At 73.2% G+C, this 56805-nt stretch carries 44 protein-coding genes and 4 pseudogenes (2 of these 48 running past the window's edge); 30 read left to right on the forward strand and 18 right to left on the reverse strand.

Features of this window, described 5'->3' with window-relative positions:
- Positions 1-143 carry the end of a potassium channel family protein gene (locus tag ACZ3KJ_RS26815; RefSeq protein WP_467530701.1) on the forward strand. Its footprint begins 730 nt before the window's first position, so the window shows 143 of its 873 coding nt (coding positions 731-873); its start codon lies off the left edge, out of view; its stop codon occupies positions 141-143.
- Positions 144-169: 26 nt separating this feature from the next.
- On the opposite strand, the pseudogene ACZ3KJ_RS26820 reads toward ACZ3KJ_RS26815, so the two are convergent.
- A pseudogene (locus tag ACZ3KJ_RS26820) lies at positions 170-724 on the reverse strand (cytochrome P450 family protein); the annotation flags it as partial.
- Positions 725-884: 160 nt separating this feature from the next.
- Between ACZ3KJ_RS26820 and ACZ3KJ_RS26825 the strand changes: the two are divergent.
- Positions 885-1064 (forward strand): annotated as a pseudogene (locus ACZ3KJ_RS26825) (IS5/IS1182 family transposase); the annotation flags it as partial.
- A 126-nt stretch (positions 1065-1190) separates the two neighbouring features.
- Positions 1191-1292, forward strand: a pseudogene (locus tag ACZ3KJ_RS26830) (DUF397 domain-containing protein); the annotation flags it as partial.
- Between the two features lie 49 nt (positions 1293-1341).
- Here ACZ3KJ_RS26830 and ACZ3KJ_RS26835 read toward each other — a convergent pair.
- Complete coding sequence (locus tag ACZ3KJ_RS26835; protein WP_467530702.1) at positions 1342-2226, reverse strand: DUF1963 domain-containing protein; 885 nt, start codon at positions 2224-2226, stop codon at positions 1342-1344.
- Here ACZ3KJ_RS26835 and ACZ3KJ_RS26840 point away from each other — a divergent pair.
- On the forward strand, positions 2218-2499 hold the full coding sequence (locus ACZ3KJ_RS26840) for a hypothetical protein (RefSeq protein ID WP_467530703.1): 282 nt from the start codon (positions 2218-2220) through the stop codon (positions 2497-2499). The two genes, ACZ3KJ_RS26835 and ACZ3KJ_RS26840, sit on opposite strands and share 9 nt — an antisense overlap.
- A 10-nt stretch (positions 2500-2509) precedes the next feature.
- Positions 2510-3436, forward strand: a complete 927-nt coding sequence (locus tag ACZ3KJ_RS26845; protein ID WP_467530704.1) for a LysR family transcriptional regulator — start codon at positions 2510-2512, stop codon at positions 3434-3436.
- Positions 3437-3477: 41 nt separating this feature from the next.
- Here the strand turns inward: ACZ3KJ_RS26845 and ACZ3KJ_RS26850 are convergent, their stop codons facing one another.
- Entirely contained in the window at positions 3478-4086 is a 609-nt protein-coding gene (locus ACZ3KJ_RS26850; RefSeq protein WP_467530706.1) for a TetR/AcrR family transcriptional regulator, read from the reverse strand.
- A gap of 153 nt (positions 4087-4239) precedes the next feature.
- Here ACZ3KJ_RS26850 and ACZ3KJ_RS26855 point away from each other — a divergent pair, with 153 nt between their 5' ends.
- The 7 genes from ACZ3KJ_RS26855 to ACZ3KJ_RS26885 are packed head-to-tail and all read left to right on the forward strand — an operon-like array spanning position 4240 to position 12662.
- On the forward strand, positions 4240-5916 hold the full coding sequence (locus tag ACZ3KJ_RS26855; RefSeq protein WP_467530708.1) for an MFS transporter: 1677 nt from the start codon (positions 4240-4242) through the stop codon (positions 5914-5916).
- A complete protein-coding gene (locus ACZ3KJ_RS26860) occupies positions 5913-6881 on the forward strand; it encodes a phosphotriesterase family protein (RefSeq protein ID WP_467530709.1) in 969 nt (322 codons plus the stop codon). The genes ACZ3KJ_RS26855 and ACZ3KJ_RS26860 overlap by 4 nt, the downstream gene beginning before the upstream one ends.
- A gap of 22 nt (positions 6882-6903) precedes the next feature.
- Positions 6904-7875 (forward strand): phosphotriesterase family protein, encoded by a 972-nt coding sequence (locus ACZ3KJ_RS26865; protein ID WP_389520903.1) that lies wholly within the window; start codon positions 6904-6906, stop codon positions 7873-7875.
- Between the two features lie 4 nt (positions 7876-7879).
- The gene (locus tag ACZ3KJ_RS26870) at positions 7880-9016 is read left to right on the forward strand and encodes an FAD-dependent monooxygenase (protein ID WP_467530710.1); all 1137 of its coding nucleotides are present in this window, start codon (positions 7880-7882) and stop codon (positions 9014-9016) included.
- A gap of 3 nt (positions 9017-9019) precedes the next feature.
- A complete protein-coding gene (locus tag ACZ3KJ_RS26875) occupies positions 9020-9979 on the forward strand; it encodes an alpha/beta hydrolase (protein ID WP_467530711.1) in 960 nt (319 codons plus the stop codon).
- Positions 9976-10932 carry an MBL fold metallo-hydrolase gene (locus ACZ3KJ_RS26880; RefSeq protein ID WP_467530713.1) on the forward strand — a complete coding sequence of 319 codons (957 nt, stop codon included), beginning with the start codon at positions 9976-9978 and terminating at the stop codon, positions 10930-10932. The genes ACZ3KJ_RS26875 and ACZ3KJ_RS26880 overlap by 4 nt, the downstream gene beginning before the upstream one ends.
- Complete coding sequence (locus ACZ3KJ_RS26885; protein ID WP_467530715.1) at positions 10929-12662, forward strand: CocE/NonD family hydrolase; 1734 nt, start codon at positions 10929-10931, stop codon at positions 12660-12662. Before ACZ3KJ_RS26880 ends, ACZ3KJ_RS26885 begins: the two co-directional genes overlap by 4 nt.
- 317 nt (positions 12663-12979) lie before the next feature.
- Here the strand turns inward: ACZ3KJ_RS26885 and ACZ3KJ_RS26890 are convergent, their stop codons facing one another.
- Complete coding sequence (locus ACZ3KJ_RS26890) at positions 12980-13285, reverse strand: hypothetical protein (RefSeq protein ID WP_467530716.1); 306 nt, start codon at positions 13283-13285, stop codon at positions 12980-12982.
- Between the two features lie 599 nt (positions 13286-13884).
- Positions 13885-15336: an MFS transporter gene (locus tag ACZ3KJ_RS26895; protein ID WP_467530717.1), complete on the reverse strand. Its 1452-nt coding sequence runs from the start codon at positions 15334-15336 to the stop codon at positions 13885-13887.
- Positions 15337-15530: 194 nt separating this feature from the next.
- Here ACZ3KJ_RS26895 and ACZ3KJ_RS26900 point away from each other — a divergent pair, with 194 nt between their 5' ends.
- Positions 15531-15971, forward strand: coding sequence for a MarR family winged helix-turn-helix transcriptional regulator (locus ACZ3KJ_RS26900; RefSeq protein ID WP_467530840.1), 441 nt, complete (start codon positions 15531-15533; stop codon positions 15969-15971).
- A gap of 691 nt (positions 15972-16662) precedes the next feature.
- On the opposite strand, the gene ACZ3KJ_RS26905 is transcribed toward ACZ3KJ_RS26900, so the two are convergent.
- The gene (locus ACZ3KJ_RS26905) at positions 16663-17658 is read right to left on the reverse strand and encodes a GlxA family transcriptional regulator (RefSeq protein WP_467530718.1); all 996 of its coding nucleotides are present in this window, start codon (positions 17656-17658) and stop codon (positions 16663-16665) included.
- 203 nt (positions 17659-17861) lie between these two features.
- Between ACZ3KJ_RS26905 and ACZ3KJ_RS26910 the strand changes: the two genes are divergently transcribed.
- Complete coding sequence (locus ACZ3KJ_RS26910; RefSeq protein WP_467530720.1) at positions 17862-18698, forward strand: alpha/beta hydrolase; 837 nt, start codon at positions 17862-17864, stop codon at positions 18696-18698.
- A gap of 1128 nt (positions 18699-19826) precedes the next feature.
- A complete protein-coding gene (locus ACZ3KJ_RS26915; RefSeq protein ID WP_467530722.1) occupies positions 19827-20345 on the forward strand; it encodes a roadblock/LC7 domain-containing protein in 519 nt (172 codons plus the stop codon).
- A gap of 36 nt (positions 20346-20381) precedes the next feature.
- On the opposite strand, the gene ACZ3KJ_RS26920 is transcribed toward ACZ3KJ_RS26915, so the two are convergent.
- The 4 genes from ACZ3KJ_RS26920 to ACZ3KJ_RS26935 all read right to left on the reverse strand — a co-directional run bounded on the left by ACZ3KJ_RS26920 (position 20382) and on the right by ACZ3KJ_RS26935 (position 26767).
- A complete protein-coding gene (locus ACZ3KJ_RS26920) occupies positions 20382-20987 on the reverse strand; it encodes a hypothetical protein (protein WP_467530723.1) in 606 nt (201 codons plus the stop codon).
- 570 nt (positions 20988-21557) lie between these two features.
- Positions 21558-22922 carry an FAD-dependent oxidoreductase gene (locus ACZ3KJ_RS26925; protein WP_467530724.1) on the reverse strand — a complete coding sequence of 455 codons (1365 nt, stop codon included), beginning with the start codon at positions 22920-22922 and terminating at the stop codon, positions 21558-21560.
- 171 nt (positions 22923-23093) lie between these two features.
- Positions 23094-25721 carry a SpoIIE family protein phosphatase gene (locus ACZ3KJ_RS26930; RefSeq protein WP_467530726.1) on the reverse strand — a complete coding sequence of 876 codons (2628 nt, stop codon included), beginning with the start codon at positions 25719-25721 and terminating at the stop codon, positions 23094-23096.
- A 410-nt stretch (positions 25722-26131) separates the two neighbouring features.
- The gene (locus ACZ3KJ_RS26935) at positions 26132-26767 is read right to left on the reverse strand and encodes a TetR/AcrR family transcriptional regulator (RefSeq protein WP_467530727.1); all 636 of its coding nucleotides are present in this window, start codon (positions 26765-26767) and stop codon (positions 26132-26134) included.
- Positions 26768-26988: 221 nt separating this feature from the next.
- On the opposite strand from ACZ3KJ_RS26935, the gene ACZ3KJ_RS26940 reads away from it, so the two are divergent.
- The 3 genes from ACZ3KJ_RS26940 to ACZ3KJ_RS26950 all read left to right on the forward strand — a co-directional run bounded on the left by ACZ3KJ_RS26940 (position 26989) and on the right by ACZ3KJ_RS26950 (position 31177).
- Complete coding sequence (locus tag ACZ3KJ_RS26940; RefSeq protein WP_467530729.1) at positions 26989-28503, forward strand: APC family permease; 1515 nt, start codon at positions 26989-26991, stop codon at positions 28501-28503.
- A 48-nt stretch (positions 28504-28551) separates the two neighbouring features.
- Positions 28552-30123, forward strand: coding sequence for an amidohydrolase (locus ACZ3KJ_RS26945; RefSeq protein ID WP_467530730.1), 1572 nt, complete (start codon positions 28552-28554; stop codon positions 30121-30123).
- 208 nt (positions 30124-30331) lie between these two features.
- The gene (locus ACZ3KJ_RS26950; RefSeq protein WP_467530731.1) at positions 30332-31177 is read left to right on the forward strand and encodes a DUF72 domain-containing protein; all 846 of its coding nucleotides are present in this window, start codon (positions 30332-30334) and stop codon (positions 31175-31177) included.
- Between the two features lie 173 nt (positions 31178-31350).
- Here the strand turns inward: ACZ3KJ_RS26950 and ACZ3KJ_RS26955 are convergent, their stop codons facing one another.
- On the reverse strand, positions 31351-32046 hold the full coding sequence (locus ACZ3KJ_RS26955) for a lipoprotein (RefSeq protein WP_467530732.1): 696 nt from the start codon (positions 32044-32046) through the stop codon (positions 31351-31353).
- Between the two features lie 215 nt (positions 32047-32261).
- Between ACZ3KJ_RS26955 and rpmG the strand changes: the two genes are divergently transcribed.
- Both rpmG and ykgO read left to right on the forward strand, forming a co-directional pair.
- Positions 32262-32426 carry a 50S ribosomal protein L33 gene (rpmG, locus tag ACZ3KJ_RS26960; protein ID WP_385069622.1) on the forward strand — a complete coding sequence of 55 codons (165 nt, stop codon included), beginning with the start codon at positions 32262-32264 and terminating at the stop codon, positions 32424-32426.
- Positions 32427-32454: 28 nt separating this feature from the next.
- Positions 32455-32577: a type B 50S ribosomal protein L36 gene (ykgO, locus tag ACZ3KJ_RS26965; protein ID WP_389522941.1), complete on the forward strand. Its 123-nt coding sequence runs from the start codon at positions 32455-32457 to the stop codon at positions 32575-32577.
- 61 nt (positions 32578-32638) lie between these two features.
- On the opposite strand, the gene ACZ3KJ_RS26970 is transcribed toward ykgO, so the two are convergent.
- A complete protein-coding gene (locus ACZ3KJ_RS26970) occupies positions 32639-33181 on the reverse strand; it encodes a cupin domain-containing protein (RefSeq protein WP_467530734.1) in 543 nt (180 codons plus the stop codon).
- Positions 33182-33550: 369 nt separating this feature from the next.
- On the opposite strand from ACZ3KJ_RS26970, the gene ACZ3KJ_RS26975 reads away from it, so the two are divergent.
- The 4 genes from ACZ3KJ_RS26975 to ACZ3KJ_RS26990 all read left to right on the forward strand — a co-directional run bounded on the left by ACZ3KJ_RS26975 (position 33551) and on the right by ACZ3KJ_RS26990 (position 39698).
- On the forward strand, positions 33551-35554 hold the full coding sequence (locus tag ACZ3KJ_RS26975; protein ID WP_467530842.1) for a DUF1996 domain-containing protein: 2004 nt from the start codon (positions 33551-33553) through the stop codon (positions 35552-35554).
- Between the two features lie 320 nt (positions 35555-35874).
- Entirely contained in the window at positions 35875-37587 is a 1713-nt protein-coding gene (locus ACZ3KJ_RS26980) for a hypothetical protein (protein ID WP_467530736.1), read from the forward strand.
- Positions 37588-37747: 160 nt separating this feature from the next.
- Complete coding sequence (locus ACZ3KJ_RS26985) at positions 37748-39133, forward strand: diacylglycerol/lipid kinase family protein (RefSeq protein ID WP_467530737.1); 1386 nt, start codon at positions 37748-37750, stop codon at positions 39131-39133.
- Complete coding sequence (locus tag ACZ3KJ_RS26990; protein WP_467530738.1) at positions 39126-39698, forward strand: phosphatase PAP2 family protein; 573 nt, start codon at positions 39126-39128, stop codon at positions 39696-39698. The genes ACZ3KJ_RS26985 and ACZ3KJ_RS26990 overlap by 8 nt, the downstream gene beginning before the upstream one ends.
- A 560-nt stretch (positions 39699-40258) precedes the next feature.
- On the opposite strand, the gene ACZ3KJ_RS26995 is transcribed toward ACZ3KJ_RS26990, so the two are convergent.
- Both ACZ3KJ_RS26995 and ACZ3KJ_RS27000 read right to left on the reverse strand, forming a co-directional pair.
- A complete protein-coding gene (locus ACZ3KJ_RS26995) occupies positions 40259-40894 on the reverse strand; it encodes a class I SAM-dependent methyltransferase (protein ID WP_467530739.1) in 636 nt (211 codons plus the stop codon).
- Positions 40895-40968: 74 nt separating this feature from the next.
- A complete protein-coding gene (locus ACZ3KJ_RS27000) occupies positions 40969-43323 on the reverse strand; it encodes a serine/threonine-protein kinase (protein ID WP_467530741.1) in 2355 nt (784 codons plus the stop codon).
- Between the two features lie 221 nt (positions 43324-43544).
- Between ACZ3KJ_RS27000 and ACZ3KJ_RS27005 the strand changes: the two genes are divergently transcribed.
- A complete protein-coding gene (locus ACZ3KJ_RS27005; protein ID WP_467530743.1) occupies positions 43545-43718 on the forward strand; it encodes a hypothetical protein in 174 nt (57 codons plus the stop codon).
- A gap of 73 nt (positions 43719-43791) precedes the next feature.
- Here the strand turns inward: ACZ3KJ_RS27005 and ACZ3KJ_RS27010 are convergent, their stop codons facing one another.
- Positions 43792-44988, reverse strand: a complete 1197-nt coding sequence (locus ACZ3KJ_RS27010) for a cytochrome P450 (protein ID WP_467530745.1) — start codon at positions 44986-44988, stop codon at positions 43792-43794.
- 252 nt (positions 44989-45240) lie between these two features.
- Positions 45241-46569 carry a C40 family peptidase gene (locus ACZ3KJ_RS27015; protein ID WP_467530746.1) on the reverse strand — a complete coding sequence of 443 codons (1329 nt, stop codon included), beginning with the start codon at positions 46567-46569 and terminating at the stop codon, positions 45241-45243.
- Between the two features lie 365 nt (positions 46570-46934).
- On the opposite strand from ACZ3KJ_RS27015, the gene ACZ3KJ_RS27020 reads away from it, so the two are divergent.
- Complete coding sequence (locus tag ACZ3KJ_RS27020) at positions 46935-47543, forward strand: flavin reductase family protein (protein ID WP_467530747.1); 609 nt, start codon at positions 46935-46937, stop codon at positions 47541-47543.
- A gap of 538 nt (positions 47544-48081) precedes the next feature.
- Here the strand turns inward: ACZ3KJ_RS27020 and ACZ3KJ_RS27025 are convergent.
- Positions 48082-49656, reverse strand: a complete 1575-nt coding sequence (locus ACZ3KJ_RS27025) for an MFS transporter (RefSeq protein WP_467530748.1) — start codon at positions 49654-49656, stop codon at positions 48082-48084.
- 184 nt (positions 49657-49840) lie between these two features.
- On the opposite strand from ACZ3KJ_RS27025, the pseudogene ACZ3KJ_RS27030 reads away from it, so the two are divergent.
- From ACZ3KJ_RS27030 to ACZ3KJ_RS27040, 3 genes and pseudogenes are all read left to right on the forward strand, one after another.
- A pseudogene (locus tag ACZ3KJ_RS27030) lies at positions 49841-51284 on the forward strand (DUF5682 family protein); the annotation flags it as partial.
- A 172-nt stretch (positions 51285-51456) separates the two neighbouring features.
- Positions 51457-52158, forward strand: coding sequence for a LamG domain-containing protein (locus ACZ3KJ_RS27035; protein ID WP_467530750.1), 702 nt, complete (start codon positions 51457-51459; stop codon positions 52156-52158).
- A 164-nt stretch (positions 52159-52322) separates the two neighbouring features.
- Positions 52323-52517: a hypothetical protein gene (locus tag ACZ3KJ_RS27040; RefSeq protein WP_401685670.1), complete on the forward strand. Its 195-nt coding sequence runs from the start codon at positions 52323-52325 to the stop codon at positions 52515-52517.
- 204 nt (positions 52518-52721) lie between these two features.
- On the opposite strand, the gene ACZ3KJ_RS27045 is transcribed toward ACZ3KJ_RS27040, so the two are convergent.
- Complete coding sequence (locus ACZ3KJ_RS27045) at positions 52722-54470, reverse strand: serine/threonine-protein kinase (RefSeq protein ID WP_467530751.1); 1749 nt, start codon at positions 54468-54470, stop codon at positions 52722-52724.
- 191 nt (positions 54471-54661) lie between these two features.
- Here ACZ3KJ_RS27045 and ACZ3KJ_RS27050 point away from each other — a divergent pair, with 191 nt between their 5' ends.
- A protein-coding gene (locus tag ACZ3KJ_RS27050; protein ID WP_467530753.1) for a pyruvate carboxylase crosses the window boundary here: on the forward strand, positions 54662-56805 show its 5' portion. 1231 nt of this gene lie beyond the right edge of the window; only the first 2144 of its 3375 coding nucleotides appear in the window; it begins with the start codon at positions 54662-54664; its stop codon lies beyond the right edge, outside the window.

Here is a 56805-nt window from a genome sequence, read left to right on the forward strand (position 1 = left end):
AGGTGCGCCTGGCCGGTGGCGTGCTCGCCGGCGCTCTGGACGACCTCGCCGCCGTCCTCGACCAGCGCTTCCTCCACACGGGAGGCACGGCGACGGACGTCTTCGCCGCCTACGCCGTCGACCACGGCCGCGCGCAGCGCTGAGTCAGGGTGCACTCCGAGAAAGCGGGGTTGCCGCGGTCGGCGTCGGTGGCGTCGAAGATGCGCGCCATGCCGTCGGCGATGCGCTGTCCGATCTCGTCGGGGCAGCCCAGTGGACCGCTGAGGACCCGGAAGGCGATAGGCCAGGCGTACTGGGTGAGCAGGTCGGTGCGGCCGACGGCGAGGAAGTCTCCGATGGCGCTGGAGGCGATCTTCTCGACAAGCGCGCGCAGTTCGTGCTGGTCCACGGCGTCGATGCCGGCGGTGTTGGCGGCCCGGTAGCGGGCGTGTGCGGCGCCGCTGCTGCGCAGGGCGTTGGGCCGCCGTTCCATCATCGGCCGCACCGGGCACGAGACCGGCACCTGCTGTTGCCACGCTCGCGGGTCGGCGGGGAAGCGGTGCGGGTCGTTGAGGATCCGGCGGTCGGCGAGGTAGCCGATGACCAGTGTGGCCGGAATGCCGGGGGACAGCTCGACCGGTACCAGGGCGCCGTAGGACGCCCGCATCCGCTCGTAGGCGGCGTGCGGGTCGGCGGCGAAGCCGGGGTCGTACAGCGCGATCCTGAGCGACGGGGCCGGAGACACGGAGCCGGCGGATGTGGATGCGGCCGAAGTCCATGCCCACCGTGGTGGTGGTCTTCTCCGGCGTGCCGCGCAGGTCGTCGATGCCGACGCTGTCCTCCGTGATCGGCTCCTCCATCCGCAGCGGCCGCACTCGGAGAACCGTCTCCACCAGAGGCTTCGCATGCTTCTCCACCCGTCCGGCGTCGACGTGTCCAGCTCCGCCTTGCGCTTCCTGTCCTCCCGCCTGCGGCAGCACCGACGTGTGATCGGCTCCCGCCGGCGTCGGCTGAGCGCTGGTCGCCAGGCACTGGTGGCCCTCGCCCACCTACGCTTGGGACACACATATGTCCAGCTCGCAGCGTCCAAGCCTGGCGGCTCCTCCGTGAACTCGGTGCTCGACCACCCGCATCACCGCACTCGTCCAAGCCATCCTCGCCCTACATCTGGCCAGCTCAAAGTGAGGTTGGAAAAGGCTCAGTGTGTCGAGGTGGCCCAGAGAGACGCCTGCCCCACCGTTCCCGTCCGCGACAGCAAGAACCCCACCGACCCGGTCGTGGACATCGGTGCGGATACCTGGACAGCCTTTGTGAACAGCCTTCGCCGGCCCCCTCTCAGCGGTAGAGGTGCCTCGAACCTGGTCACGGGGCCTCGAAATGTGTCACGGCCAGCGCCTTGTCCACCCGAGCGGCGGCCAAGTCGTCGTGGCGGATCACAAAGCTCGTGTAGTACTCCTCGTAGACCCGGGATTCACTGGCGAGCGATATCCATTCGCTCGTCAGCCGGTGCTTTTCCCTCTCCAGGTGGGAGTCCCATTGGGCGATCGGGATGGCTGGGATCTTGCCTGCCTTCTCGCGTCCCGCGAGGGTCTGCTCCGCAATGCTGTTGATCACCTCGTCATCGGCATACCCGCCGATGGCAACGCCGGCGCCGGACGGCCAGAGGTCGTGGGCCAGGGCCCGAAGTTCGTCCAGGTGCGGCAGGTCACGCTCCATGTACCGGGCCAACTGCTGCTGGAAGGGCGACATGTCCTCCCCGTCGAGATCCTCCCAGAACTCGTGCCAGTCCTCGTCGCCCTCCTGGAGCCAAAGGGGCAGTTCGGCTCTGAGCTCGGCGCTGACGTCGAGCCGCTCGCGGACACACTGGGAGCCGGGGGCTTCCGCGACCGCGGTTTCGGTGCCGTCCGGTACATACACGACTCGCGCGTACCTCCCGGAACCATCCTCATGGTCCATCTCCTGGTTCACGAAGAAGAGCAGCCTCCCGTCCGCCGGCAGGTCGAAGCCGTCGACTCTCGGCAGCGCCCCACAATCGACGGAAAGAAGCAACGGCAACGGAATGTCCCCGGCGGACGGCCACTGCATGCCCACCGGCAGTCGGGGCAACCCACCCAACTGCCCGACCGGAGAACCACCGCCCACGGACAATCCGATCGACAAACGAAGGTGCTGGCTGAATCTGCTGATCTCGTCGCCGGGGATGCCCGACTCAAGCGCTGCCCGGCGAAACTCTCCCTGATGATCCATGCCCGAGAAGATAAACCGTTTCCAACCAGGCTGTCCCATCGGTGTGTTGGCGGGCATGGGCTGCCGTACTTCTGGACGGAGGCCTTCGGGCTCACGCTCAAGGCCGTCGGTGACCTGCCGGTGGCCGGTGAACCCGAGTACGTCGACGGCGGTCCCGTCGGCCCGGCCCTGATGCGCTGGGCCGGCGTGGACGGTGCGGGATCTGCTGTGGCGCTCGACTACCGCATCCCGATCCCACGACTGCGCAGGGTGTGTGCGACCGCCGGTGCGTAAGGTGGTTGGCATGGGTGCCGATGAGGAGAGCCGGGCCGGTTCAGGCCTGGACCGGCTCTCCAACGTCGACCTCAACCTGCTCGTTCCGCTGCTTGCCGTGCTCGAGGAACGGTCGGTGACCCGTGCGGCGGAGCGCGTCGGCCTGACGCAGCCGGCGATGAGCCATGCGCTGCGCCGCCTGCGCCGGCTCCTCGGTGACGACCTGGTGGTACGCCAGGGGCGCGGCGTCACTCTCACGCCGCGGGCGCTCCAGCTGATCGCCCCGGTGCGGCAGGCGCTGCAGCAGGTGGCGGACGTGGTGCGGTTCCCCGGCTTCGACCCGGCAGCGGACCGGCGCACGATCACCGTCGAGCTGACCACGAGCACGGCCTTCGCGATCGGGCCTCGGCTCGGACGCCTGGTGGCCGAGCGTGCCCCGCGCACCACCCTGCGCCTGCGTACCATCACCGTTCCGACCGAGGACACCTTCACCGAGCACGGTGTGGACGTCGTCCTGGTGTCGGAAGGCTCGGCCACGTCGTACCCCCGCGAACGCCTGTACAACGACCGGTGCGTCCTTGTCGCGTCGCCGGAGCTTCCGCGGGAACTCGGCGCCATGGACCTGCTGACCACGCAGCCGCACGTGGTCGTCGACACCGGGCGGCGTGAGCGCGTCTTCCCCTATCCGCAGCTCGACGAGATGGGGATCGAGTACCGGGTGGGGCAGCTCGTCTCCGACTACGTGTTCGTGCCCTATCTGGTCACCCGCGCGGGCGGGGTGGCGCTGATGAGAGGCAGGGTCGCGGCCGAGATGGCATCGGTGGTTGACCTGCGTGTCGAGGAGCTGCCGTTCCGTCTGGCTCCGCTCGGGATCGACATGGTCTGGAATCCGCACCTGAGCGACCAGGGGTTCATGGAGTGGCTGCGGCAGCTGCTCTTCGAAGCTGTGCACGGCTGACCGCGTCGGTCCGCAAGCGGGCGCGGTCAGGTGAGCGGCCGTCAGGTGAGCAGTGACGTCCAGCTGGTGACGAGCTCGTCCAGCATCTGCTCGCGGTCGATCTTCCAGTCCGTGTCGCCCCAGTGCTGCGCCACGAAGTCGAGCTGGGCCAGCGCGAGTACGCCGCGGAAGTGCCGCTGGTGCGGCGCGAAGCGCCCGGCCTGTGTCAGGCCGTCCTCCACGTCGCCGACCGCTTCCTCCATCCACCGCTCGACGAGGTTGGTGAGGTCGGGCTCGATCACCGCCGCTTCGCGGCCGAGGCGGACGATCGGTTTGATCTCTGGCCAGGACTTCGCCGTCCGACGTATCCAGGCGTCGATCGCCTCACGGGTGCCGGCCGCGACTGTCGCGACGAGGTCCTGCGCCGTGGACCCGTGCTTGGGGGAGCGGACGCGCTGCAGCCTCTCGTTGAGCTGCTCGTCGATGAGGGCCTGCATCAGCGCACTGCGCGAAGGAAAGTACGCGTAGAAGGTCACCCGCGTCGTCCCCGCCGCCGTCGCGATGTCATCCACGGTCGTGGCTGCGTATCCCTTCTCCTGGAACAAGTTCAGCCCTGACTCCAGCAGCAGTCGCCGGGTCATCTGTTTCTGCTGTTCACGCAGGCTCGCCATACCCACAGGGTAGGGGAGCGCGCATGGCCATCCTACGTGAAATATGTTGGACATACGTACTGAACAATCTCTTGACGTTGCGTAAAGCGAATGGCAGCGTTCCCCCGGACCGCGGTTCTCCGGTCTCACCCCCTCCCCTTCGAAGGAGCGTCCATGAGTGACGCAGCACCGGCGAGAGCCCGGGTCGCCCCCACTCTGGTGGCCGGCTGCCTGGCAGTTTTCGTCGCCCAGGTGGCCTACTCGCTGCCCGCCTCGATCCTGGGCACGATCCAGTCCTCGCTCGGGATATCGGGCGCCCAGCTGACCTGGGTCAGCGCGGTCTTCGCCACGGCGATGGTCATCTTCGAGCTGACCTTCGGCGTCGTCGGCGACATGTTCGGCCGCAAGCAGCTGCTGCTCGGTGGCCTCGCCGTGCTGGCCGTCGGCGAACTGATCACCATCGCCGGGGCCGACAACGTGCACTACCTCTGGGTCGGCCAGGCCGTCGCAGGCATCGGCGCCGGGGCGCTCTACCCGATCTCGCTCACGATGATCGCGGCAGCCGCGCCGGACACGAAGGCCCGCGCCCAGGCCATCGCACTGTGGGCGGGCTTCCTGTCCCTGGGCGCGGCCGTTTCGCCCATCGCCGCCGGCGTGCTGGCGCAGAACGGCCACTGGAGGGCAAGCTTCTGGATCCCGATCGCGCTCGCCGTGGTGGGTCTCGTCGTCGCCCTGCCCTCTCGCGACTCCTCCGCATCAGAGGGCCGCGCACTCGACATCCCGGGCCAGGTCACCTTGATCATCGGTCTGGTCTCGCTCATCTGGGCGCTCACCCAGGGCTCCGCCGTGGGCTACCGCCAGGGTTCGATCGTCCTCGGTTTCGTCGTCGGGGCGGCCTTCCTGATCGCCTTCGTGGTCGTCGAGCTGCGTACGCCGTCGCCGCTGCTCCACCTCTCGCTGTTCAGGAACCGTGCGTTCGCCGTCACCGGCATCACCGCGATCACCGGCATGTTCGGCTACCTGGCGACCTGCTTCTCGATGACGATGTTCCTCGGCTCGGTGACCCACGTCGGTGCGGTCTGGATCGGCATCCTCTTCCTGGTCGTCCAGGTCCCCGCGCTGCTGCTGGTGCCGCTCGTCGCGAAGCTCATCCACTCGGTCAGCCCGCGGTGGGTGCTCACCACCGGCTACCTGCTCATCGCCGCCGCGGCCCTCTGGTCCTCGAACCTCGACGCCCACGACTTCGTCACCGCACAGGGGGCACCCCATGACGCGGCCTGGGTGAAGTTCATCGCGCCGATGGCGCTCAACGGCGTCGGGTTCGCGCTCACCGTCGGATCGATCACGGCCGTGGCGATCAACGCCGTGCCGCTGCGCCTCGCCGGCATGGCCTCGGCCACCACGAACCTGCTCCGCGACTTCGGCTTCGCGCTCGGGCCGGTGATCGGCGGGTCCCTGTCGACGGCGCTGGCCAACAACCGCCTCGGCGACGGGCTCGGCAAGGCGCTGGGGGAGGCCCAGCTGCCGCAGCCGCTGCGGGGCGTGGCGGCGGGCATTGCCGAGCAGGGCGGTGCGGTCGCGATCAACTCGCTCCAGACCCTGCCGCCGCCCGGCACCACCATCCCGGGGGTGGAGTCGGTGCCCATGCCCGCCGCCCTCCACGAGCTCGCGTTCGACGCGCTCGGCCACGCGTTCAGCCTGACGTTCCTGACCGCGGCCGCCTGTGCCGCCGCCTCCGCTCTCCTGACCGCCGTCGGCCTGGTCGGCGCCAGGTCGGGCTCGGAGTCGCACGCCGAGGACGCCACTGACGAAACCGCCCCCGCCGTCTCCCTGACCGGAGGAACCCGATGACCACCGTCCACACAGTTCTCGGCCCGGTCCAGGCCGACGAGCTCGGCGTGGTGTCCGTCCACGAGGCACTGCTCTCGGTGCTCCCGGGGGCGCAGTACGCCCATGACATCACCATCGACCGGGCCGAGGCCTTCACCGTCCTCAAGGCCAAGCTGACCGCGTTCCGCGAGGCCGGCGGAGGCACGCTCGTCGATGCCACCGGCCAGTTCCACGGCCGTGACCTGAAGCTCCTGGAGGCGCTGTCCCGCTCGACCGGTGTGCACATCGTCGCTTCCACCGGTCAGGGGCCCGAGGAACTGCTCGGCGGCTACTTCCTCACCCCGCAGACCAACCCGCCGACGCCGTGGCCGGCCGAGAAGTGGGCCGACCTCTTCGGCAAGGAGATCACCGAGGGCATGGTCGTGCCGCGCGTCGAGCGCCGCGCACCGGCCGGCCTGATCGCCACGGCCGTCACCCGCTCGGGCGCCACCGCCACCGACACCGAGCTGCTCAGGGGTGCCGCCCGGGCGGCGCTGGCCACCGGCGTCCCGGTCTCGTTCCGTTACGGCAGCGACCCTCTCGCCGAGCTCGACGTCGTCCTGGCGGAGGGCCTCGACGCCGGCCGGGTCGTCGTCGCCGGTCTCGACCGCGTCGACGCGGCCGGCCTGGCGGGGAAGGTCGCCGAGCGCGGTGCCTACGTCGCCCTCGACCACGTCGGCACCGAGGGCCGCCACGACGGCACCGACCACCTCACCGACGCGGCGCGGGCCGCGCTGGTGGCCGAGCTCGTGGCAGCGGGTGCGGGACACCGCGTACTGCTCTCCTCCAGCGCCACCGGAGCGGCCTTCGGTCACCCGGCGACCGATGTCGCCTACTCCCACGTCCTGACGGACTTTGTCCCCGCTCTGCGAGGCCACGGCCTCGGTGACGAGGACATCCGGCGGCTCCTCGTCGAGAACCCCGCCGCCCTCCTCACGGTGAGCTGAAAGAGAGAAGGCTGAAAGGCTTATGTCGCGAGTCAACACCGTCCTCGGTCCGATCCCCGCCGAGGAGCTCGGGTTCGTCGCCGTCCACGAGCACATCGGTTACGGCATGCCCGGGTCCGAGCTCGACACGCAGTGGTGGAAGACGCCGGAGCAGCGCTACGAGGAGACCGTTCCCAAGCTGCGGACGTTCCACGAGAACACGCTTCCGTACGGCGGCGGGACCTTCGTCGACGCGACCGGCATCTGCAATGGCCGGGATGTCAACTACTACCAGTCGCTCTCCGAGAAGACCGGGGTGCACATCGTCGCCTCGACCGGGTTCGTCGGTGGCGACACGGCCCTGCCGTTCTTCGAACGTGCCGACGTCGACTACCTCTACCGCCAGTTCGTCCACGAGATCACCGTCGGCATCGGGAACACCGGTGGCCGGGCGGGAATCATCAAGGTCGGGGTCAGCCGGGGCTTCAGGATGAAGGAGCTCGATCTCCGCATCTACCGCGCCGCCGCCCGCGCCGCGCTCGAGACCGGCGTACCGATCTTCACCCACCTCGCGGTCGACGTCGAGCCCGCCATCGAGGTCTTCAAGGAGGAGGGCCTGCCGCTGGACCGCGTGCTCTTCGGGCACGCCGACGACGGCGTCAGCCAGGGCAGGGTGCGCGACCGCTGGATCGCCGAGCAGGGCGGCCGGATCGGCTTCGACACCTTCGGATACGACCTCGAGCTGCCCGACCCGCCGTTCTGGGGCCGCCCGCGGCAGGAGCGTCTCGAGCACTTCCTCGGCTACCTGCGCGACGGACTGGTCGACAGCGTCCTCGCCTCGGCCGACGCGAACTGCAGCCCGCTGGGATGGCCCGGAGTGAAGGGCCACACCATCAACTACCTCTTCGAGGTGCTGATCCCCGCCCTGCGTGAGAACGGCATCGACGACGCCACGATCACCAAGATCTTCGTCGACCTGCCCGCGGGCTTCCTCACCCTCCAGCCCACGAACTGAAAGCATGACCATGGACATCACCCACCTGAAGATCGCCGTCGTCGGCGCGGGTTACGCGGGCGCTGCCGCCGCCAAGGCGCTCAGCAACCTCGGCGCGCAGGTCACCGTCTACGAACAGGCGAGCCAGATCCGCGAGGTCGGCGCCGGCATCGGCCTGCGCCCCTCCTCGATGCACCAGTTCAACACGCGCGGCAGCGGCGAGGCGATCAAGGCGGTCAGCTCCCCGAGCGACGCCTTCGAGATCCTCACCGCCGACTGCCGGCGCATCGCCCAGGAGGAGTGGCCGGAGAGGGACGCCTACGGCGAGACCACCCGGTTCATCCACCGCGGCGACTTCATCGACGCGCTCGTCGGCGTGCTGCCGGAGGGCATGGTCAAGCTGGGGCACAAGCTGGAGAAGATCGAGGACGGCGGAAGCACGGCCACTCTCCACTTCGCGGGCGGCGAGACCGCGACCGCCGACCTGGTCGTCGGCGCCGACGGCATCAAGTCGGTCGTACGCGAGCAGCTCTTCAGCGACCGGCAGCCGGTGTTCGCCGGCGAGCACGCCTACCGCGCCGTCATCGACGCGGCGGCCACGTACGACATGGTCGCCGACGGCAACCTGCGGATGTACATCGGTCACGGCACCAAGGTCTACCTGCTGCCGCTGCTCCACCGCGGTCAGGTCTCCTTCGACATCACCGCGCTCAACCCCGACAGCACCTGGGCGCCGACGGTGACCAAGGAGGACATCCTCCGGACGGTCGAGGGCTTCGACGAACGGATCGTCGAGATGACCCGTGACCTCGACATGGACACTGTCAACGTACGGGCCGTGTACGACATCGACCCGGTCGACGTCTGGCACTCCGACTCGGTGGTGATCATCGGTGACGCCGCGCACGCGATGTGCCACCACCAGGGCCAGGGCGCCAACTCGGCCATCCTCGACGCGGGCGCACTCGCCGACGCACTCGCCGGGGCCGACTCGGTGAAGGCCGCCCTCGCGAGCTTCCAGGCGGCCCGCAAACCGATCACCGACGAGCTCCAGCGGATCTCCCGCAACGGCTGGACCGACGACGAGGTCAACGACGTCTTCCCCGGCCAGAAGCCGGGCCAGATCGCCGCGACGACCACCGCCTCGGCGACGGAGGGCTGACCCGTGCCCCTGCACCCGGAGATAGCGAAGTTCGTCGCGACGCTGCCACCGCCGCCGGCGCGGCTCGACCCGGTCGCGATGCGCGCCCACGACGAGTCCCATGCGGCGGCGCCCGAGGACCGTCTGCCGCTGCACTCGGTGGAGGACCTGACCGCCGCCACACCGTACGGCGACGTACCGGTCCGTGTGTACACGCCCACCGAGGAGACGGCGTACGGGCTGCTGCTCTACTTCCACGGCGGCGCCTTCTTCCTCGGCAGCCTGGAGACGCACGACCACGTCGCGCGGTCGCTCGCGAAGGCCACCGGGTTCAAGGTCTTCTCCGTGGGCTACCGGTTGGCCCCGGAGCACGGCTTCCCGGCCGGCCTGGAAGACTGCTACGGCGTGGTGCGCTGGGCCGCCGAGAACGGTGAAGCTCTCGGCTGGGACGGCGAGAGGCTCGCGATCGCCGGTGACAGCTCGGGCGGCACGTTCGTGGCCGCGGTCGCCCAGGCGGCGCACGACGACGGCTTCGGCGCGATCACCCACCAGGTGCTCTACTACCCCTCCCTCGATCTCGACTTCGACGAGGACCGCTACCCGTCGCTGGTCGAGAACGCCGTCGGTTACGGCCTGGAGACGGCCGGTCTGAAGCCGTTCAACGCGTTCTACGTCGACAGCGGCGCCGATCCGGCCGACCCGCGGGTCTCGCCGGCCAAGCGGGACGACCTCTCCGGACTGCCCAGGGCGCTCGTCGTCACCGCCGAGTTCGACCCGTTGCGCGACGAGGGCGAGCTCTACGGCCGCCGGCTCGCGGAGGCCGGCGTCGAGGCGGTCGTCAGCCGTTACGACGGCGCTGGCCACGGCTTCGTCCAGCACTTCGGGTGGCTGCCCGAGTACCGGAAGGTCTTCGAGGAGACCGCCGCGTTCCTGAACGACGGGGCTCCGGACGCGGGGGGCCCGGACGGAGGCGGGAGCCGATGACTGTCGCCGTCCACCCGCTCTTCTCGCCCTGGGGCCGCTTCGGCCTCTACAGCTTCCTCGTCGACGCCCCCGAGCTCGCCGTCGTCGACACCGGTGTCACCGGCTCCCCCGCCGCGATGGCCGAGCAGCTGGCCGGACTCGGCCGCCGCGTCGAGGACGTGAGGTGGATCCTGCTGACCCACGGTCACATCGACCACGTCGGCGGCGCCCACGCCTTGTGGGAACTGACCGGCCGGCGGGCCCAGGTGGTCATCCACGAGGCGGACGCCCCGATGCTGCGCTCGCGCAGGGCCCATGTCGAGGAGTACCTCGCCGGCCGCGGCCGCTACCTGAACGACCCCGGGGGCGAGGCCGCGGTGACCGCCGCGACGGAGGCCGTCATCTCCGGCGAGATGGAACCCACGATGCTGCTCAGGGGCGGTGAGACCCTGTCCCTGGGCGGTGGCGTGACCGTCTCCGTCCACTCCGTCCCCGGGCACACACCCGGCTCGGTGGCCTATGTCGTCGACGGCCAGAACGACGTCTTCGTCGGGGACGCCGTCCAGATCCACGGCGCCGCCAACGGCTTCCCGGGGTACACGGATCCGGCCGCCTACCGTACGAGCATCGAGTACCTCCGCGACCGGGTGCGCCCGAACCGGCTCTTCCTCGGCCACCCGTACCGGCTGCGGGACCAGGAGTCCCCCGGCGTCGAACTCGACGGGGAGCAGGCCGCGTCCGTGCTCGCCGCAAGCCTCGACATCGAGTCGGGGGTCCGCGCGGCCGCCTGCGACTGCCTGGAGCCCGCGCTCACCGCCACCGACTCGCCGTACTCCCCCTTCGCCCCCGCCGCCGAGCGACTCGGCTACCGCGGCGACCCGACCCTTGAGCCGTCCCCGTTCTTCACGACGATGCACGGCTACCGCACACAGGCGACACAGGCCGCCCCGGCCACGCAGGAGAAGAACCGATGACCGACCACAACTGGCGAACGCTCGAGACGGGTTCGCAGAAGATCACGGTCCACAAGGACCTGCGCGTGCCGATGCGTGACGGTGTCACGCTCGCCGCCGACGCCTACCGGGGCACGGAGGACAAGCCGCGCCCCGCGCTCGTGGCGCTGAGCCCGTACGGCAAGGAGCTCCAGGCGCTCGCCCTCACCACCCCGCCGCAGCGCCGGCCGTCCCCGATGTGGGACGGGTGCATCGAGGCCGGCGACATCGCCCGCGTCGTCAAGGAGGGCTACGTCCACGTCATCGGCGACCTGCGCGGTTCGGGTGCCTCCGAGGGCGAGCACATCGGCAACTACAACGCCGGCGGGGTGTCACTCGGTCAGGACGCCTACGACGTCATCGAGTGGGTCGCCGCGCAGCCGTGGTGCGACGGCAACGTCGGCATGATCGGCATCTCCTACTTCGGCTCGATGCAGATCTTCGCCGCCGCCGAGCGGCCCCCGCACCTGAAGGCGGTCTTCGTCTCCGGCGGCCACTACGACTTCTACGAGACGACGTACCACGGCGGCGTCATGTGGTTCATGCCGCGCGCCGCTCGTGAGGGCCGTGGCGGAGACTCCGGCTGGGCGTTCACCGACCGGATCAAGTCGCGGATGCTCGAGACGTGTTCTCCCGAGGAGATCGAGGAGCGCGTCGCACGGCGGCTGGCGGACCCGGACATCGCGGCCTGGCCCAACCTCGTCCACCTCCTCAACTACCCCGAGAACCACGAGGCGTGGTTCGACATCGTGATGAACGAGCTCGACGGGGAGTGGTACGAGGAGCGCAACCCCGTCAACCTCGCGCGCGCCATCGACATCCCCGTCTACCTCCAGATCGATCAGGGACGCGGCTGGACCGTCGACGGGCACATCGAGCTGTTCCACGCCCTGAAGGGTCCCAAGCGGCTCGACATCGGCGCCTACCCGCCGATGCAGTCGCGCCCGTGGGTCGAGGAGCACGAGAAGATGTTCCGCTGGTACGAGTACTGGCTCAAGGGCGTCGACAACGGGATCATGGACGAACCCGCGGTCAACGTCTTCGTGGAGGGCTCGCGGCAGGTGATCGGCGCGGAGAACTGGCCGCCGAAGGAGATCGACCACCGCTCGCTCTACCTGCGCCCGCGCCGCAAGCTGTCGTTCTCGCCCGAGCTGATGGGTGCCGAGCACGCCGCCCCGGACGGCTTCTACCAGGCACCGCTCACGGTCACCGACAAGGTCGAGATCATCGACTGGAGCACTCCGCCCTTCGAGGAGCCGACGGAGATGATCGGCACCGGTGCGGCGCACCTCTTCGTCGAGATCGACCAGCCCGACACCAACCTCATCCTGCGGCTCTGGGACGAGGCGCCGGGCGGCGGGCGGCAGCTGATCACCACCGGCTTCCTCAAGGCCTCGCACCGCGAGCTCGACGAGCGCACCACGGAGGGCGACCCGTACCACCCGCACACGCGCGCCGTGCCGGTCGAGCCGGGCGTGATCGAGGAGTACGTCGTCCGGCTCTACCCGTTCGCCGCGACGTTCCTGCCGGGCCACAAGATGGTGCTGCAGCTCTCCAACGACGAGCCGCTGGCCGACGAGCACAACTCTCTGCTGCCGCCCGACGCCTTCCACCTCCCGGTGGGCCGCCCGGTCACGCACAAGGTCTACCGCGACGCGGCGCATCCCTCGCGTCTGGTACTGCCTTTCACGACCAGCCGGACGGAGGAGTGAGCCGGGGCGACCCGTGCGTGGCGGAGGGACGAAGCAGGCGTCGGCCGGGTGATGCCGCCGGCCTCGGCCTGCCCGGATCACCATCGGTGCGACGCAAGTTGCCGGCTCCGGGAGCCGGTCTTGTGGACCGCTGAGGGACGCACTGACCGGAAGGGGGGGACCGACTGATCGCTTCCTGCCCCTCGGTTCGCCCTCCGTCTTCGCGGCGGTGGCTGCCGCACGCGGTAGCCACCCCGCGTGTCACCTGTCCACCCGGACCCTGACCAGGCACCCCGTGGCGGTGGCCGCCGTGGTGGCCGTGGCCGTCGCCGCGGGCGTCACCGGTCCCCGCGCGACCGGATACCGGCTGACGGACGCGCCCTCATGCACCGCTTAGTCGGTCCGCGGGGTGGAGAGCGGCGGCAGGTCCGGATGGTCGCGCAGGTGCTGCCCCGGTACTCGGTGCGGTAGACACCGCGGCTCTGCAACTCCGGGACGAGCTTGTCGGTGACGGAGGACGGGAGCAGAAGCGGCACGATGTCGAAGCCGTCGACGGCCCGGGTGCGGACGTAGCGGGTCCACTCGTTGGCGACGGTCGACGGGGTGCCGACGAAGGACGGATGGCCCGGTGCCACTTCCAGCACCGACTGCCTTGTCGACAGGCCCCGTTCCGCCGCCTGCTCGCGCCGCTTCCGGATCAGGGCCTGTTTGCCGGTACGGTGCGCGATCGGGATCGTGCTCCGGAGCCGCGCACCCGGCGGGCCTTCTCCTGCCCGTCCGTCGGCGTGTCCTCGAGGACGACGCTCGCGCCCGGCAGGATCCGCAGGGAGTCCGGGGAGCGGCCGTGGCGGGCCAGCCGTTCGCGCAGTCGGCCGCATATGCCGCGTTCGTGCTCCAGCCAGCCTCCGTGCCGGAAGTCGGTGCCGGCGCCACCGCCAACGCAGTCCTGGACCCTTACAGGCCGAAGGCGTCGCCTGGATGAGGATGAGCAAGCCGATGCCGATCACGACGACGGGCAGCAGGAGCGGCCCCAGCGGCTGAGCGCCTTGGCGATGACGGGCCGGGTGGCGAAGTACCGGCCGGCTGCGATCCCGCATCGCCTCAGTGATGACGAACCGGACAGGCACCTCTGATCAACCGGCCAACCCATCGAAGGGACATGCTCTGGGCCGGGACGTGTCCGGGCGGCCAGGCCTCCCCATACCCGTCGGCACCCGGTGTGCGCCGGGTGCCGACGGTCGGTTCAGGCGCGGCTAGCCGCCTTCTCGGAGAGGGTCTTCCCGGCTTCGGCCTCGCTGGTGCCGGTGCGCAGGGCGGGGATCAGACTCGCGACGGCGGCCGACACGAGCGCGACGCCGCAGCCGATCAGCAGGCCTGTGCGGAAGCCGTCCTCGGAGGCGAGCGTGTAGCCGCCCATGGTGACGGTCATCTGCGCCAGGACGACACCGATGACCGCCGAACCGATCGTGGTTCCGAGCGAGCGCATCAGGGTGTTGAAGCCGTTGGCGGCGGCCGTCTCGGAGACCGGGACGGCGCTCATGATCAGGGCGGGCATGGCACCGTAGGCGAGGCCCACACCGCTGTTGATGACGATACCGACGATCATCAGGCCCCAGGCGGTCCCCATGAGCGGGAGAGCGAGCCCGTAGCCGGCTGCTATCACCAGTGCACCGAGCACGAGTGCGAACTTGGGGCCGCGGGCACTGATGAGCTTGCCGCCGAGCGGGGAGACGATCATCATCATTACGCCACCCGGTGCCATCCAGAGGCCCGCCGCCAGCATCGACTGGCCCAGGCCGTACCCGGTGGCCTCGGGAAACTGGAGCAGCTGCGGGGCGATCAGCATGAAGGCGTACATGCCGACGCCGATCAGGATCGAGGAGGCGTTGGTGAGCAGCACGCGCGGGCGGGCCGTGGTGCGCAGGTCCACCAGCGGGTCACGGGTGCGCAGCTGGTAGTAGCCCCAGATGAGGAGGGCGACCACCGCGAGGGCGAACAGGCTGAGTGTGATGCCCGAAGTCCACCCCCAGTCAGCGCCCTTGGAGATGGCGAGGAGCAGGGAGACCAGGCCGATGGCGAGGCCGACGGCGCCCGGGGCGTCGAAGCGCTGCCCCTTGGCTCCGGCCGGGACGTCCGGGACGACAAAGTAGATCAAGGTACCGATGATCAGGGCGAGGCCGGCTGCCCCCCAGAACAGCACGCGCCAGTTCGCGTACTGGGCGACAGCGGAGGCCAGCGGCAGGCCGACGGCGCCGCCGATGCCCATGGAAGCGCTGACCAGGGCGATGGAGCTGCTCAGCTTCTCCGCCGGCACGACATCGCGGAGCAGCGCGATGCCGAGGGGCACCATGCCCATGCCCATGCCCTGCAGACCGCGCCCGACGATCATCGGCACGACGGATGAGGCGAGCGCGCACACCACTGAGCCGATCACCAGCGGCACGGCGCAGATCAGCAGCATCCGCCGCTTGCCGATCAGGTCGCCGAGGCGTCCCGAGACCGGCACGCACACACCGGAGACAAGGAGGGTGACCGTGATCACCCATGCCGCGTTCGAGGCACTGGTGTGCAGAAGCTGCGGCATTTCCGCGATCAGCGGTGTGACCAGCGTCTGCATGATCGCGGCGATGGTGCCGGCCAGCGCGAGTGTGGCGACGACACCGCCCGAGCGGGCGGTCGGCGGGGGGCCATCCATGGTGGAGCTCCTCTACAACACTTTGTCCGATATCGGCGCAGCCTTGGGCGCCTCGTGCATCATACATACATTGTGTAGACGGCACATGTTGTGCTAGTTGCATATGATGCGGTGAGCTCCGAGGAGTCGCACCGGAGGAAAGAGGGCGCGTGGACAGGACGGGCAAGGCCACGGACCGGGTCGAGTTCGAGCAGATGCTGTTGAGCCGCTACATGCATCTGCACAAGGGCAAAGCGGGCCGCGACGACAGAGTCCTGGAGCGCAGCGCGTACATCCTGCTCAGCCGCATCCGCATGCAGGGCCCTATGTCGATCGGACAGCTCGGCGACGCGTTCGGGCTGGACGCCTCCACGCTCAATCGGCAGACCGCCGCCGCGATGCGCGCGGGTCTCGTCGAGCGGATTCCCGACCCCGACGGCGGCATGGCCCGCAAGTTCCGCATCACCGGCGAGGGCGAACGGCGTCTGGACGAGGAGCGTACGGGCATCGTCGCCAGCCTGGACCGCATCATGGTCGACTGGCCGGAACAGGACATCGCCGCCTTCGCCGACTACCTCCAGCGCTTCAACGCGAGCATCGAGCAGCTGCACGGCATGCCTTGGCCTCGCCCTGCCGTCGCGGACCGGACTGCCTGACACCCTTCCTGTGATAGATCACATGGAGCCGGAACCACGCGATGGTCGATACGTCGCCGCGGCGCCCCGTGGACCACTCGGCCGGCACCGAGCAACTCCAGCGAGGACGTCCACAAGTGGCTGTACGATGCCCGCCACCCCTTGGCTTTTCCCCGTCGAGCACGAGGGATGCCGCGTGCTCGCCCGTACCCGTCCGGCCTCCCGGATCGACCTGGCCGGGGCCTGGTGGCAGACGCCCGCCGAACTGCGCGGACCCGCGCGCAACTGGATTCCCAGGCCCAGCGCCCGCTCGCCTGGACCCCGTTGCTGGCCTCCGCGGACCGGATGACCCACGGCGCCCGGCTCATGCTGGCCGCCGCCCTGGACGAGGCCGCGGCCGCGCTCACCGACGCGCCGGCCCGGCCGGCCGGCTGGTCCGACCGGCAGGACCTCGCGCGGGTCGGCGCGAACACCGCCGGGTGGCGGGCTCTCCCTCGCCGGGCACGGCATCGAACTGGCCGCCTCGTTCCTGGACAACGAGGTGATCCGGGCCTGCCTCGCCGTCCCGCCGACGACCGCGGCGCCCCCGGCACCTACGAGCCGCTGCCAGACGCGGCATTCGCTGGCAGCGGCGTCCTGCACCTGGTGGCGGCCACCGAGGTGTGGCTACGGCAGCACTCCGCCAGGCGGGCTGCGCCGGGCGACGCCGGCGTCAGTGACCCGACCCAGGTGCCACTGGGCGGCTCGAGGAGGCGTAGGCGGTCCGGTAGCGCGAGGGCGGGATCCCGTACCGGCTCAGGAAGGCCAGCCGCAGGGTCTCGGCGGAGCCGAATCCGCACCGAGCGGCGATCCGCGGCAGGGGCAGCGAGGTCGTCGTGAGCAAGTGCGTGGCCGCGGTGACGCGGACCTGCCGGACGAAGCGGCCCGGTGGCTGCCCCACGTGGGTCAGGAACAGCCGGGTGAGGTGGCGGGCGCTGACTCCGGCGACGCCGGCCAGCGCGGCGGTGCCGAGGTCGCCGTCCGGGTGGGCGTGGATGTGGTCGACGACGCGCCGTACGACGTCGTGGTCGGGCGGGGGCGCGGCCGTGAACAGACTCATCTGCGCCTGATTGCCGGGGCGTTGGAGGTAGGTGACCAGGTGGCGGGAGACCTGCCGGGCGAGTTGGACGCCGTGGTCCTCCTCCACCAGGGCGAGCATCAGGTCCAGGCCGCTGGTGATGCCCGCCGACGTGGACACCTTGCCGGAGCGGATGTAGATGGGGTCGGGGTCGAAGGTGACCTGAGGATGCCGCTCGGCGATCTCGGCGGCGAAGGCCCAGTGGGTGGTCGCGCGCTCGCCGTCGAGGAGCCCCGCGGCAGCGAGGACGCTCGCGCCGGTGCACACCGAGGCCACCCGCCGGCTGACCTGGGCCAGCCGCTGCACATGGGCGACGACCAGCGGGTTGGCGGCGGCACGGGCATGGCCGAGACCGCCGGCGACGACGAGGGTGTCGAGGGGGCCGGTGAACCGCTCCAGTGCCTGGCCGCTGTGCAGGACCACGCCGGGGCCGCAGGTGATCGGACGCCGGCCCGGACTGAGGATGGTGACCTGGTACGGCGTGCGCGGTTCGGCGAGGAGGTTCGCCATGGCGAGGGTCGACGTCACGCAGGCGATGTCGAGCAGTTCGGCGTCGTCGTAGCCGACGACGGCGATCGAACGTGTTTCCACGCGGACGAAGCATAGGCGCAAAGGACCGGTGTCCCACAGTTCCGGACCTCTCTGACGGGATTCCGGCGCACCGCACCGCTCGAAGATCACTGTGTTGCCGATACGGGGACGCCGGAGCGCCGCGCTCCCGTCCGCGTCGTGATCGCATCACCCCACACCGGGCGTCGTCTTGCCGCGTGCCGCCCTCGAACAGGAGAACCGACATGACCTCGCAGACCGATCTGGAGCAGATCGAGGCGGCCAACGCGAGCGGCAGGCAGCCGGTCGTCTTCATCCACGGCCTCTGGCTGCTGCCCACCAGCTGGCAGCGGTGGGCCGACGTGTTCACCGCGGCCGGCTACGCGCCCGTCCTGCCCGGCTGGCCGGACGACCCGGACACCGTCGAGGAGGCCAACGCCCACCCCGAGGTGTTCGCCCGCAAGAGCGTCGGCCAGGTCGCCGACCACTTCTGCGAGCTGATAGGCAGGCTCGACCGCAGACCGGCCGTCGTCGGCCACTCCTTCGGCGGCCTGATCGCCCAGATCACCGCCGGACGGGGCCTGTCCACCGCCTCCGTCGCCATCGACCCGGCCCCCTTCCGCGGCGTGCTCCCGCTGCCGCTCTCCGCGCTGCGGGTGGCCGGCGCCGTACTCGGCAACCCGGCCAACTACCACCGCGCCGTCCCCCTCACCTACGAACAGTTCCGCTACGGCTTCGCCAACGCCGTCACCGAAAAAGAGGCCCACGAGCTGTACGCGGCCTTCGCGGTCCCGGCCTCCGGCGAACCCCTCTTCCAGGCCGCGGCCGCCAACCTCAACCCGTGGACCGAGGCGAAGGTCGACACCGGCAACCCGGACCGCGGCCCCCTGCTGATCATCTCCGGCGAGAAGGACCACACCGTGCCGTGGGCCATCGCCCACGCCGCCTACAAGCAGCAGAAGGACAACCCGGGAATCACCGAGATCGTCGAGATGGAGAACCGCGGCCACTCACTGACCATCGACAGCGGCTGGCGGGAGGTCTGCGACACCGCCCTCAGCTTCATTCAGCGCTTCCACTGAGCAACCGACCGGATCGCGGCCGACGCCCGCAGGGTGCCGGCCGCCGGGCTCGCTCCTGGTCATTTCCAGTAGCTCTGCCCGGGAGAACAGGCACATCGTCGGCACGAAGGAGACCACCACAGCGGCTCCCTGTGTTTCCGGCAGTACCGACCAGGGCCTCGACGCGAGGACGACACCGACCTGGCGACGGCCCATCACCACCGGAGGCTGCCCAGGATGGTGTCATGACCAGCTGCGGCCGCACACGATGGAGCAACTGGACAATCGTCGAGGCAGGCCGTGGATGCGAGTCGCAGCCAGCTGGCAGAACACGTGGGCCACTCCACCCGCGACCGCCTCCAGCGCCTGCTTCGGGAGTTCTCGGTAGACCCAACTGGTGGACATATCGAGCAGTGCAGCGACCTCAGTGGTGTCCATGAGGAGTGGCTCGGTCGGCCGATGATGTTCCTCCTGTGTCCTATGGGTGGATCGCGTTCGGCGGGGCAATTCCTGCTGCTCTTGATACAAGAGCGATCCTTGCGGGGTGGAGGCTGGTCGTGGCATTGGATGGTTTCCTGCTCCGGCTGTATGTGGGCGTAGTTGGCGGCTGCTCGGCGTGGCGAAGGGGGCAAGGTCAATAGTCTTGAGAAGCACCGGTTCGGCCAAGCGGCGATCTGGCGCTGTGTTGCCGGCCTGCCGGCGGTCGGTGCGGTGATGCGCCGGGTGGGTGGTGGGGCTTGCCGGCGGACCGTCGGTCACCCGGTGGGTGCTTTGACGACGGGAGGGGGGAGCCCGTGGCGACAGGTGCGAGACGGCTGAACCCCCGAGGCTCAACCTGATGGTGCGTCACCAAGGTCGGCAAGTGGTCAGCATGAGTCCTGGAAACTTGGCCAAGGTCACCCGAACATGCGACTGCGGCGAGGGGGTCAAAATGTGGCTTGACCTGCAATGATGCAGGTCAGGAACCTCTCCGTGACCCGTGCCTCCGCACCGCGAAATGTTCCAGAGGAAAATGCCAAAGCCCTCACCTCGGCCCGGCACTTTCCGTAGTCTCAGGATCACGCTTCCGGTGCGGCCGTGCGGGGACGAGCGGTCCGGCGCGCGCCGGAGTCCCCTTCCCCGCCCGGTGACGGCGAAAGGAGACCGGTCATGGCCGTCGAGGCCGAGGTCCTCAACGAACTGCACCGGCTACGGGCGCGCATGCCCCGGCTCACCGGGGCGCTCGCGGCCAGTGTCGACGGACTGGTCCTCGCCCAGGACATGCCCGGCGTCCAGCCGGAGGGCCTCGCGGCGCTCACCGCGGCCGCCCTCGGCGTCGGCTACCGCATGGTGGACCTCACGGACCGCGGGGAGTTCTGCGAACTGCTCGTGCGCGGCGCGGGCGGATACGTCGCCACCTACGCGGCCGGCCCCGCCGCCGTCCTCACCCTCCTCGCCGACGACCGGGCCAACGTCGGCAGGCTGCACCTGGAGGGACGGCGCAGCGGCGCCCGCATAGCCGAGCTGATGGCGGCGCACCGGGCGGCCCCGGACGACGCCTCCCGGCCTCACCGCCCCGGCCCGTCCTCCCCGGCCCCGCCCACACCCCAGGGGCGTCCCCTGGGTGCCCTGCCGGTGCGCATCCCCCGTCAGTTCCGCCCGCTCAGAGGCCCCGGGCACGACGTCTGACACGCGTCACGCCACGGCGTCGGCGGGCGCGGGCGCTCATCTCCCGCCGCCCTCCGCCTCCGTACGACCACGCCGCTGCGCGTGCCCGACGCGTCCCCGCCGGCGGCCCACGGGCCGTTCCGGTCCGGTGCCGCCCCCCGCGCCGCCCGCACCGGGCGCGCTGAAACCGCCGGGGACGAGACGCGGTGGTGCGACGGTGGGAGCGGTGGTGGTGGCGGGTGCGGTGGTGGGTGCGGTGGCGGGATCGGGGGGTGACGGGCGGGTGCCTTCCTCCTGCCGCTCCTGCGGTGGGTCCACCGCCCTGGAGGACGGCGCCGCGCGGCCCAGCACCCGGGTGTGCGGCATCAACGCGGCGCAGGCGGCGCACACTTCGCTGAGGGTCCACACCTGGCCGACGGCCGGGTCGTGGCGCAGCACCAGGACGACCGTGCCCGCGCAGGCGATCCGGATGCCCTCGTGGGCCGCGCACCGCTGGCGGCGGCACCAGCAGGCGGCGTCGGACCGTACCGAGGCCGCCCTGGCGTGAGCGGCGGCGTGGGCCTCGGCGAAGCGGCGCAGGGCGGCGAGGTCGCGCGAGCGCGGCGGCATCGTGCACGCCGAGGAGCAGGTGACCGATGCCGTACGGTCCCGGTGACCGACCACGCGGATCGTCCAGCAGCGCCCGGGACGACGGGATGATGACGGGGCGTCAGGGTACATGAGAGCCAAGACCACATGTCCTTCGGAGAGGCGGGACGGGTGGAAAGGGCACTCCGGGCTGATTCCGGCACTGCGCACCGGAAGTGACCTCGTTCACAGCATGCCCGTGGCCCCGCGGACCATTCGCGCCGTGCTCCCTCTGGCCGACAGACCGCCGTCACCGGGGACAACAGCGCGTGAACGACGTCCGTACGCTCCCGGCGCGCACGCTCTCCGCACGTCGGTACCCGGCACTGCCGCAGCCGGACCGAGCGCTCCGCGCACCCCTCGGCGCAGGGGCGCAGGGGCGCAGGGGCGCAGAGGCGCAGGGGCGCAGGGGCGCCGGGGCACGGGGGTACGGGGTACGCGGCACGGGGGCGCAGGGCCGCACAGGATCTCCCCGCCGTACCGTCCCGCGGGACGGCGCCGGAGAGGTGCGGCTGCCGCTCCCGGAAGGGCGCAGGCGCCGGCCCGCCCGGAAAGGCCGAGGGCCCGGAGGCGTGTCACCGCCTCCGGGCCCTCCTGCCGTCGTGCTTACGCGCCGCTCTCGCGGAGCATGTCCTCACGCTCGACGATCTTCACGCGCTCGCGGCCCTGCGGCTCGCCCAGCGCCTTCTCCGCGGCGTCCAGCTTGTACCAGCCCTCCCAGGTGGTGAAGCGGACCTGGCGCTCGGCGAGGAACGCGTCCACGGCCTGCGGGTCGGGCGAGGACGGCGTGTGCAGACGGCCGTTCGCGTAGTCGTCCAGCAGGTTCGACACCGTCTCGTTGGCGTCGCCCTTGGTGTGGCCGATCAGGCCGACCGGACCGCGCCGGATCCAGCCCGTGACGTACGTCGACTGGAGGTGGCCGCCGCTCTCCTCGATGACGCGGCCGCCGTCGTCCGGGACGGTGCCCGAGTCGATGTCCCAGGGCAGCTTGGGCAGCTTCTCGGACAGGTAGCCGACCGCGCGGTAGACCGCGGTGACGTCCCAGTCCTTGAACTCGCCGGTGCCCTTGACGTTGCCGGTGCCGTCGAGGGCGGTGCGCTCGGTGCGCAGGCCGACGACCTTGCCGTCCTCGCCGAGGATCTCCGAGGGCGACTCGAAGAAGTGCAGGAACAGTTTGTGCGGGCGGTCGCCGACGTCGCGGATCGCCCAGTTCTCCAGCGTCTTGGCGACCATGTCGGCCTGCTTGTTGCCGCGCCGGGTCTGGATGGAGCCGTCGTCGTAGTCGATGTCCTCGGGGTCGACGATGACCTCGATGTTGGGGGAGTGGTCCAGCTCCCGCAGCTCCATCGGGGAGAACTTCGCCTGCGCCGGGCCACGGCGGCCGAAGACGTGGATCTCCAGCGCCTTGTTGGCCTTCAGGCCCTCGTAGACGTTCGGCGGGATCTCCGTCGGGAGCAGCTCGTCCGCGGTCTTGGCGAGGACGCGGGCCACGTCCAGGGCGACGTTGCCGACGCCGAGGACGGCGACCTTCTCCGCCTCCAGCGGCCAGGTGCGCGGCACGTCCGGGTGGCCGTCGTACCAGGACACGAAGTCGGCGGCGCCGTAGGAGCCGTCCAGCTCGATGCCCGGGATCGACAGCTCGCGGTCGGCCATCGCGCCGGTCGAGAAGACGACGGCGTCGTAGAAGGCGCGCAGGTCGTCCAGGTTGAGGTCGGTCGGGTAGTCGACGTTGCCGAACAGGCGGATCTGCGGCTTGTCGAGGACCTGGTGCAGGGCGGTGATGATGCCCTTGATCCGGGGGTGGTCGGGCGCCACGCCGTAACGGATCAGGCCGAACGGGGCCGGCATGCGCTCGAAGAGGTCGATGGACACACCGGGGTCGGTGGCCACATCGGACTTGAGCAGCGCGTCGGCGGCGTAGATCCCGGCGGGGCCGGCTCCGACAATGGCTACCCGCAGGGGGCGGGGCATGATGGGGGTTCCCTTCGAGCGGCGACAGATCGACTCGACGGGAAGCCTAAACTAAGGCAAACCTTACTCGGTACGGGGGTCCAGTCTATGAGCTCATAAGCGTGATTTATGAGCGGACGGGCTCGCCGTGCGGCGGCTGATCGGGCCGCCCTCCCGGCCACTGCCGACCGTTCACGTCGGGAGCGGGCGGGCGAGCAGCAGGGCGATGTCGTCGGGCCGGTCCACGGCCTGCCGGGCCGTCGAGGTCAGCAGGCCGGCGACGTCCGCCAGGGGCCGCTCGGCCGGAGCGCCCACCGCGGCCAGGGCGGTGCGCAGCGCGGTGATGCCCTCGTCGATGTCGTGGCCGGGCCGTTCGACCAGCCCGTCCGTGTACAGCGCGAGGATCGAGCCCGGCTCCAGACGCACCTCCGCGACCGGGTAGCGGGCGCGGGCGTCGACGCCGAGCACGACCCCTCCCGGCAGGTCCACCTCCTCGGTACGCCCGTCGGGGCGACGCAGCAGCGGCGGCAGGTGCCCGGCGTCGACCACCCGCGCTACGCCGGTCGCCGGATCGAGACGGACGTAGCAGCAGCTGGCGAACAGACCGGTGTCGAGGTCGATGAGCAGGTGGTTCGTACCGGCCATGACCTCCCCCGGGGGCCGGTCGCCGAGCGCGAACGCCCGCACCGCGCTGCGCAGCTGCCCCATGGTCGCCGCGGCCTGCACACCGTGCCCCTGGACGTCTCCGATGACCAGGGCCAGGCCGTCCCCGGCCTCCACGACGTCGTACCAGTCGCCGCCCACCTCCATGCCCTCGGTGCCGGGCAGGTAGTGGCCGGCGGTCTCCACGCGCGCGTGCCGCGACAGCCGCCGGGGCAGGAGTGCCCGCTGGAGGCCGCGGGCGAGGGCGGCCTCGGTGTCGTAGCGCTGGGCCTTCTCCATCGCGTGGGCGATCAGGCCGGCCAGCGCGGTCAGTGCCGTGCGCTCCTCGGAGCTGAAACGGCGCGAGCGGTCGAAGCCGAGGATGCACGAGCCGACCGGGCGGCCGGAGGCGATCAGGGGCAGGAAGGCGCGGGCGCCCTCGGCCGCGTCGAGCGCGAGATCCGGGTAGGCGGCCGCGAGCTGCTGCATCGAGTCGAAGAAGAGCGGACGGCCGGTGGTGAGCGTCTCCACGCCGGGCATCCGCTCGTCCAGGCCGACGCCCTCGAACGGTGCCAGGAAGCCCTCGGGGAAGCCGGTCTCCCAGGCCAGGTACAGATGCCGGTCCTGGAGCAGGTAGATGGCCAGCAGGCGGCCGCCGAACGCGGGCAGCAGCTCCTGCACGACCACCGCCGACACCTGCCGGGCGGTCACCGCCTCCGTCAGCGCGATGGCCAGGACGATCGGGCGGTACAGCGGGGTGGTGGAGGCGGGGTCGTCCGGGGCGGGGGCCCCGGCCGGAGCGTCGGGCGCCGTGAAGGCCGCCGGGTCACCCGCCGGGTCACCCGCCGGGTCGGCCGCGGGGTCGGCCGTCAGGACCTCCGCCGGGTCGCCCGCCGGGTCGGCCGTCAGGACTTCCGCCGGGTCGCCCGCCGGGGCGTTCTCCGCGTCGGGCCGGGGCCGGCCCTGGGTGTGGGGCACACGGTGGGCGGGCACGGCGGTGCAGGTGAGGAGGTCCGGGCCGGGGTGGACGGCCAGGCTCAGCCAGTCGCCCTCGTAGGCGCGCGGGACGGAGCCCGGGCCGCCGGCGCCGGGCCCGGGACGGCGGACGTGGAAGTGCACGGGCTCCGGAGACAGCAGGGCGCCGCGCAGATGGTCCTCGTAGTCGGGCCGGTCCAGCCAGGGCAGCGACTCCCACAGCGGCCGGCCGAGCAGCCGCGAGCGCTCCACGCCCAGCAGGTGGGCCGCGCGGGGATTGACGTAGACGACCGTCCCGAGCCGGTCCAGGCAGAACACGCCCTGCGGCAGCAGGTCGGCGGCTCCGTCCGCGAGGGCGCCGGGCCCCTGGTCGAGGAGGACGCCGGTGACCGGGGCCGACGCGGCCGTGCCGGGCGCCCACAGCTCCAGCAGGCGCAGTCCCCCGTCCGCGGTGCGGATCCGGACCGGCCGGGGCGGCGGCCTCCCCTGGGCGGTCTCGCGCAGCAGGGCGGGGAGCCGGCGGGCGTCCGTGACGTCGACGGCCCGGGCCAGCGCTTTCAGCGTGCGCGGTCGTTCCCCGGGGGAGAGCCCGAGCAGGGCCCGGGCGCGGTCGTCGGCGGTGACGGCGCCGGTCGCCGGGTCCCACGCCAGATGTCCGACCCGCCCGGGCGGCGGCCCCGCGGGCGGGGGGCGGACGCACAGCGGGTCGGCGTCCCAGGTGACGCCCCCGCCCGCCGTCTCGTGCCGCAGCAGCGCGGCCGCGAGGCCGCCCGCCACCCGCGTCAGCCGCTCGCGCGGCGCCTGCGTCTCCCAGACGTCGGCCGTCGCGGCCCCGAGCACGGTCAGCACCCCGAAGGCCCGCCCGTCGGCCACGACGGGCACGTTGAACGAGCTGAACTGGAAGGGCAGTCCGGCTGCGAGCTGCGGATAGCGGCGCATGGTCTCGGCGGCGTTCGCCAGCACCACCGGAACGCCCAGACGGTGTGCGTCGGCCACCGGGAACGGCCGGTCCACGTGCACCCTCCACCAGGGCCGGAACAGCGGCCCCGGCAGTCCCGCGAGCACCGCGAGCCGCAACAGTCCGGGCGTACGGGAGCGGAGGTACACGCCCCCGGAACGGCCACCCACGGCACGCACGGCGTCCGCCGTGGCCCCGGCCAGCGTCCCGGCCACCTCCCGCTCGTCCTCGGCGCTCCCAGTCATCGGCCCCACCTCGTCCGTACGCCGCCCGACGGGCGACACAGCAAGAATGCGCCACACCGGCTGCCGTCTGCATCCGCGCGGCGTCGCGAGGCGGTGCCCGGCGGCAGCCGACGGCGCCTGATGCGATACGGCGCAGCCGGCGCGTCCGAGACACCCGGCGGTGAAGCCAGCGCGAGTGGGGCCGAAACCGGGGCCGAAGCCGAAGCCGAAGCCGAAGCCGAAGCCGAAACCGGAGCCGGAGCCGGGTTCGGATCCGGGGCCGAGCCGCCCGGGACACGCCCCGGGGCGCCGCGCGGGGCCCCGCCGGGCGAAGGAGTGCCCCGCCGGGCGAAGGAGTGCCCCGCCGGGCGAAGAAGGGCCCCGCCGGGCGAATAAGGGCGACGCCGAGCCCGACTTCGGGCGGAGCCGTTCTACGCCGGGCCCGCCGCCCCCGCCCCCGTCCCCGCCCCCCGCATCGCCCGCGCGTGGGCGAGGAACGCCGACAGTCCCACCTCGAAGGCCCGGTCCGCGCGGCCCTCGCCCACCGCGGCCAGCGCGCGGGCCAGCCGCGGTGTCGGGGTGCGTTCCGTCAGCTCCCACATCGTCTCGGGGGCGGCGAGGTCGAGCGCGGAGCCCAGGACCAGGTTCTCCAAGGCGATGACCACCGGCATCACCTCGGCGGTGCCGAATCCCGCGTCCAGCAGCAGGGTCACCGCCCGCTCGTACTGCTCCAGCACCCGGGGCGCCCGGACGGGCGACGTCATCAGCAGCGGGATGGTCCGCGGGTGCGCGGCGAACGCGGCGCGGTAGGAGCGCGCCCAGGCCTCCAGCGCGGCGTCCCACGGGGTCAGGTCCAGCGTCCCGGGGTCGATCGCGGACGCCACCTTCTCCCGCAGCAGCTCCACGATGCCGTCCCGGCCGTCGACGTGGTGGTACACCGAGCCGGTCTGCGCCCCGAGCCGCCGCGCGATCTGCGGGACGCTGAAGTCGCCCTGCTCGTCGACCAGTTGCAGCGCGGTGGCGGTGATGCGCTCGCGATCGAGGAGCGGTGTGCGCGGCCGTCCCATGGTCGGTGGTCCCCCTCAGGTCTTCCCGGATGCCCAACGGAAGGTTACATTGCGGAAACCGAAAGCCTTTAGGTTTACGGATCCCGGCGCACGCCACCCCCGGTGCGCGGGGATCCCCGGCGCGATCCCGCACGCCGTGGTCCGGGTCCCGCCCGGACCGTGAACCCAGGCCGCCCGCACGCCCGGGACCCCCTCCCGTCCGCCGCTCGAAGGGCTTCCCCATGTCCGTGACCACCCCCGACCCCGCCGAGGCGAGAGCCGGTTCCGCCCCGGCGGGCCTGCGCACCGGCACCCTCGGCACCGCCGACATCGCCTTCTTCGTCGTCTCCGCCGCCGCCCCGCTGACCGTCATGGCCGGTGTGGCCCCGCTCGCGATCCTCCTCGGCGGCGTCGGCGCACCCGTCGGCTACCTCCTCGCGGGCCTCACCCTCGCCGTCTTCGCCGTCGGCTTCACCACGATGAGCCGGCACGTCACCAGCGGCGGCGCCTTCTACGCCTACATCACCCGCGGCCTCGGCCGCCCCGCCGGCGTCGGCGCCGCCCTCCTCGCCCTGATCGGCTACAACGGCATGGAGATCGGCGTCTACGGTCTCCTCGGCACCGCCACCCAGGACACCGTGCACGCCCTCTTCGGCGCCGACGTGCCCTGGCTGCCCGTCTCCCTGGCCGGCCTGCTGCTCATCGGCTGGGGCGGCTACCGCTCCATCGACTTCGGCGCCAAGGTCCTCGGCGTCCTGCTCGTCGCCGAGACCGGCATCCTCGTGCTGCTCGCGGCGGGCGTCCTGATCGAGGGCGGGGCGGACGGGCTGTCGGTCGCCTCCCTGGCCCCCGACCACGTCCTCGTACCCGGCACCGCCGCCGTCCTCGCCTTCGCGTTCGCCGCGTTCACCGGCTTCGAGTCGACCGTCATCTACCGCCGCGAGGCCCGCGACCCGCAGCGCACCGTGCCGCGCGCCACCTACTGCGCCGTCGCCTTCCTCGGCCTGTTCTACGCGTTCGTCGTCTGGATCGCCATCCAGGCCTTCGGCGACGACAAGGTCCTCGCGGCCGCCGCCGACGACCCGGCCGGCCTGTTCTTCACCGCCATCAGCACCTACGTCGGCGACTGGGCGGCCGACCTGATGCACGTCCTCATCGTCACCAGCGTCCTGGCCTCCCTCCTCGCCTTCCACAACGCCATCAACCGCTACGGCCTCGCCCTCGCGGAGGAGGGCGTGCTGCCCCGCGGCCTGGGACGCGTCCACCCCCGCCACCGCTCCCCGTACGTCGCCGGTCTCGCCCAGACCGTCCTCGGCGCCGTGGTCGTCCTCGCCTTCTGGGCGGCCGGAGCCGACCCGTACGGGCAGCTCCTGCTCTACGTCAACACGCCCGGGATGATCGGCCTGCTGCTGTTGCAGCTCCTCGCCGCGATCGCCGTGCCCTGCTACTTCCGCCGGGTCCGCCACCAGGAGGGCGCGCTGCGCACCCTCGTCGCGCCGGTCACCGCGAGCCTCCTGCTGGCCGCCGCGATCGCCCTGGTCATCGGCCACATCGACCTGTTCACCGGAGCGTCCGCGACGGTGAACACCGTGCTGGTCGCCATGGCGCCGGTCGTCTTCGCCGCCGGCCTGCTCCTCGCCCGGTGGCTGCGCCGCGCACGACCGGAGGTGTACGCCCGCTTCGGCTCGGACCGGGCCGAGCCCACCGCACCCGACCAGCTCACCGCACCCGACCCGTCCGCCGCGCCCCCCGCGTGACCGCACCCGACCCGACGCAGTAACCGCCCCAGCAAGGGAGTCCCCCTCATGCCCACCGCCGACCTGATCGTGACCGGAGCCCGGGTCCGCACCCTCGACCCCGCCCGCCCGTCGGCCACCGCCGTCGCCGTACGCGACGGGATCGTCGCCGCCGTGGGCGAGGAGGACGACGTACGCGACTGGCGCGGACCCGGCACCGAGGTCGTACGGCTCGACGGTGCGCACCTCGTGCCCGGGCTGGTGGACGGCCACAGCCACCCCGTCTGGGGCCTGGAGATGGCGACCGGCACCGACCTGTCGGCCGTGACGGACCTGGCCGGACTGCGTGCCGCCCTGGCGTCGGCCGAGCGCGTCGACGGCTGGGTGCTCGGGTACGGCCTGGACCACAACGCCTTCGAGGGCCGGCCCGTCGACCGCGCCCTCGTGGAGGACGTCCTCGCCGGGTCGCCCGCCTTCCTGCGCCTGTACGACGGCCACTCCGCCCTCGTCGACGGCAAGGCGCTCGCCGCCGCCGGCGTCACCGGGCCGCGCCACTTCGACCAGCGCTCGGAGGTGGTGTGCGACGCCGGGGGACGGCCCACCGGGCACCTCGTCGAGCACGCGGCGATGGACCTGGTCGTGGCCGTCGCGCCCCGCCCGTCGCACGCGGCCCGCCGCGCCCGGCTGCTCGACCTGCTGGCGGAGATGGCGGCGACCGGGCTCACCGGGGCCCATGTGATGGACGGCGGCGACCTCGACCTGGTGACCTCCGTGGCCGAGGAGACGGTCCTGCCGCTGCGGCTGCGGTTCGCGCCCTGGTGCATGCCGGGCGCGGACGCCGACGACCTCGCCGAACTCGTCGCGGCCCAGGACCTGAACGGCCGGCACTGGAGGGTCGGCGGGGTGAAGTTCTTCATGGACGGCACCGTCGAGGGCGGCACCGCCTGGCTGGAGCACGCCGACTGCCACGGCCAGGGCACGGACGCCTTCTGGCCGGACCCGGAGGGCTACGCCGCCGCCGTCCGCACACTCGACGCGGCCGGCGTACGGACCGCCACGCACGCCATCGGGGACGCGGCCGTCCGTCACGTCCTGGACACCGTGGCCGCCCTCGGACCGGGCGCCCGGGGCCGGCACCGCATCGAGCACATCGAGACGGCGCCGGACGAGCTGCTGCCCCGGTTCGCGCAGGCCGGGGTGGCCGCCTCGATGCAGCCCCCGCACACCGCCTACACCCGCCCCGACGGCAGCGACGAGTGGTCCCGCCGGCTCGGCGCCGCACGGGCCGCGCACGCCTGGCGCCTGCGCGACCTGCGCGACGCGGGCGCCACCCTCGCCCTCGGCTCGGACTGGCCCATCGCCCACCACGACGTCCGCGCGGTCCTGGCGACGGCCCGCAGCCCCCGGGGCGCGGCCTCCCGGCGGCCGGGCCTGACCGGCCTCGAAGCGCTGGAGGGGTGCACCACGCACGCGGCCCGCGCGGCGGGCGAGGCGGACGTCGCGGGCCGGATCGCGCCCGGCTTCCGCGCCGACCTCACGGCCTTCGCCCTGGACCCGGTCGAGGCCCCCGCGGACGAACTGGCCGAGGCACCGGTCCGGCTGACGGTGACCGGTGGTCACGTGGTGCACCGGGAGGCCTGAGGCACGTGGGCGGGCCTGAGGCGCGTCGGTGGGCCTGAGATGCGGTGGTGGGTGTGCGTGGCACCGGTGGGCGTGAGATGCGGTGGTGGGTGTGCGTGGCACCGGTGGGCGTGAGTCGCCCCGGTGGGCCTGAGGTGACGGGTGGTCAGGCCGGGCCGGCCCGCCGGGACCTAGGAGGATCTTCCCGGCGGCGGGGTAACCGCCCGTCATGGGCGAGATACTGATCGGCACCTGCTCGTGGACGGACCGGGCGCTCGTCGGCAGCGGCTGGTACCCACCGGGACGGCGGGGCGCGGAGGGCCGGTTGCGGCACTACGCCGAGCGCTTCCCGGTCGTCGAGGCGGACTCGACGTACTACGGCCTGCCGAACGAGCGCACCAGCCGGCTGTGGGCCGAGCGCACACCCGAGGACTTCGTGTTCGACGTGAAGGCCTTCTCCCTCCTCACCGGCCACCCCACCCGGCCCGCCGCCCTGCCGCCCGGACTGCCCGGGGACGTCCGCTCCCCGAAGGCGCTGGACGAGGTGTGGCGCCGGTTCACGGACGGCGTCGAGCCGCTGCGCGAGACGGGGCGGCTGGGCGCGGTCCTCTTCCAGTTCCCGCCGTGGCTGCGACCGGGGGCACGGGCCCGCGCCGTCCTCGCGGACTGCGCCGAGCGCACCGCCGGATGGCCGGTCTGCGTGGAGTTCCGGCACCCCGACTGGTGGCGCGGCCCGCAGGAGCGTACGACCGCCGAGGCGCTGCGGTCGTACGGATTCGCCGCCGTCGCCGTGGACATGGAGCCGTCGCTGCCGTCCGCGGTTCCCCCGGTCACGCCCGTCACCTCGCCACGGCTGGCGGTCGTCCGCCTGCACGGCCGCAGCCCGGCCTGGGGAACCGGCAGCAAGGAGGACCGCTTCCGCCACGAGTACACCGACGGCGAACTGCGCGAGTGGCTGCCCAGGGTGCGCGCGCTGGCCGGGCGGGTCGAACGGGTGCATGTGCTGTTCAACAACTGCTGCGCCGACGCCGCCGTCCGGGCCGCCACGAGGATGCGCGCCCTCCTCGACTGCTGAAAGCGGCCAGAGGGCCGGGGCCCGGCGGTGCGACGGCCGCGTGGCGTGCCGGGCCGGCGGCGTGCCGGGCCGGCGGTGAGACGGCCCGACGGTGGTGCAGGGCCGACGGTGTGCCGGGCCGGCGTCCCGGCGGTCCGGTGGCGTGGTCCGGTGGTCCGGGGTGCGGCGGCGTGTCAGGCGGTCGCCTTCAGGGTGCTCTTGGCCAGCTCGAACGCCGGCAGCATCTCCTCGTGCTCCTCGGTGTCCATGCCGCCGAGGTGCAGCACGACCGGGCCGTCGGCCGTGGTCACCGCGAGAGCGCGCTCCTTCTTCGTCTCCTCCAGCACCTCGCTCGTGGTGACGTACTCCACCTCCGCGCCGGCGAGGCCGCCCGCCTCGAAGGAGCGGTACTCCGCCCCGCTCGCCCCGCTCTCCGCGGCGACGAACTGCTCCAGCACGGCGCGCGCGTCGGCGTCGCCCGGCTCACCGGTCCACACGCGCAGGAAGCCGATGTTCCCCGCGGGCTTGGCGTCGACCTCGCAGGCCATGGTGACGGGGCCCTGGCGCAGCAGCGCGTCGGCGAGTTCGTCGGTCAGTTCGTCGGTCAGTTCGTCACCGGTGTCGCTCTGCTGCGCGGCGGCGACGGCCTCGGCCGTCCAGGACTCGGCGATGTCGAAGGTGACGGGCAGCTCGCACGCGGACCCGTCGGCGCCGATGCTGCCTCCGCGGGCCGCGACGCCGGCCGTCTTCGCCGTTTCCGCCGTCTCCGCCGTGGCCTTCCCCGGCGACGCCTCCGTGGCGCGTCCCGCCTCCCCGCACCCCGTCGCCACACCTGTCAGCAGAGCCGCCGCCACCAGGCCCCGCCCCACGTTCCCCACCCCGAAGCGCACCGCTGTCCCTCCTCGTGTCTCCGGTACCTGTCGCGGTACCGGCGGAGCACTGTAACCGAGGCCGGCGTCACACACCCGCGCGCCCGGTGCCGGGAACGACCCGCCACCGGGAATGCCCCGGCACCGTCCGCGGTTGTAGGGCGTGTCTGGCATGCACCACTCAATGAGGCACCACTCGACGAGGCAGGGTGCGATGCCGGTGGAAGGAGATCCCCATGGCACGCAGCACGGCGCGCCCCGTCGTCACCCTCAGGTCCACGGCGGGCACCGGTGTCACCTACGTGACGCGCAAGAACCGTCTCCACGACCCGGACCGGATGGTCCTGCGCAAGTACGACGCCGTGGCCGGGCGGCACGTCGACTTCCGCGAGGAGCGATGACCCCGGCGTACTACCCCAGGAGGCAGTCATGAAGGTGCGCGGATCCCTGCGCTCACTGAAGTCCCGGCCCGGCGCCCAGGTGGTGCGCCGCAAGGGGGTGACCTTCGTCATCAACAAGAAGGAGCCCCGCTTCAAGGCCCGCCAGGGCTGACCGGCCAGACCGGCCCGCTGGGCCCGGCCCCCGTGCGAGGGCCGGGCCCAGCGCCATGCCGTCACCCGCCCTCCACGCCCACCGGGCGGACCGGCCGCTGCCGTCCTACGGTGGGGGAGTGGCCGGGCTCCCCAGAGAGCTCGTCCGCTCCCGGCCGGCGCCGACTTCCCCCATCGTCAGATCCGGCCGGGACCCCTCCGCCCCCGACCTCCCGCACCGGCGCCTCGGCGCGTGTGGACAGCGGACTGCCGACCGGCAGGAAGAACAGGGCGCAGAGGGCCAGTGTCCCCGCCTCCCGGTTCTCCGCCCTGTGCACGCCCCGCGGGCCCACCGGCTCCACGACGGCCTCTCCCGTGCGGGTGACGCACTCGGAGCCGTCCGCCAGGGTCCGGGTGAGCGTCCCGGCGGTCACCACGGCGACGACCCGTCCCTCGTGGTAGTGCCACGGCAGCTCACCGCCCGGCGGGATCTCGTACCGCGCCACGACGACCCGGGTGCGCTCCGGCACGGAGAGGGCGAGCCGCTCGGTGAGCAGGCCGTCGGCCAGCAGGGCCGGTACGGGGTCGGCGGCGGGCGCGGCCGCCACGGGCGACGGTCCGCTCACGAGGACCGCCTCGGTAACGGGGCCGGTGTCTTGGTCTGCCGTTCGATGCGCTGCACGGGGGTGAGATTATCCGACCGGTAGGGCGAGGTGGTGACGGGCCGTCAGAGGCTCGCGGTGCTCCGGCGGTGCCCCGGTGGCGACCGGTCCGGGAGCCCCGGCCTCGCGGCGGTTCCCCTGAGAGTTCTCTGTGGATTTCCGGTGCGGTTGAACGCTCCCCGGACGGGCTGCGTACAGGGACGGGGGATTCTCAGGTCCGACCGCCGAGAGGTTTTGGAGCACTCCGTGGGACACAACAGGCGCAGACGCCCGACGGGCGGCCGGCGCGCGACCTTCGCCGCGGTCGCGTTGATGCTGGGCGGCGGAGGGCTGATGGCGGCGAACGTCTACGCCTCCGCCACCGAGGACGGCGCCGACGGGCCCTGGACGTCGGGCTCGGTCACCATCGACTGCCCCGACGTCGGCAGCCGGCTGACCGGTGTGCCGGACGAGGCCGCGCCGGAGGTCGACCGGGAACTCGCCGCGCTGGACGAGCAGATCGCCGCCGCCTACCGACGGCTGCAGGAGTCGGCGCAGGCCGTGCGCGAGGACGTCGGCTTCGCCGACGAGGCGGTGATGGACCCGCTGGAGGAGAAGCGCGCCGCCACGATCGAGCGCATCGCGGTCGCCGTCGACCGCGTCGGCGACCGCCCGGAGAGACTGGCGGACCTCGCCGCCTGTAGCCTTCGCACCGCCGACGACCAGGCGGGCCAGAGCGGCCAGGGCCAGGACGGCAGCCAGGACGGCGGCCAGGACGACGGCCAGGACCCCCAGGACGACGGCCAGGCGGGCGAGGGCGGTCGGCAAGGAGACGGCGGTCAGCAGGACGAGGGCGGTCAGGAGGGCAACGGTGGCCAGGCCGGAAACGGCCCCGTGGCCGCCGATTACGTGGACATCACCACCGTCCAGCCCGCGCGGCGGACTCCGCCGGCGACCGCCGACGCGTCCCGCGGCACCTTCACCACCAGCTGCGGAGTCAACTCCAACGGACTGTTCAACTCCGACAACGTGATCGTCGCCCCGGGCGTCACCAACGGCGCCCACCACTTCCACGACTACGTCGGCAACCAGTCCAACGACGCCTTCGCCTCCGACGAGGACCTCGCGAACGCCGAGACCAGCTGTCTCGACCAGGGCGACAGGTCCTCGTACTTCTGGCCCGTCCTGCGTCTGCAGAACGGCACCGAGGAGCGGGACGCGGACGCTCCCGGAGGCGGCATCGAGGGCAACGCCGGTGAGATCGTCACGCCCAAGGAGGTCACCATGACCTTCGTGGGGAACCCGCGCGGCGAGGTCACCGCCATGCCGCGGCTGCTGCGGATCATCACCGGCGACGCCAAGGCGTTCGTCAACGGCACCGCCAACGCCAACGCGTCCTGGAGCTGCACCGGCTTCGAGGACCGGCAGCTCCAGGACAAGTACCCGCTCTGCCCCGAAGGCAGCGACGTCGTGCGCAGCTTCCGCTTCCAGAGCTGCTGGGACGGCGACAACATCGACAGCGCCAACCACCGCACCCATGTGGCCTTCGCCGCCGCCGACGGGGGCTGCCCGGCCGGCTTCCGGGCCATCCCGCAGCTCGTGCAGCGCATCGTCTACGACGTCGACGCGCCCAGCCTCCAGGACGGCGGTCGCACCACGCCGCTGTTCGCGGTGGACTCCTTCCCCGAGCAACTGCACAAGCCGGTCACGGACCACGGCGACTTCATCAACGTCTTCGACGAGGACCTGATGGGCCGGATGGTCGACTGCATCAACGAGGGCCGCACCTGCGGCGCCGGTTCCGGCGGCAGCGACGACGGGACCGGCGACGGAGACGGCACCGGCGGCGACACCGGGAGCGACAACGGCAACGGCAACGGCAACGGCAACGGCAACGACGGCGGCGGCGACCAGGGCCAGGACCAGGGCGACGACCAAGATCAGCCCGGAGACCAGGACCAGCCCGGAGACCAGGACCAGGACGAGCCCGCCGCCGGCGACACGGGTTCCGCCGGCACCCCCCGCACCACGGAGCCCCGCGTCGACACCGCGCCGACCACCAAGTCGACCCGAGCGGCGACCACGCCCACCCGGAACAGCGGGTCCGACACAGGCTCCGACACCGGAGCCGACACCGGCTCGGACACCGGCTCGCAGGGCGACGCGGGTGCCGCCGTGACGGCCCCGGCGCGGACCACGCCCCCGGCCGACGCGGGCGACACCCCCGTCGTTCCCGCACCCCAGGCCCAGGGCGGCCTGGCCGACACCGGCGCCGACCTGTGGCCCGCGGCCGCCGGAGGCCTGCTGGTGATCGGCGGCTTCGTCCTCCTGCGCCGCACCGCCAGGCGCCCGTACTGACCGTGCCGGGGCCGACCCCCGGTGCCCCCTGGAGGCACTGACCGTGCCGGGGCCGACCCCCGGTGCCCCCTGGAGGCACTGACCGTGCCGGGGCCGGCCCCCGGTGCCCCCTGGGGGCCGGCCCCGGCACCACCTCCCCGGCACCGCCCCCCGGCGAGGTCTCCTCGCGCGGCGGCGGGCACGTTCGGGTGCTCCCTGGGGTCATGCGCCGCACCGCCACCGGACCGCGCGGTATATCTCGCTCGGAGCGACCGCCCGGGCCGCTCCGTGCGGCACCGGCCCCGGGAGCCGCGCCGCCGCCACGCGACCAGGGGAGCGCCATGGACCACACGGAGTACGGCTACGACCTCGGCACCCACGGCCGGCCCGTCACCACCTCGTCCCCCGAGGCGCAGATCTGGTTCGACCGCGGCCTGGTCTGGTCGTACGGCTTCCACCACGAGGAGGCCGTCGCCTGCTTCGAGAACGCCGTCCGCGCCGACCCCGACTGCGCGATGGCGTACTGGGGCATCGCGTACGCCCTCGGCCCCAACTACAACAAGCCCTGGGAGTTCTTCGACGAGCAGGACCTGGTCAGGACCGTGGCGCGCGCCCACGAGGCGGTCGAACGCGCCCACGAGAAAGCGGCCCGCGCCACCCCCGTCGAACAGGCACTGATCGGCGCCCTGCGCGCCCGCTACCCGCGGGAGCGGCCCGCGACGGACTGCTCGGGGTGGAACGCCCCCTACGCCGACGCCATGCGCGCCGTCCACGCACTGGCCCCCGACGACCTCGACGTCGCCGCCCTGTACGCCGACGCCCTGATGAACCTGACGCCCTGGCAGCTGTGGGACCTGCGCACGGGCGAACCCGCCGAGGGCGCCCGCACCCGGGAGGCCGAGGCGGTGCTCGACCGCGCGCTCGCCACCACGGCCGGCGCCGACCACCCGGGCGTCCTGCACTTCTACATCCACCTGATGGAGATGTCACCGGCCCCCGAGCGGGCCCTCCCGGTCGCCGACCGGCTGCGCGACCTGGTGCCCGACGCCGGGCACCTCCAGCACATGCCCTCCCACCTGGAGGTGCTGTGCGGCGACTACCGGGCCGTGGTGTCCGACAACACGCGGGCGATCGCCGCCGACGAGAAGTACCGGGCACGGGCCGGGGCGATGAACTTCTACACCCTCTACCGGTCCCACAACCACCACTTCAAGATCTACGGCGCGATGTTCCTCGGCCAGGCACAGGTGGCCCTGGAAGCCGCCGACCGGCTGGAGGAGTCGCTGCCGGAGGCGCTGCTGAGGGTGGAGAGCCCGCCCATGGCGGACTGGCTGGAGGCGTTCCTCGCCATGCGGGTGCACGTGCTGATCCGCTTCGGCCGCTGGGCCGACATCCTGGACCTGCCGGCGCCCGCCGACCCCGAGCTGTACAGCATGACGACCGCCATGCGGCACTACGCCCGCGGCGTCGCGCTCTCCGCGACCGGCCGGATCGCCGAGGCCGAGGCCGAACGCCGCCTGTTCCGCGAGGCCGCCGCCAGGGTCCCCGAGACCCGGATGCTGTTCAACAACACCTGCGCCGACATCCTCGCCATCGCCTCCGCGATGCTCGACGGCGAACTGGAGTACCGCACGGGCCGGTACGACGCCGCCTTCGCCGCCCTGGAACGGTCGATCGCCCTGGACGACGGCCTGCCCTACGACGAACCGTGGGGCTGGATGCAGCCCACCCGGCACGCCTACGGCGCCCTCCTGCTGGAGCAGGGCCGCGTCGAGGAGGCCGAGGCGGTCTACCGCGCCGACCTCGGCCTCGACGACACCCTGCCGCGTCCCTCCCAGCACCCCGGCAACGTCTGGTCGCTGCACGGACTGCACGAGTGCCTCCTGCGGCTCGGCAAGGACGGCGAGGCCCGGATCGTCGCCCACCAGCTGAAGTTGGCGGCCGCACTGGCGGACGTACCCGTCACGGCGTCCTGCTTCTGCCGCCTCGACACCACCGCCGACACCACCCCCGGGACCCACGGCGCACCCGGCTGCTGCGGCGTGGACAATTGACCTACCGGCCGCCCGGGATGCCGAGCGGCCACGCCGTCACGACCATGGACGCACCGGACCCGCACGGGCCCGGCAAGGCGTCGGCACGACGGCGCTGTCCACGCGGAACAGGGGGACGTCGCACGATGGCGGGCACGAAGTGCACGAGGGCGGGCGCAGGGTGAACGAGACGGGGACGACCACGACGAGAACCGGCGGCCGGGACCGGCCGTACGGCGGGATCGGCCGTGCGCGGGGCTGGGCGCGGCTCGCCCTGCTGCTGGTCGCGGGCTGCGCCGTCGTCGTGGGCGCGGGGGCCGGATCCGGCGGCTGGCTGGTCCTGCTCGTCGGACTCGCCGGACTCGGGCTGGCCGGGGCGGGCGTGTGGTGGATGCTCGCCCACCGGGGCTGGGCCCGTCTCCTCGGCGGCCTGCTGGCCGTGGTCGCGCCCGTCGGCGTCCTGGTGCTGTACGCGGCGTCGGGGCTGTGGGTGGTGGCCGTCGGCGCGGTCTCGCTGTGGGCGGCCGCCCTCGCCTCCGCCCGGACCGCGCTGCGCGGCCTGCGCCGGCCGCGCGGCCCGCACACCCGCCGGACGCCACCGCCCCGGCAACCGGTGCTGATCATGAACGTGCGGTCGGGCGGCGGCAAGGTCGAGCGGTTCGGCCTCGTCCAGCGCGCCCAGGAACTGGGCGCCCGGGTGATCCTGCTCGGCCCGGACACCTGGGCCGACCCCGTGCAGGTGGCCCGGCAGGCCGTGGCCGACGGCGCGGACCTGCTCGGCGTCGCCGGCGGCGACGGCACCCAGGCGCTCGTCGCGGGGGTGGCGGCGGAGCACGGGCTGCCCTTCCTGGTGATCGCCGCGGGCACCCGCAACCACTTCGCCATGGACCTCGGCCTGGACCGCACCGACCCCGTGCGCAGCCTCGACGCCCTCACCCACGGTGTCGAACTCCGCGTCGACCTCGGCGACGTCGACGGGCGGCCCTTCGTCAACACCGTGTCCTTCGGGGCGTACGCGGAGGTCGTGCAGAGCCCCGAGTACCGCGACGCCAAGGCCGCCACCTTCCTGGAGCACCTGCCCGACCTGCTGGCCGGCGACGGCGGCGCGACCCTCGACGTCCGCGCGGACGACGCCCGCCTCCACGCGCCGCAGGCCGTGCTGGTCAGCAACAACGCCTACGCCCGCGCCGATCCGCTCGGCGGAGGCCGCCGCCCCCGCCTGGACACCGGTCTGCTCGGCGTGATCGGCATCCGGGTGGAGGGCGCCGCCCAGGCCGCCGAACTGGCCCTGCTCGGTGAACGGGCCAGCGGCATCACCTCCCTCACCCCCCGGCGCGTGGTCGTCGAGGCCGACCGGGACCGCATCCCGGTGGCCGTCGACGGCGAGGCGCTCGAACTGCCCACACCGGTGGTGTGCACCGTACGGCCCAGCGTGCTCCGGGTGCGGGTGCCCCGGCACCGCCCCGGCGCCGCCTACGCGCCACCGACGGTCGACTGGCGGCGCATCGTCCGCCTCGCGCTCGGCCACCCCGACCCCCGCACGATCAAGGATGCTTACGATGTCTGACCGCCGACCGAAGCCCTCCGCCCTGCGCCTGGTGGGCGACCTCGCCACCCTGGACCAGGCGCTGTACGAAGCGGTCACCGTCACCAGGACGCCCACGCTGGACACCGCGCTGCGCCGGCTGTCCGCGGCCGCCGACCACTCCAAGCTCTCCTTCGCCGTCGCCGCGGGCCTGGCCCTGTGCGGCGGGCGGTCGCGCCGCGCCGCCGCCCTGGGCGTCGCCGCCATCGGCGTGGCGTCGGCGAGCGCCAACATCCTCGGCAAGAAGCTCGTCCGGCGCCCGCGCCCGCACCGCGCCGTGGACTCGCCGTTCCCGGGGCGGCACGTGCCGATGCCGGACTCGGCGTCCTTCCCGTCCGGGCACACCGCGTCGGCGGTCGCCTTCGCGGCCGCCGTCGGCCCGGCCCTCCCGGCCGCCGCGGTCCCCCTGGGCCTGCTGGCCTGCGCGGTGGGCTACTCCCGGGTCCACACCGGCGTGCACTACCCGGGCGACGTGGTGGCCGGCGCACTGCTCGGCACCGGCTCGGCGGCGCTGGTCCTGGCGGCCGTGTCCCGCTACGACGTCTGAGGAGGCGCCGGGACGGGTCCCGCCCCGTCACGACGTCCGAGGACGCGGGCGAACGGGCGGGACCTGGCCGCTATGACGGCCGAGGCCGGGCGGGGCAGGGACCTGGCCCGTCACGACGGCTGACAGCGCGGGCGAGCGGGCAAGGCCCGGCTGCCGCGGTGGCCGAGGAGGCGCGGTGGCCGAGGAGGCGCGGGGGACGGGACGCGGCCCGCGACGGTGGCTGAAGGCACGGGCGACCGGGCGGACCCGGCCGCCGCGACGACGGCCGAAGACGCGGGCGACCCGGGCCGGACCCGGCCGCCGTGATGGTGGCTGAAGGCATGGGCGACCGGGCCGGACCCGGCCACCGCGACGACGGCCGAAGACGCGGGTCAGCCGGTGAACCCGGCCGCCGCGACGACGGCCGAGGACGCGGGCGACCCGGTGGAACCCGGCCGCTACGACGGCTGAGGGCGGGCGAGTGGGCGGGGCCCGGCCGCTACGACGGCTGAGGGCGGGCGAGTGGGCGGGGCCCGGCCGCTACGACGGCTGAGGGCGGGTGAGCGGGCGGGGCCCGGCCGCTACCGTCGTACGCAGTGCAGGAAGAGGTGGGGCTCGGGTACGGCCTCCGGATGGTCGGGGGTGAACAGAGTGTTCTCCTCGGCCAGCACCGTCAGGCCCGCCCCCGTCACCACCTCGACCAGGTCGGCGCCGGCGAAGCTGGTGACCCGCACCGGCTGCCCCATGAAGACGGCGTCGACGCCCTCGACGTCCAGCGGCACGGTGGCGAGCACGAGACTGCCGCCCGGCACCAGCGCCCGGGCCAGCCGGCCGATCTGCGCGGCCTGGTCCCCGCGGTCCAGCTGGAGCAGGGAGAAGTACACGCACACCGCGTGGAACGAACCGTCCTCGAGCGGCAGGTCCCGCACGTCCACGCACCGGAACGCCGCCTCCGGCACCTGCCGGGAGGCGAGGTCCACCATGACGGGGGAGACGTCGACCCCCAGCACGTCGTGCCCCGCCCCCGCCAGGACGGCGGCCGTCGGCCGGCCCGTGCCGCTGCCGACGTCCAGCACCCTGCTGCCCGGGGCGAGCCGCCCGAGCAGCCACTCCAGCGACCGGTGGTGGGCCTCGGAGTGCGCGAACGCCTTCTCGTAGGCCCCTCCCAGCGCGTCGAAGACCGCCGCCGCCCGCCGCCCGTCGTCCGTGCCGCCCAAGCCGGGCCTCCCCTCGTGCCGGCCGGCCGTCGTACCGGCCGGATCCCGCGCATCCTCGCACCCCTGAGGGCGGGTCACAACGGCTGCTGCTCCTCCCGCCGGGTGTACGCCGGCGTCTCGTGCCGGCTGGTCACCGGCAGCGTCGCGTGCTCCCGGATCAGCTCGCGGGCCTCGTCGGAGTAGCCGGGTGCCTCGATCCTGCCGTCCGCGGCGTCCGGCAGGAGCCGCGCGGCCACCTCGGCGGGCGTGAGGCGCTCCGCCGGGTCCGGCCGCAGACAGCCCCTGACCACCTGCTCCAGACCGGCGGACAGCCCCGCCAGGTCGGGCGCGCCCGCACTGATGTTCTCCACGACGGTCAGGGCGTCGCCGCCCCACGGCAGGCGGCCGAGCGCGAGCCGGGCCAGCAGGGTGCCCAGGGAGAAGACGTCACTGGCGGGCGTGAAGCGCGGATCGCCGCGGAGCTGCTCGGGGGAGGCGTACGCGTACGTCCCGGCGAACCCCTCGCGCGGCTCGGTCAGCCGCTCGATCTGGGCGATGCCGAAGTCGATGACGCGCGGCCCGTCCTCCGTCATCAGCACGTTGGCCGGTTTCAGGTCGAGGTGCACGATCCCCGCCGCGTGGATCGCGGTCAGCGCGGTCGCGATGCCGGCGCCCAGCCGGCGCACGGTCGTCTCGTCCAGCGCGCCGAACCGCCGCACGAACTCCTCCAGCGAGGGCGCCGAGACGTACGGCACCGCCATCCACGGGACCTCGGCGTCGGTGTCGGCCGCGATCACCGGCACGGTGAAGCGTTCCTCCCGGACTCGCCGGGCGGCCTGCACCTCGTGCGCGAAGCCCTCCCGGATCTCCCGGTCGGCCGCGTACTCGGCGTGCAGCGTCTTGACGGCGACGAGGATGCCGTCGGCGTCCCGGCACAGGTACACCCGCCCGAAGCCGCCCGTGCCGATGCGCTGGAGCACCTCGTAGGAGCCGAACGCCGCGGGATCGTCCGCCGCGCGGGCCGCCCGCGCCTCCTGCACCGCGCGCCAGCCGCCGAGGGCCTCCGCCCCCTCGTCGAACACCGTCACCTCACGCGGCCCCTCGGCGCCGGGCGGCCGGGGCCGGTCCTGCGGCTGCTCCTCCTCCACCACCTCCACCGGCACCACGACCGGCGCACCGGACCCGAAGGCGTACGCCTGGAGGGCCGCACCGCCGGTGCCCCGCGCGTCGACGCACACGCCGATCAGCCCCAGCGCGGCGCAGAGCCCGGCGTCGTCGGGCGTCGGCCGCAGGCCCGGCCGGGCGAAGTACAGCGCGTGCACGTCGAGGCCCCGGCCCGTCAGGTCCTCCAGCACCGCCCGCCACCGTTCGACGCCCGGGGCACCCGGGCCGCGACCGCCCGGCGGCGCCTCCAGGCCGACCGCCGACGTGGCCGAGCGGGCGCCGCGCGCGCCCGTCAGCACGCCGCAGGCGGTCCCGGGCGACGCGACCACGTGACGGGCCACTCCCCGGGCCGCCGCGCCGCCGACCTTCAGCACGGTCCTGCGCGCCCGCTCGGCGAGCCCCTCGCGCAGGGTGCGCAGGGCGTCGTGCTCGGCCGTGCCCGGGCCCTGACCGCGCAGTTCCAGGCACCGGAGGATCTCCTCGAAGACCTCGCCCGCCGTCGCGAACTCCTCCGCGGCGACCGCCGTCCTGCCTTGGGCGACCCGCGCCTCGAACGTCTGGTCGCTGCCCGCGCCGTGCACCCGCTCGCTCGCCTCGGCGATCCGCCCGTACATGCGCACGGCCCGCCGCAGGTCGCCCGCCGCCTCCACCGAGCGGGCCGCGGCCAGGAGGTCCCGCAGCCCTTCGCCGCCGCCCTCCTGACCGAGCGGCAGGTCGCCGGCGAGCCGCGCGTAGTAGTTCCTGGCGATGCTGGTGATCCGGTGGGCCGGGCCGAGGTCCCGCTCCGCGGTCCGCAGCATCGCGGTGAACGTGCGCAGGGCCGAGGCGGTGTCCCCGGCCTCCAACTGCCAGTAGCCGACGTTGCACTGGAGGTCCAGGGCCGTCTCGGTACGGCCCTCCGCCTCCGCCGCCCGCCGCATGGCCTCGTACCGGCGCACGGCCTCGTCGTGCAGGCCGGCGCGGCCGTACCAGTGCGCGAGCTGGTGACGGGCCAGGTGGGTGTGCGGATGACCGGGGCCCCGGTGGGTCTCCTGGTCGGCGAAGAGCCGCGTGAACTGCTCGATCGCGCCCGCCGAGTCACCGGACTCGCCGGTCCAGTGGGCGAGCTGGTGCCGTAGGCGCAGGGTCCGGGGGTCGTCGTCCCCGAGCAGGAGCGTGGCATCGGCGAGCGCGTCACGGTACCGGCTCACCGCCTCCGAGAACCGGCCGGACCGGCCGCTGTCCTCGGCGACGGCCGCTACGGAGAGCAACCGGTCGACCACCGCCTCGCGGACCGCCGGGCTCATCGGTCCGTCCTCCCGCCGCCTGGCTCTCCAGCGCATCACGCCTCCCTGGCACGTCAGTTGGTCCGGCACGGATCAATTCACGCCATGGGGGCGGCGGCGGTTCCCGGAAGCGGCCGGAATCAGAGTTTCCGCTACCGTCAGTAACATGATCAACTCTGGTCGGGTGGCGCGTACTGGCGAGTAGGTACGGCCCCCGCGACCGTCGTCTTGGAGGACCCCCCATGACCTCTCCCGAGGATGCCCTGCACCAGACCCGTGCCACCTACGAGGAGCACGTCCGCACCTGCCGCCAGTGTCACGCCGACACGGTGCCCTGTGCGGTCTCGAAACTCCTCCTGCGCGCCTACAACAACGCGCGGAGAGAGCAGATCCGCGCGAACTCGGCGGCCCGCTGAGGGCCCCGCCGTCCCGGTGCGGTCCGCCTCCCGCCTCGGGCGGGCCCGCACCGGGCGCCGCGGACCGGCCGCCTCACGGCCCCCCGGACACCGTCACGGTCAGGTCCCTGATCTCGTAGCCGCCGATGTCGTCCTTGAACGACACCCGAGGCTCGCCGGTCATGCGCAGCCCGTCGAGCGCGAAGAGCCGGCTCAGCAGGACGTCCGCCTCCAGTACGGCGACGGCGGCGCCCGGACAGCGGTGGGGGCCGTCCCCGAAGGCGAGCCCGGCCGCACCCGGGCCCTGCCCCAGCACCCGGCCGGGACGCAGCAGGTGCGGATCCTGACCGACGGCCTCCGGATCGGCGTTCGCCTCGTCGACGAAGACGGTGATCAGCTCGCCGGGGCGGACCCGTGCACCGCCGTCCGGCGCGGGCAGGTGCAGGGGCGCGGTGGCCCGGCGGGAGAGCCGCGCCACGACGGGTTCGAGCCGCAGGATCTCCTGGAGCAGTCCGAGCCGCTCCGCCTCCTCCGCCGCCCGGTACCGGGCGAGCAGTCCGGGATCGTCGAAGAGGTGCCAGGCGGCGACGCAGATGAACTCGCGGGTGGTGACCATCCCGGCCGCCGCGTAGGTGAGGCACTCGCCGAGGATCTCCGCGTCCGAGCACCCCTCGGACAGCAGGTGGGAGATGAGGTCGTCCCGCTCCTCGCGGCGGTGGGCGCGGATCGCGGGACGCACGTCGGCGAGATGGATGCGCAGCCAGTTCGCGTTCTGCCGCACCAGCCAGTACAGGCCCCGGGCACTGGTGAGCCCGGGGCTGCCGAACTTCTCGGGGAAGAAGCGCTCCAGCCTGGCCTTCAGGCCCGGACGGCTGTGGCGCAGCCCGATGATGTCGCGCACCACCTCGATCGCCATCGTGAAGCTCAGATCGGGCAACCGCGCCGTACCGGCCGCCCGCACCGCCGCCACCTGCTCCTCGGCGACCCGCACCATCAGTTCGCGGTAGTGCCCGTCCACGCGGCGCGGTGTGAAGAAGCGGGCGGTCCGCCGCCGTTGCTCGCGGTGCTCGGCCCCGTCCTGGTACAGCACGGGGCGACGGATCCGGGACGGCAGCTTCTCCACCGTCTCGATGCCCAGACCGGCCTGCACGGTGTCCGTGGCGCGCAACACCTCCCGGGCGGCCGCGTACCCGTGCACCTGCCAGGTCCCGTCCGGCGTACGGCTCACCGGGCAGCGGGGCCGCTCGCGCCCCCGGTCGACCTTCCGCACGGTCTCCTGCGCGTCCGCCATCGGACCACCCCCTCCTTCACCGGCCGGAGGCCAGTGTGACCGCGCGGACGGTCCCGCGGCGCGCCTTTACCGGCCACAGCCGCGTTTCCGCCGGAACCGGTCGAAGTCGTGTGCCGTGGCGGAACCGGCTGCGGGCGTGTCGCGCGGATCCGGTCGCCGCCGTGCCGGGACGAGGGCTCGGGACGCGGTGCGGCCGGCTCGCGCTCCGCGCGCTGCCCGCGCGGTGTGCGGGCCCGTCGCCGGGGCGCACCCTCAGACGGGCCGTACCGCGCCGCGCAGGGCGCCCTCCCCGAGGCCGTGCACCGACTCCTCGCGGATGTACGAGCCGGGGCCCGGCGCGTGGATCATCGTGCCCTCGCCCGTGCACAGGCCGGTGTGGCCGAGATCGTCGAAGAAGAAGACGAGGTCGCCGGCGCGCAGCTCGTCCAGGCCGACCCGGGTGAACGCCCGCGCCTGGTCGACGGCCGCCCGCGGCAGCGTCACCCCGGCGGCCTTCCACGCGGCCTGGGTGAGGCTGGAGCAGTCGTAGGACTCCGGTCCCGTCGCGCCCCACACGCACGGCCGCCCGATCTGGGCCCGCGCGAAGGCGAGGGCCTTGTCCCCCTTGCCGAGGTAGGCCTGCCCGGAGGCGTAGGCGGTGACGCCGGTGGGGACCGGGGTGGCGGCGGGGGTCACCGGCGCTGGTGCCGGTGCGTGAGCGGGGACGGGGGCCGGCGCTGGTGCCGTTGCGTAAGCGGGGGTGGGCGCCGATGTGGTGGGGGTGGGGGCGGTGGTGTCGGCTGCGGGCCAGGGGAGTTCGGAGGCCGGTGCGGTGAACTCGGGTGCGGGGAGCGGGGCGTCCGGGGTCCTCGGTCCGGCGTCCGTGCCCACGAGGCCGTAACTCGCCGCGAGCAGGCCGGTTTCGGGTTCCGGGAACCGTGACACGGGTGCCGGCAGGGCGGGTTGCGGTACGGCGAACCCGGACGCGGCGACGGGGAGGCCGCCGTCTCCGGTGGCGGTGAAGCCGTCCGCGGACGCCGTGGGGCCGTTTCCGGTGGCCGTGAGGCCGTCCGCCGGGGCGGGGGAGGGGACGGGGGCCGGGGGCAGGGCCCGGGGCTCCTCCCGGCGGGGCGCGGGCAGGGCCGGCAGCGCGGTCACGGCCGGGACGGCCGGTTCCGGCGCCTGCCGCCCGCCCGCTTCCAGCGCGAGCCGGACACCGGACGCCCCCAGTTCCCGTACGGCGTCGGAGCCGGCCGGCGACTGGGGGCGCGCGGGCGGTGCCGGGCGCGAGGGCAGGCGGTCGGCCGGCAGTGCGGCGGGCGTGGTCGGCCCGAGCCGGTTGCGTGCCACGTCGAACCACTGCCGGGCGATGGCCTCCAGGGACGGATCACCGCCGGGGCGCCCGCCGGCGGCGGCGGAGGTGACGGCCCGCCGGTCGCCGTTCCGCATGGCGCGGGTGGCGTTGAACGTGCCGGTGTCGCTCTCGGCCCGGTCGTAGAGGGCGCTGACCCGCTGCTGGATCTCCGCGCGGCTCGGTTCCCCCGCGCCTTCGAAGCGTGCGGAACCCTGGCCCGTGGGGAGCGTGGTGCGATCCGTCGCCATGGAAGACGTACTCCTTCCGTGCTCCGCCGGCCGAGGGGTGGGCGGTGGCGTGGGCGGGCGGGTGCCGGGAGGCCCGCACCCGCTGCGCTGCCGGGCTGCCGGGCGCCCGGTCCCGGGCCGGTCGGTTCCCGGCTCCCGATGTGCCACCGGAGTCCTGCGTCGGCGGGAGCCGCGCGGCCCGGCGGGGTTCGCCGGAGTCGGTCGTGCGGCCCGGGCGTCAACCTAGCCAACTTGTGTGGCTGGTGTGAAGATTGTCGTGTCAAATGTCCGATACGTTTTCGTGACCTTCATCTCGTGCGGCGGCAACCCGCCCCGCCCCGCCCCGTCCGGGCCCGGCCCGTCCCCTCGGGGGGAAAATGGCTGCCATGCGCATCGACCACACCCCCGAGTCCCTGGGCGCGGGAGCCTTCTACCGGCTCCTCACCGCCGTCGTCGTGCCCCGGCCGATCGCCTGGGTGTCGACCCTCTCGGCCGACGGCAGGACCGCCAACCTCGCCCCGCACTCGTTCTTCACCGTCGCCTGCACCGACCCGCCGATCGTCCAGTTCACCTCCGTCGGCCGCAAGGACTCGCTGCGCAACATCGAGGCCACCGGCGAGTTCGTCGTGAACCTCGCCCCCGAACCGCTTCTCGAGCAGATCAACGCCAGTGCCGTCGACTTCCCCGCCGAGACGGACGAGTTCGACGCCGTCGGCATCGAGCGGGAGCCCTCGCTGCGCGTCGAGCCGCCCCGCGTGGCCGCCTCACCGGTCGCCCTGGAGTGCCGGCTCCACTCCACCCTGGGCATCGGCAACTCCACCCTCGTCCTCGGGCGGGTCGTGCACGCCGCCGTCGACGAGGACGTCGTCGTCGACGGACACCCCGACATCCGCAGGCTCCGGCCGCTGGCCCGGCTCGGCGGCGACGAGTGGAGCACCGTCGGCGACCTCCGGGAACGGGCCCGCATCGCCTACCGGGACTGGCCGCGGACCTGACCGGGCGAGCGGGGGCGCGGGGCCCGGCGGGGCGAGCGCCGTCCCCTCCGTAGAGTGATCACGTGACGCAACACGCCGCCGCCGACGCCTACTTGCCCGCTCTCACGGCCGGCCGGGCGGACCGTCTGCGCGGCCTGGTGGCCGACCACTTCGCCGCCCGGCACGGCATGCGCCCGGAGGCCGCGGGGGACACCGCCGAGCACGACGGACACCGGTGCCCGCTCGCCGACCTCGCCCGGTGGTGCCGGGACACCGCCGAGGAGGCCTGGCCCGGCCTCGTCCGGGACCACTTCACGCGGCTGGAGTCCGTCTCCCGCGGCGACGCGGACCCCCCAGGAGCTGTTGCGCCGCGCCCACCTGCGCCCGCTGCCGTCCGACGCCCTCCCCGCCGACGCCGCGCGCAGCTTCCGCTCCGTGCGCCCGGTGGCCGACGGCCTCGTCGCCGCTGCTCCGTGCGACGGCCCGGTGGGGTGCAGGGGTGCATCCCACCGGGCCGTGGTGCCAGGGGCGCTCACCGGCGCCGCCGTGCCGGGGACGCTCAGTCCGCGTCGTCGGCCGCGTTCCGGTGACGGCCGGTCAGGACGAACGCCACGACCGCCGCGACCAGCATGCCGACGCCTCCGACGAGAGCGCAGGTGTGCAGCGCGTCCGTGAAGCCGGCGCCGTAGGCGGTGTGCGCCCGCGAGGTGGTCTCCGCGGAGTCCAGGCGCAGGAAGGCGCCGGCCTGGATGCCGGCGTGGGACACCACGCCGAGGACCTCGCCCTGATCGGCCGGGCTCAGACCGGAGCCGGCCAGGTGGGCGGGGAGCGTGTCCAGGGTGCGGTGGGTGAGCACCACACCGAAGATCGCCGGGCCCAGCGCGCTGCCGATCTGCCGCAGGGCGCTGTTGGCCGCGCCCGCCGTGCCCGCCAGCCGGTGCGGCAGGCTGTCCATGGCGATCGTGGTGATCGGGGCCATGGCCAGGGCGATGCCGACCCCCAGGACCGCGATGACCAGGGCCGCCGTGCCGGTGCCCGTGGACGCCTGGAAGGACGTCACGCACAGCGCCCCGATGCCGCCGACCACGAGACCGGTGACCAGCAGCAGCCGGGGCGAGAACCGGTTCATCAGCCGGCCGACCAGCGGCCCGAGCACGACGGTGAAGCCGTTGAGGGCGATGAGCCGCACCGCGATGTCCCACGTCGACGCGTGGTGGACCAGACCGAAGTACTCGCTCAGCGCGAACACCAGACCGACCTGCGCGAACAGGGTGACCGCCATGACCAGCGCGGTACCGGAGAACGCGGGGGAGCGGAACAGCCGCATGTCGAGCATCGGGCACGGTGAGCGCAGCTCCACCACGACGAACGCCGGGAGCGCGGCCGCCGTCACCAGGAAGGCGATCACCGCCTCCGGCGAGGACCAGCCGACGCTGCCGCCCTCGATCACGCCGTACACCAGGCCCGTGATCGCGACGATCGCCAGGATCTGGCCGGGGATGTCCAGGTGCCGCTCGCGGGTCGCCCGCGAGTCCTGGAGCAGGAACGTTCCGACGACGGCCGTGACCGCGCCGACCGCCAGCGACGGCAGGAAGATCCAGCGCCAGGTCGCCTGCTCCACGATCAGCCCGTTGAACAGCGGACCGAGCGTGAGGCCGAGGCCCAGGGACGCCGTCCACAGCGCGATCGCCCGTGCCCGCCTGCGCGGGTCGGGACAGACATGGCCGATCAGCGCGAGCGTCGACGGCAGCAGCGCGGCCGTGCCCACACCGGTCAGCGCCTGCCCCACGCAGACCTGGGCGACGCCGTCGGCGGTGAGACAGACCAGGGAACCGAGGGCGACCAGGGACACGCCGGCCACGTAGGTCTTCTTGCGCCCGTACAGGTCACCGATCATTCCGCAGGTCAGCAGGAGGGCGGCGGTCGGCAGGATGAAGGCGTCGGTGATCCATTGCAGGCCGACCGTGGAGGCGTCCAGCGCCTGCTGCATCACCGGCAGCGCGACCGAGACGCCGACGACCGGCAGATAGGAGACGAACACCCCGAGGCAGGCCAGCACGATCGTGGCCGGCACATGACGGGAGGACGTCGGGGACGGGAACGGGGACGGGGTTGCGGAGAGGGTGGTCGACATGGCACCTCACGACGTCGTGCGGGCGCCTATCGGGCACAGGGCGCGCTCGGCTCGAATCTTCATTGACGTAAGCCATTTCTGATCAGGGAATTCGCGCTTCGGACCGTATACCGGCCGACCCGCCGTCGAGATGCCGTCGGACCTGCAAACTTAGGTGAACCGAACCGGTCGCCCGCCCCGTCCGCCGGCCGACTGCGCCCTGCCCGCCCCGGCGCCCGCGGCGCCGGCCGCCGACCGGCTCACCGGTTTCCTCCAGCGGCCGCCCGCCCTCGACCCCCTCGACGAGGCCGAACTCCTCGGCTGGTCCGTGGAGATCGTGCGGGCGGCCCGACGCAACGGCTACCTCGCCTCCACCGCCGACGCGATCGCCGTGTTCGAGACGTCCATCCTCCTGGCCGGAATGCGCGACCGCGTGAAGCCGACGCCGTACGACTTCCAGGACGCGGCCGTCACCTGCGTCGAGAAGGACGCCGTGCCGGGCGGCGGGACGTGCGCCGGCTGGTCGAGATCATGATGGGCGGCGACCGCGTCGGACAGGTCGGCTACGACGCGCTGCCGCCGCTCGCCCGGGACGTGCACGACCGGCTCGCGCCGCTGAACCTCAAGCTCCAGCAGCGCGGTGTGCAACGGGCCCTGCTGGACATCGCCGCCCGGCCCGAACTGGAACGCTGCTCCGACGTGCTGTGGATGCCGCACCGTCTGCTGCCCCAGGGCGCCGCACGGCCGATCATGGGCGACCGGAGCCTCGGCGAGCGCCCCCTCCAGGAGTCCTGGGACCTGGCCCTCGGTAGCCACCAGCGCGCCCTCGTCGAACTCGGCTACGCGGGCGTCAGCATCGAGCAGGTCCTGGAGCAGCGGCTGCGCCGCACCGCGCACGCGCCGCAGGCCACCGCCGCCCAGGTGCTGGAGACCGTCGAGGACGCCGTCGGCTCCCTGCGCAGCCGCCGCCTCGCCGACGAGCTCGGCACCCGCGCCCTGGAGGTCCTGGCGGGCGAACGCACCGTCGACGGCGCGCCGGAGGTCCTGCGCCGCATACGCCGGCTGCTGGCCCACTACCGCACCGCCGAACCGGTGCTGCCCGACTGGGCACGCTCTCCCGCGCCGCCCTGCGGGAACGCTGCGACGACCTGCTGGCCAACCCGCTGGTGGTGCCCGCCCACCCGCGCTACCTCAGCGGTTTCCTGCACGCCCTGGAACCGGTGCCGGCGCTCGCCGACTTCGTCGTCGAGGCGGTGTCGAACGCCTTCGCCCGCCTCCCCGACCCGGTGCTGCTGCCCTGGCTGCCGGCCCTGATCACCACCCTGCGCTCCGGCGGCGCCGAACTGGCCCCGCTGCTGATCCGCGAGGCGGGCCGCGTCTTCCCGTCCCGGCTGGCCGAACTGGACACCTGGACACCGCCGTGGCGTCTCGCACAGGAGCCGCCGCCGAGCGCCGACCCGGCAGGGCCGACCGCCGCCCGGGGCGTCGCGCTCCTCGCGGCCCGTCCGGCGACCTGCGACGCCCTCGCGGACCTGCTCCGCTGCGACGGCACCTGGGAGAGCCCCGCCCCCGACCCGCGGGGCACCGTCCTCCTCACCCGCCACCCGCACACCGCGACCGCGCTGGAGGCACTGCTGGCAGGAGCCTGAGCCGCACCGAGGGAAGCCGCAGGGAGGGGCGTCCGTCAATGAAAACCGGGGTGAATCACGCGAACGGAGGATGTGTGCCCGTACGTCACCTCACACGTTCGGGTGGTCTTGACGGCGCGCCGTCCCCGCCGCCGCATGTCCGCCGCGGCGGCGGGGATGCCTCGGGCAGCGCATGGCGCACAGCGCACAGCGCGCGAGGACGAGGAGGACGCCAGTGACCGACGTCTGCTTCAGAGCCGATTTCGCTTCGTCCAGTCAGTGGGTCGCGGGCCGTTCATGGGCCTATCCCGACGGCGGGCCGACCAACCGCAGCGACAACAAACTCGACCACCTGGTGTCCGACCCCGCGTACTCGCGGGGCGGCACCTTCCGCGCCACCCGTCGCGACGACGGACTGTGGGACGCCGGGCTGCTCACCACGGAGGGCAGCGAGGACGGCTTCATGGTCCGCACGGGGGACCGCCTCGACGCCCGGGTCCGGCTGCCCGTCGAGATCGGGGCCTGGCCCGCCATCTGGACCTGGCGCGACGGCGACCAGGAGATCGACGTGTTCGAGTACCATCCGGACAACCCCGACCTGCTGGAACTCTCCAACCATGTGCGCGACGCGCACCGGTACCACCGAGACGAGGCCGTGCGCCCCGGCGGCTGGATCGACATCAGGGTGGAGTTCGGCTCCCGCACCGTCGTGTGGAGCCTCAACGGCAGACGTGTCTTCGCCGACCACCGGGGCGTGGGACGCGACTGGCACGCCTATCTGATCGTGAACCTGTCGGTGTGCGCCGGCCGCTACCACCCGGCGCCCGACCCGGAGGTGACGGAGATGTCCTTCGAGGTGTCCGCCCTCACCGTGCGCCGTCCGGCCCGCACCTGAGCGGGCGAAGGGCCCGGGCCTGCCACGGCGCGGGCGTTCCCGCCACACGGACTGGTCCGTTCGGTGGCGGATCGCCCGCGGAGTCCCCCGAACGGCCCAACCCGACGGGACGCGGGGCGGCGTACGCGGTCTGCTGGAGACATGCCCGGCAGAAGGGAACAGCCGTGTACGAGATGAAGGTGGGTCTGGCGTCGGGCGGCGGCGAGCTGGTGTGGCACGTGGTGTCCCGGCACCACGACAGCAGCCTGTGCGGAACCGCTCTCCTGGCCGCAGGAGCGACGGCCGCACAGGAAACCGACCGCCACTGCGCCCCCTGCATGGTCCGGTTGCAGCAACTGATGGACGCTGCGCGGGACTGACGAGCACCGCCCGACCAGTACCCACGGAGAGACCACAACCACCGACACCGACCACCGACCACCGACCGGACGTGGCCGTCGTCGGCCGGCCGTGCTGAAGCGGTCGGCCGACGACGGCCGCGTCCGGTCGTGGCACATCGGCCGCGTCCGGGGGCACAGCGGCCGTCGGACATCGGCCGTCGGTCGAACGGCCGTCGCCGGGCGTCAGCCGTCGGCCGGCATCACCTTGGTCACCCGGCCCTTGGTGTCGGCCTCCAGGTAACCGCTGTCGTTGTAGGCGTCGCTGAGGTAGACGGCCATGCCCGCGGGGGTGTCGAAGATCGTGTTCGGCTGCGTCACCAGCAGGTAGCGGCTCTCCGGGTCGGCCACGTTCAGCTTCTCCTCCGCCTCGGCGAGCAGCGCGGGCACCCGGTCCCAGGCGAAGCCGTCCAGACTGACGGGCTCCTGGCTGCTGGGCAGCGTGCCCTTGATGATGCCCTTCCGCACGCCCTCGCCCGGACGGTACGTGTACGAGTCGTACTTGGTGTCGCTGCCCTCGACCATGAGATGTGCCGAGACGTACTCGGGATACACGGAGAAGGAGCCGTAGCGGTCGCGGCCGGTCTCCTCCTCGAAGGCCTTGATCGCGGTACGGATGCCGTCGGGGGTCAGCAGGTCGGTCGTGCCGGTCCCGTCCGTGGCACCGGTGCTCGCCTCCGCGGTCGCCGTGGCCGACGCGGTCACCCGGCTCCCCGAGCCGGTCCCGCTCCCGGAATCGGCGTCCTGCCCGGACAGCGCCCACACCAGAACACCGGCGAGCAGCAGTCCCGTCCCCGGCAGACCGAGGAGCAGCAGGCGCGGTCGCGGTCCGGAGCGTCGTACGGGCCCGCCCACGGGCGGCGTCGTACCGGTCCAGGCAGCCGCCGCCCCGTCCGGGGCGGGCCCGTTCCCCGCTGCCGGGGTCGCGTGCGGAGGCCCGGACGCGCCTGCCGCCGTCACCGGTTCCCCACCCGGCACCCCCTGCGGCGGGGCCAGGAGATAGGAGGTCCGGGTCCGCGGCCCCGGCTCCCGTCGCGCCCGCCCCTGTGCCTCCGCCCGGCCCCGTCCCTCCGCCTCTGCGCCCTCCGGCACCCGCCCCCGCGCCACGTCCGCCAGCATCCGCTCGAACGCGGCCGCGTCCGGCCGGGCCGAGGGATCCCGGACGAGGACCCGCATCAGCGGGTCCGTGAGCGGTCCGGCCCGCTCCGGTGGCGGCACGTCCTCGCTGAGGACGGCCGCGAGCGTCGCCAGTGTCGTGCCGCGGCGCAGGGGGTGGCGGCCCTCCACGGCCGCGTACAGCATCATCGCCAGCGACCACAGGTCGGAGGCGGGCCCGCCGTCGTGGCCGGACACCCGCTCCGGCGCCATGTAGTCCGGCGTGCCGATGACCGAACCGGTCGCGGTCAGGGCGGTCGCCTCGCGGATCGCCGCGATGCCGAAGTCGGTGAGGACGGGCCGCCCGTCGGGGCGCAGCAGCACGTTGGCGGGTTTGACGTCGCGGTGCTGGATCCCGGCGTCGTGCGCGGCGCGCAGCGCGGCGAGCACCTCCAGGCCGGTGCGCGCCGCCTCGACGGGGTCCAACGGCCCACGGGCGAGACGGTCGGCCAGCGAACCGCCGTCGACGAGCTCCATCACGATCCACGGGTAGCTCCCCTCGCCGCCGTCGACCACGTGATGGATCGTCACGACGTTGGGGTGGTCGATCCGGGCCAGCGCCCTGGCCTCCCGCAGCACCCGTTCCCGCAGCATCCGGGCCGCCTCGGGGTCGTACTCGGCCAGCCCCGGATCGGGCGGCCGGACCTCCTTGACGGCCACGCTCCGGTGCAGCACCAGATCCGTGGCCCGCCACACCGTCCCCATGCCGCCGCCACCGAGCCGCGCCCGGAGCTCGAACCGCCCGTCGACGACCCGTCTGTCGCTGTCCGCCTCACTCATGCGCCGGAGCATAGTTGCTCGCACCGACACCCCGGCCCGGCCGGCCGGGGCGCCCGTACCCCCGCGCCGGGAGCGTCCTGCGCGGCTCCGCCCGGACGGGGAACGACCATGGAGTGGCCCGACTCACATGGCACTCCCGGGACGGCACGGACACGATGGTCCCGTCACCGGGCAGGCTGAAGGGATCCACGATGTTCCGCAAGGTGCTGGTCGCCAACCGTGGTGAGATCGCGATCCGGGCGTTCCGCGCCGGCTACGAGCTGGGCGCGCGCACGGTCGCCGTCTTCCCGCACGAGGACCGCAACTCGCTGCACCGGCTGAAGGCCGACGAAGCCTACGAGATCGGCGAGCCGGGGCATCCCGTGCGGGCGTACCTCTCGGTCGAGGAGATCGTGCGGGCGGCGCGCCGGGCCGGCGCGGACGCCGTCTACCCGGGGTACGGGTTCCTCTCCGAGAACCCCGAACTGGCCCGCGCCTGCGAGGAGGCGGGCATCACCTTCGTCGGCCCCGACGCCCGCACCCTGGAGCTGACCGGGAACAAGGCCCGCGCGGTCGCCGCCGCCCGTGAGGCGGGCGTCCCCGTGCTGGGCTCGTCGGAGCCGTCCACCGACGTCGACGAGCTGGTCCGGGCGGCCGACGGGATCGGCTTCCCGGTGTTCGTCAAGGCCGTCGCGGGCGGCGGCGGACGCGGCATGCGGCGCGTGGAGGACCCGGCGCACCTGCGCGAGGCGATCGAGGCGGCGTCCCGGGAGGCGGCGTCCGCGTTCGGCGACCCCACCGTCTTCCTGGAGAAGGCCGTCGTCGACCCCCGCCACATCGAGGTGCAGATCCTCGCCGACGGCCGGGGCGAGGTCATCCACCTGTTCGAACGGGACTGCTCGCTCCAGCGCCGCCACCAGAAGGTCATCGAGCTGGCGCCCGCGCCCGGCCTCGACCCGGAGCTGCGCGACCGGATCTGCGCCGACGCCGTCGCCTTCGCCCGCCGGATCGGCTACCGCAACGCCGGCACGGTGGAGTTCCTCCTCGACCGCGACGGCCGGCACGTCTTCATCGAGATGAACCCGCGCATCCAGGTCGAGCACACGGTCACCGAGGAGGTCACCGACGTCGACCTGGTCCAGGCCCAGCTGCGCATCGCCGCCGGCGAGACCCTCGCCGACCTCGGCCTGGCGCAGGACACCGTCACCCTGCGCGGCGCGGCCCTCCAGTGCCGGATCACCACCGAGGACCCCGCCAACGGCTTCCGCCCCGACACCGGACGCATCAGCGCCTACCGTTCCCCCGGCGGCTCCGGCATCCGCCTGGACGGCGGCACCACCCACGCGGGTACGGAGATCAGCGCGCACTTCGACTCGATGCTGGTCAAACTCACCTGCCGGGGCCGTGACTTCCAGGCCGCGATCGGCCGGGCCCGGCGTGCCGTGGCCGAGTTCCGCATCCGCGGCGTCGCCACGAACATCCCGTTCCTCCAGGCCGTCCTGGACGACCCCGACTTCCAGGCCGGGCGCGTCACCACGTCGTTCATCGAGCAGCGACCGCACCTGCTCACCGCCCGCCACTCCGCCGACCGCGGCACCAAGCTGCTCACCTACCTCGCCGACGTCACGGTGAACAAGCCGCACGGCGAGCGGCCCGACCTCGTCGACCCCGTCACCAAGCTGCCCCCGCTGCCCGGCACCGAGCCGCCCGCGGGCTCCCGGCAGCGGCTGGTCGGCCTCGGCCCCGAGGGCTTCGCCCGGTGGCTGCGCGAGTCGCCCGCCACCGGCGTCACCGACACCACCTTCCGCGACGCCCACCAGTCGCTGCTCGCCACCCGGGTGCGCACCAAGGACCTGCTGGCCGCCGCCCCCGTCGTCGCCCGCACCCTGCCCGGACTGCTCTCCCTGGAGTGCTGGGGCGGCGCCACCTACGACGTCGCCCTGCGCTTCCTCGCCGAGGACCCGTGGGAGCGGCTGGCCGCCCTGCGCGAGGCCGTCCCCAACATCTGCCTCCAGATGCTGCTGCGCGGCCGCAACACCGTCGGCTACACCCCGTACCCGACCGAGGTCACCGACGCCTTCGTCCAGGAGGCCGCCGCCACCGGCATCGACATCTTCCGCATCTTCGACGCGCTCAACGACGTCGGCCAGATGCGGCCCGCCATCGACGCCGTACGCGAGACCGGCACGGCGGTCGCCGAGGTCGCCCTCTGCTACACCGCCGACCTGTCCGACCCGGACGAACGCCTCTACACCCTCGACTACTACCTCCGCCTGGCCGAGCAGATCGTCGAGGCGGGCGCCCACGTCCTGGCCGTCAAGGACATGGCCGGCCTGCTGCGCGCCCCGGCCGCCGC

Source organism: Streptomyces sp. NPDC003248 (assembly GCF_055563235.1).

Excerpts from the sequence above, each read along its gene's own strand:
- ACZ3KJ_RS27025 (WP_467530748.1), bottom strand. The coding sequence starts at position 49,656 with ATGTCGACCACCCTCTCCGCAACCCCGTCCCCGTTCCCGTCCCCGACG.
- ACZ3KJ_RS26940 (WP_467530729.1), top strand. The coding sequence starts at position 26,989 with ATGTCCGTGACCACCCCCGACCCCGCCGAGGCGAGAGCCGGTTCCGCC.
- ACZ3KJ_RS27035 (WP_467530750.1), top strand. The coding sequence starts at position 51,457 with ATGGCGCACAGCGCACAGCGCGCGAGGACGAGGAGGACGCCAGTGACC.
- ACZ3KJ_RS26845 (WP_467530704.1), top strand. The coding sequence starts at position 2,510 with ATGGGTGCCGATGAGGAGAGCCGGGCCGGTTCAGGCCTGGACCGGCTC.
- ACZ3KJ_RS26925 (WP_467530724.1), bottom strand. The coding sequence starts at position 22,922 with ATGCCCCGCCCCCTGCGGGTAGCCATTGTCGGAGCCGGCCCCGCCGGG.
- ACZ3KJ_RS26840 (WP_467530703.1), top strand. The coding sequence starts at position 2,218 with ATGATCCATGCCCGAGAAGATAAACCGTTTCCAACCAGGCTGTCCCAT.
- ACZ3KJ_RS26860 (WP_467530709.1), top strand. The coding sequence starts at position 5,913 with ATGACCACCGTCCACACAGTTCTCGGCCCGGTCCAGGCCGACGAGCTC.
- ACZ3KJ_RS26945 (WP_467530730.1), top strand. The coding sequence starts at position 28,552 with ATGCCCACCGCCGACCTGATCGTGACCGGAGCCCGGGTCCGCACCCTC.
- ACZ3KJ_RS26950 (WP_467530731.1), top strand. The coding sequence starts at position 30,332 with ATGGGCGAGATACTGATCGGCACCTGCTCGTGGACGGACCGGGCGCTC.
- ACZ3KJ_RS27045 (WP_467530751.1), bottom strand. The coding sequence starts at position 54,470 with ATGAGTGAGGCGGACAGCGACAGACGGGTCGTCGACGGGCGGTTCGAG.
- ACZ3KJ_RS26880 (WP_467530713.1), top strand. The coding sequence starts at position 9,976 with ATGACTGTCGCCGTCCACCCGCTCTTCTCGCCCTGGGGCCGCTTCGGC.
- ACZ3KJ_RS26900 (WP_467530840.1), top strand. The coding sequence starts at position 15,531 with ATGCTGTTGAGCCGCTACATGCATCTGCACAAGGGCAAAGCGGGCCGC.
- ACZ3KJ_RS26910 (WP_467530720.1), top strand. The coding sequence starts at position 17,862 with ATGACCTCGCAGACCGATCTGGAGCAGATCGAGGCGGCCAACGCGAGC.
- ACZ3KJ_RS27020 (WP_467530747.1), top strand. The coding sequence starts at position 46,935 with ATGCGCATCGACCACACCCCCGAGTCCCTGGGCGCGGGAGCCTTCTAC.
- ACZ3KJ_RS27000 (WP_467530741.1), bottom strand. The coding sequence starts at position 43,323 with ATGAGCCCGGCGGTCCGCGAGGCGGTGGTCGACCGGTTGCTCTCCGTA.
- ACZ3KJ_RS27010 (WP_467530745.1), bottom strand. The coding sequence starts at position 44,988 with ATGGCGGACGCGCAGGAGACCGTGCGGAAGGTCGACCGGGGGCGCGAG.
- ACZ3KJ_RS26855 (WP_467530708.1), top strand. The coding sequence starts at position 4,240 with ATGAGTGACGCAGCACCGGCGAGAGCCCGGGTCGCCCCCACTCTGGTG.
- ACZ3KJ_RS26975 (WP_467530842.1), top strand. The coding sequence starts at position 33,551 with ATGGCGGCGAACGTCTACGCCTCCGCCACCGAGGACGGCGCCGACGGG.
- ACZ3KJ_RS26990 (WP_467530738.1), top strand. The coding sequence starts at position 39,126 with ATGTCTGACCGCCGACCGAAGCCCTCCGCCCTGCGCCTGGTGGGCGAC.
- ACZ3KJ_RS26895 (WP_467530717.1), bottom strand. The coding sequence starts at position 15,336 with ATGGATGGCCCCCCGCCGACCGCCCGCTCGGGCGGTGTCGTCGCCACA.
- ACZ3KJ_RS26850 (WP_467530706.1), bottom strand. The coding sequence starts at position 4,086 with ATGGCGAGCCTGCGTGAACAGCAGAAACAGATGACCCGGCGACTGCTG.
- ACZ3KJ_RS26870 (WP_467530710.1), top strand. The coding sequence starts at position 7,880 with ATGACCATGGACATCACCCACCTGAAGATCGCCGTCGTCGGCGCGGGT.
- ykgO (WP_389522941.1), top strand. The coding sequence starts at position 32,455 with ATGAAGGTGCGCGGATCCCTGCGCTCACTGAAGTCCCGGCCCGGCGCC.
- ACZ3KJ_RS26915 (WP_467530722.1), top strand. The coding sequence starts at position 19,827 with ATGGCCGTCGAGGCCGAGGTCCTCAACGAACTGCACCGGCTACGGGCG.
- ACZ3KJ_RS26885 (WP_467530715.1), top strand. The coding sequence starts at position 10,929 with ATGACCGACCACAACTGGCGAACGCTCGAGACGGGTTCGCAGAAGATC.
- rpmG (WP_385069622.1), top strand. The coding sequence starts at position 32,262 with ATGGCACGCAGCACGGCGCGCCCCGTCGTCACCCTCAGGTCCACGGCG.
- ACZ3KJ_RS27015 (WP_467530746.1), bottom strand. The coding sequence starts at position 46,569 with ATGGCGACGGATCGCACCACGCTCCCCACGGGCCAGGGTTCCGCACGC.
- ACZ3KJ_RS26930 (WP_467530726.1), bottom strand. The coding sequence starts at position 25,721 with ATGACTGGGAGCGCCGAGGACGAGCGGGAGGTGGCCGGGACGCTGGCC.
- ACZ3KJ_RS26980 (WP_467530736.1), top strand. The coding sequence starts at position 35,875 with ATGGACCACACGGAGTACGGCTACGACCTCGGCACCCACGGCCGGCCC.
- ACZ3KJ_RS26935 (WP_467530727.1), bottom strand. The coding sequence starts at position 26,767 with ATGGGACGGCCGCGCACACCGCTCCTCGATCGCGAGCGCATCACCGCC.
- ACZ3KJ_RS26865 (WP_389520903.1), top strand. The coding sequence starts at position 6,904 with ATGTCGCGAGTCAACACCGTCCTCGGTCCGATCCCCGCCGAGGAGCTC.
- ACZ3KJ_RS26835 (WP_467530702.1), bottom strand. The coding sequence starts at position 2,226 with ATGGATCATCAGGGAGAGTTTCGCCGGGCAGCGCTTGAGTCGGGCATC.
- ACZ3KJ_RS27005 (WP_467530743.1), top strand. The coding sequence starts at position 43,545 with ATGACCTCTCCCGAGGATGCCCTGCACCAGACCCGTGCCACCTACGAG.